The sequence below is a fragment of the Micromonospora fulviviridis genome (assembly GCF_014648395.1).
Classification (GTDB): domain Bacteria; phylum Actinomycetota; class Actinomycetes; order Mycobacteriales; family Micromonosporaceae; genus Micromonospora; species Micromonospora fulviviridis.
On the sequence record NZ_BMRA01000005.1, the window covers coordinates 369,008 to 425,716 of the forward strand.

Genomic DNA, 56,709 nt, shown 5'->3' on the forward strand with positions numbered 1-56,709 from the left:
GTCCAGCCCGGCTCGACGTAGCGGCGCATGTAGAAGGCCCAGGCCGCGTCGAGCGCGGGCAGGGTGCGCAGCGCCGAGGTGGCCGCCTCGGTGCCGGCGAGCGCCACCGACGACCGGTCCGCCTCCAGCTCCTGGCGGCGCGAGGCGGCGTTGTCGACCATCAGGTAGAGCTTCGAGTAGCCCTTGAAGATCCAGCCGACCGGGTTGCGCGGGCTGATCCGGTCGACGGTCTCCTCGATGGCCAGCCGGCCGCGGTAGGCGACCCCGCCCAGCCGGGTGTGCTGGCCGGAGTAGTGGCCCAGCTCGTGGGCCAGCACCGAGCGGAGCTGGTCGATCCGCATGGCTTGGAGCAGCGGCAGTCCGACGTAGAGGGTGCGCCGGCCGCCGATCAGGCCGAGCAGCTTGCTCTGCTCGCCGACCGCCGCGTTCACCTCGGGCACCAGGCGGATCTCGTCGGGCGCGCGGGTTCCGACGGCCGTGGCCAGCTCCCGGACCGTGGCCCAGAGCCACGGCGCCGCCCGCTCGTCCAGGATCAGGCCGGGCGCCGGCTCGTTCTTCGTACGGATCGCCTTCCACAGCCCGACCCCGACCGCGCCGAGCGCGACCACCAGCGGGAGCAGCAGCTTGCCGGTGACCAGGCCGCTGGTGTGGCTGAACAGCCAGACGCCGAGCGCGGCCACGGCGGCGAGCTGGAGCAGCGCGACGACGTAGAAACCGATCAACATGACCACCGAGGCGAGCGCCCGGTACGTGGCGGACATGTACTTCCCTTTCCCCCGTTGGACCGGCCCGTCCGGTGGGCCGCCGGGGGACCGTACGACGCGAGCGCTGCTCGGACAACCCCCTTCCGTGCCGCCGGTACCCGGGCCGGCCGCAGCCGCACGACGACTCGCCCTGCACTTCGCGTGGGCGGTGACGGACAGCCAGGGCTGGGCGCCGGACGGTATCCTCGGCGGAACTTGCAGCGGGGCCGGGCCGGCTCCGCACGACGGGACGCCGAGGTGGGCCGATGGTGGGCGGGGCCGGCGGGCAGGCACGCGTGGCGGTGGTCGGCACCGGCCTGATCGGGGGATCGGTGCTGCTCCGGCTCCGCGACGCCGGGCTCGACGTGGCCGGCTGGGACCCGGATCCGGCGACCCGGCAGCGGGTCCGCGAACAGGGCGTCAGCGCGCCGGACACCGTCGAGGAGGCGGTCGCCGGCCGCGACGTGGTGTTCCTCTGCGGCCCGCTGCCCACCCTGCCCGCGACGCTGGCCCGGGTGGCCGCGGCCACCGACGACCGCTGCGTGCTCACCGACGTGGGCAGCACCAAGGCCGAGGTGGCCACCGCCGCCGGCACGCAGGGGCTCGGGCACCGGTTCGTGCCCGGCCACCCGATGGCCGGGGCCGACCGGGCCGGCCTCGGCGCGGCCAACGCCGGGCTGCTCGACGGGGCGGCGTGGGTGCTCTGCCCGGGGCCGACCGGGATGGCCGCGTTCCGGCGGCTCGCCGCGCTGCTCATCGACGTCTTCCACGCCCGGGTGGTGCCGATGTCCGCCCCGGAGCACGACAGCGCCGCCGCGCTCGCCTCGCACCTGCCCCACCTGCTGGCCAGCGCGCTGGCCGGCACGGTGCAGCGCTCCGCACTGCGCGACGCGGTGCTCGCGCTCGCCGCAGGCAGCTTCTCCGACGGCACCCGGGTCGCCGGCGGCCCGCCCGAACGGACCGCGAACATGCTGCTCGGCAACCGGGAGCGGGTGCTGGCCGAGCTGGACGCGGTCCGGGCCTACCTCGACGACCTGGCCGAGGCGCTGCGGGCCGGCGACCCCGGGAAGCTGGCCGGCCGGCTGGCCGAGGGCCGCACCGCCCGGGCAGCGTTGCGCGGGCGCCCGTTCACCGCCCACCGGCGCGAGTTCCCCGCCGACGACCACGCCGGTGAGCTGGCCTACCTGCGGGAGCTGGGCGCGGCCGGCGGCCACCTCACCGGCTGCCGGGTGGCGGGCGGCGCGGTCACCTACACGGCGCACCTTCCGGCCACCCCGCCACTAGGCTGAGAAACATGGCGGACGCACCGGTCGTGGCGGTACGCGGCGAGGCGTACCGGGAGGTGGCCCCCGAGCTGGCCCGGTTCACGGTGACCGCGACCGCACGGGACCGCGACCGGGAGACCACGCTGACCCGGCTGGCCGAGCGGACCGCCGCCGTGCGGGTGCTGCTCGACGCGGCCGAGCCGGCCGTGGAGCGGCGGGACACCGGCCAGCTCCGGGTCTGGCCGGAGACGAAGCGGTCGGGTGAGCGGGTGGTGGCCTACCACGGCAGCGTGACCACCACCGTCACCGTTGTCGACTTCACCGCTCTCGGCGAGCTGATGCTGCGCCTGGCCGACCAGGAGCAGGTCGAGGTGGCCGGTCCGTGGTGGTCGCTGCGGCCGGACAGCCCGGCGTACCGGGAGGCCCGGCACGCCGCGATCGCGGACGCCCTGGCCCGCGCCCGGGAATACGCCGAAGCGCTCGGCGCCCGGGTGACCGCCCTGCTGGAGCTGGCCGACACCGGCCTGGCCGCCGCCCCGCCGATGATGGCGAAGGCGGGCTTCGGCCGGGCCGGGGAGGCCACACCCGAGCTGGAGCTGGATCCGCAGCCGCAGCCGGTGCACGCGGCGGTCGAGGCCCGGTTCACCATCAGCGACCCGGTGCTCGGCTGATGCCGCCCGCGCAGGTGCTCCCGCTCGGCGAGCTGGTGGAGCGGGCCCGGGCCCTCGCCGCGGACGGCCCCCGGCAGCTGCTCGGCATCGCCGGGGCGCCCGGGGCGGGCAAGTCCACGCTGGCCGAGCGGCTCGTCGCCGAGGTCGGTCCGGCCGCCCGGCTGGTGCCGATGGACGGCTTCCACCTGGCGCAGTCGGAGCTGGTCCGGCTGGGCCGGGACGCGCGCAAGGGCGCGCCGGACACGTTCGACGTCAACGGCTTCGTCTCCGTCCTGCGCCGGCTGCGCCGGTTGGAGCCGACCTCGGTGTGGGCGCCGGCGTTCCGCCGCGACCTGGAGGAGCCGGTCGCCGGGGCGATCGAGGTGCCGCCCGAGGTGCGGCTGGTGGTGACCGAGGGCAACTACCTGCTGCTGCGCGACGACCCGTGGGAGGAGGTGCGCACGCTGCTGCACCAGGTCTGGTTCCTCGACCTGGACGCCGAGCTGCGGGTGCGCCGGCTCACCGCCCGGCACGAGGCGTACGGGAAGTCGCCGGAGCAGGCCCGCGCCTGGGCGCTCGGCAGCGACGAGGCGAACGCCCGGCTGGTCGCCGGCACGGCGGAACACGCCGATCTGGTGGTCCGGCTAGCCGACCCGCTGCCGGGGTGACGGCACGGTCCGGCGCAGCAGCCGGGCCACCACCGCCCGCTCGCGGATGAACTCTGCTGCCTCCGGATAGCCGCTGTGGTTGCGGATCGGCGGGTCGGCCACCTCGCCCCCGGTGGGGTGCAGCGCCTCCGGGTCGGCCACCGGCACATCCCGTTCGCCGGCGCTGACCTGCCAGCCCAGCGGATCGGTGTCGCGCCAGAAGTTGGTCCAGGTGACGTGGCCTCCGGGCCAGGTGAGTGCCCGGGCCAGGGTGCGCAGCCGCTCCGGGCCGAAGTACGCGGGGAAGACCCGGCCGTAGAGCCGGGTCAGCTGGCAGCCGTAGGAGAAGAACCAGATGCGCCGCCGCCAGCGGCGGGGCAGTTGGAGCAGCATGGCGGCGCAGATGACGGTGCCCTGGCTGTGCCCGGAGAGGATCACCCCGTCCATCCGTTCGGGGTGGTGCGCAGGGAGCGCGAGCAGCCCGGCGACCCGGGTCTGGAGCTCCGGCACCGCGCGTTCGGCGTAGCTGGGCGGGGCGAGGGGGTGCGCGGCGCGGGGCCAGAAGGTGCCGACGTCCCAGATGACGCCGACCGAGCGGCGCACCGTGTCGTTGCGGTAGACCAGCAGCCCGAGCGCGCTGATCACCACGGGCAGCCAGCCGAGCATGGTGTCGCCCTGGTTGGCCGCCCAGTGGATGACGGTCTGCCAGCCGGAGGGGGAGAGCGGGCTGGGCCGGCTCCGGGAGAGCGCGGCCCCGCAGCACAGCGTCACCAGGACCACGGAGACGGTGGCGTAGCACCCGACCAGCCGGGCCGCGTGCTCGCCGACCAGCCGGTGCAGCGCGCGGAAGGCGCTGACGTCGCGGCAGCGGCGCAGGTCGTGCGCGGAGAGGCCGGCGCCGTCGGCGGTGAGCGCGGCGTACTCGGCCCGACGCAGCGACTGGAGCAGCACGCCCGCCCGGACCAGCAGCGCGAGCAGGGCGACCAGGCCGACCACGCAGGCCAGCCCGGCCCAGAAGACGGCGAGCGGGGGCACCACCCGGCTCTGGCCGCTCGGGTCGGCCCGGCTGTCGAGCCGGTCGCTGACCCAGTAGAGGAGGCCGGCGCAGTAGGCGACCGCCATCATCCAGCCGAAGCCGGCGATGAGTGCGGGGCCGCGCCCGCCCCAGGCCAGATCGGTGTACGCGCCGAGCGGCTGCACCGGGACGGCCGGGCGGGTCCGCGGCAGCAGCAGCCCGGTCAGGGCGATCGCGATGGCCGGCACGGCGAGCATCCAGGTGCTCAGCCCGTCCGGCGCGGCGGGCAGGCCGGGCAGGTCGCGCTCGGTCCAGGCCACCCCGAGCGGCAGCAGCATGCTGCCGGCCACCGGGCCGAACAGCGCCCGCCGCCCGGAGCGGTTCACCGCGCCGATGGTGACCAGCAGCAGCAGCTGGTACGTGGCGAGCCAGGCGACCGCGGTGTCGTACCCGGGCAGCGACCGGTCGGTGCGGCAGCCGGCGATGCCCGGGTCGGCCACGCACCCGACGGGCGGCCGGTACGCGGACAGCGCCCGGCCGGCCGGACCGTCGGGCAGCAGCAGGAGGGTGAACGTCCCGGCCAGCCCCAGCCCGGTGAGCAGCGCCACGGCGGCGCTCCATCGGCCGAGCGGGGTGGCGCCCTGCCGCCGGGTCAGCCAGGGCCGGCCCAGGGCGACCACGGCGATCGCCACCACGGCCGCCAGCACTGCCACGGTGGCCCAGGCGACCGCGGCCCGTGGCCCGCGCGGCGGGTCCATGATGATCACCGAGGTCACCGGCACTGCCGCCGCGACGACCGCCCCGGTGCACAGGTGCAGCACGGCCGCCCGGCGCAGTTGCCCCTCGCCGTTCCAGAAGGTCGGGTCCTGGAGCGGGTTCTCCAGCGGCTCCGGCCGTTCGGTGGGTGAGCCGTCCTCGCCGGGGTGCGGTTCGGCGGGCATCTCGGCCTCGTACTGGTAGGTGCGCCAGGCGACGAGGCCGAGGCCGGCCAGCAGGAGCAGCGGCAGCAGCAGCCCCACGGCGAGCGCCCGGGTGTCCTGGCGCCACCACGGGTTGCCGAGAAACTCCCACGGGCCGGGGAGGTGGCCGAGGCAGTCCGCGCCGACGCACTGCCAGCCGATCAGGTCCACGCCGATCCCGGTCGCCGTGATCACCAGGGTGGCGGTGAGGCTCAGGCAGAACAGCCGGATGAGCCAGGCGGTGATCCCGGAGCGGCTGGCCCAGCGTTCCCGGTCCGGGTCCGCCGGGATGCCGGTGCGGGCGTAGAGCGCCACGTTGGCCAGGGTGAAGGGGAGCAGCAGCGTCCACAGGGCCCGCTCGACGTCGCGCCGGGTCCGCGCGCCGGAGGTCAACTGCCCCCAGCTGTACGCCTCGACCGTGATCGGGTCGTCCCGGCCGGCGGTGCTGGCGCGGTAGAAGCCGGTGACGGCACCGCCGGCGACCAGATCGGGCTGCGCGCCGTCACCGCCGGGGCGCAGCCCGAGCAGTTGGTCGGGCGGAGTGTTCGACACCCCGTGCACCCGCAGTTCGAGCACCCGTTCCATCGCGCCCCCTGGGTGAACCGGTCACTACCCAGAGTGCACCCCTTGCGCGGAATCTGCACTCCGGCGAAGGGTCGTTTTAGCAGCTCAGGTGGCCTGCTCCAGGTCCCGGACCGGACGGGCGGGGTTACCCAGGGCCACCACATTGGGGGGTAGGTCCCGAGTCACCACGGCGCCCGCGCCGACCACCGTGTTCTCCCCGATGGTCACGCCGGCCAGCACGATGACCCCGCCGCCGAGCCAGACGTTGTCGCCGATGGTGATCGGCTCGGCCGCCTCCCACTTGTCCCGCCGGGCCGCCGGCTCGACCGGGTGGGTGGCGGTGAGCAGTTGCACGTTGGGTCCGATCTGGACGTCGGCGCCGATGGTGATCCGGGCGACGTCCAGGAACACCGCGTTGAAGTTGACGAAGCAGCGTGGACCGAGGTGGGTCTGGTAGCCGTAGTCGCAGTAAAACGGCGGCCGGACCCAGGTGTCCTCGCCGACCGAGCCGAGCAGGTCCCGCAGGGCGGCGAGGCGCCCTTCGGGGTCGTCGGCGGAGCTGCGGTTGAAGCGCTCACTGAGCCGGGCCGCCTGGTCCAGGTCGGCAATGATCTCGGGGTCGTCGGCGATGTAGGGCTCGCCGGCGAGCATGCGGTCCTTCATGGAGGTCACCCCGGGGATCATGCCGGGCAAGGCCGTGGACGAGGTACCGGTTCCGTCGGATTGGCGACTTCCGATTGCATACGCGGTATGCAATTCTGGCAGTCCGCGTCGATGTACCCCCATCGATGAAGACGCCTGACGAAGGAGGAACGTTGCGCCGAAACCGAAAAAGAATCGCCGGCCTCGGCCTCACCCTGGGGCTGGCGCTGGGCGTGCCCCTGCCGGCCTCCGCCGCCCCGCCGGCGGCCCCGGACGGCACCCCTGCCCCCGCCGTGACGCCACGCGCCGGCAAGCCGGTCACCGTCACCCTGATCACCGGTGACCGGGTCACCGTCACCGCCGGCGGCCAGGCGGCGGTCCGCCCGGGCTCCGGCCGCGCCGGAATCGGCTTCCTGGTCGGCCGGGAACGCGGCCACCTCACCGTGGTGCCGCAGGACGCGCTGCCCCTGGTCCGGGCCGGTCGGGTCGACCGGCGGCTGTTCGACGTCACCGGACTGGTCGAGGCCGGCTACGACGATGCCCGGCGGGACACGCTGCCGCTGCTGGTGTCGTACCGGCCGGGGTCGGCCCGCCGGGCGGCGGCGCCGGTGGCCGGCACGCGGGTGACCCGCGACCTGCCGGCCATCGGCGGCGCGGCGATGGTCGCGACGAAGGCCGACGCCGGCGCGGTCTGGGGTGCGGTCAGGGCGGACCGGGCCGGCGCCCGGGTCGACGCGGCGGGGGATGTCGACCGGATCTGGCTGGACGGCCGGCGGCGGGTGACGCTGGACCACAGCGTGCCGCAGATCGGCGCCCCCACCGCCTGGGCCGCCGGCTTCACCGGCACGGGGGTCAGCGTCGCGGTGCTCGACACCGGCGTCGACCTCAGCCACCCGGACCTGGCCGGCCGGGTCGCCGACGCACGCAACTTCAGCGAGGCGCCCGAGTCGGACGACATGGTCGGGCACGGCACCCACGTCGCCTCGATCATCGCGGGCAGCGGGGCCGCCTCCGGCGGGAAGTACCGGGGCGTCGCCCCCGACGCCACCCTGCTCTCCGGCAAGGTCTGCGAGAACCAGGGCTGCACCGAGTCGGCGATCCTCGCCGGCATGCAGTGGGCCGCGGCCGAGAAGCACGCCACCGTGGTCAACATGAGCCTCAGCGGCGCGGACTTCCCCGAGGTCGACCCGCTGGAGCAGGCGGTCGAGACGCTGACCGCGCAGACCGGCACGCTCTTCGTGGTGGCCGCCGGCAACGACGGCGCCGACGGCTCGGTCGGCTCGCCGGCCACCGCCGACGCCGCGCTGGCGGTCGGCGCGGTCGACCGGGACGACGCCCTGGCCGACTTCTCCAGCCGCGGGCCGCGGGTCGACGGTGGGCTCAAGCCCGACATCACGGCCCCCGGCGTCGAGATCGTGGCCGCCCGGGCCGCCAACGGCACCATCGGCGACCCGGTGGGGGAGAAGTACGTCGCCCTCTCCGGCACCTCGATGGCCACCCCGCACGTGGCCGGCGCGGCGGCGCTGCTCGCCCAGCAGCACCCCGGTTGGACGGCGGGGCGGTACAAGGCCACGCTGATGGCCTCGGCGAAGCCGCACCCCGACCAGACGGCGTTCCAGCAGGGCGCGGGACGGGTCGACGTGGCCCACGCGATCACCGAGCAGGTGACCAGCGAACCGCCGAGCGTCTCGTTCGGGGTGGCGGCCTGGCCGCACGGCGACGACCAGCCGACCGCCCGCACGGTCACCTACCGCAACGGCGGGACCGCCCCGCTCACCCTCGACCTCACCGCCGAGGTCACCGGTCCGGACGGGCGCGCCGCCCCGGCCGGCATGTTCACCCTCGGCGCGTCCCGGCTCACCGTGCCGGCCGGCGGGACGGCCCAGGTGACCGTCACCGCGGACACCCGGCTCGGCGGGCTGGACGGCTACTGGACCGGCCGGCTGGTCGCCCGAGCGGGCGACGCGACCGCGGTGACCCCGCTGGCCGTGAACCGCGAGGTGGAGAGCTACGACCTGACCGTCGCGCACCGGGACCGGGCCGGCAAGCCCACCGGTGACTACTTCACCACCCTGGTCGGTCTGGACGGCGTCGTGTACCGGGACGTCTACGACCCCGACGGCGAGGCGCGGGTCCGCCTCCCGAAGGGCCGGTACGGCGTGAACAGCCTGATCTACCGGCCCGGCGACGAGGGCTGGACCGAGGTGTCCATGCTGGCCCAGCCCGAGCTGGTGGTGAGCGGCGACCAGCGGCTCACCGTCGACGCCCGGCGGGCGAAGCCGATCCGGTCCACCGTGCCGCAGCGCGGCGCGGCCCCGCAGCTGATCGACCTCTCGGCCAACTGGTTCACCGAGGAATCCTCCTACGGGTTCGGGCTCTGGGCGTCCAGCTTCGACGGCCTCTACAGCGCCCAGCTCGGGCGCACCGTCTCCGACTCGCTCTTCGTCGGCGCCCTGGCCAGCCAGTGGACCGAGCCCACGGCGCCGGAACGCAGCCCGTACTTCTACGCCCTCAACGAGCTGTTCCCGGGCCGGATGCCGACCGGGTCCGTCCGGCACTACCGGCCCGCCGACCTGGCCACCGTGACGCACCGGTTCGCGGCCGGCTACGCGGGGCTGGAGAACGAGCGGTTCGTCTTCCCGGACTCCGACTACAACATCGGCGGCTCGGCGATCGTCGTGCCCGTTCCGGTGCCCGGCAAGCGGGTCGAGCACTACAGCACGGCCCGTACCCGCTGGAGTTCCGAACTCGACTTCGGCCAGCGGGGCGAGGACGGCTGGCTGGAGGTGCGGGCGGTGCTGGAGTCGGTGCCCACCCGGTACCGGGCCGGCCGGACCTACCGGGAGGACTGGAACAGCGCGCCGTACGGGCCGTCCTTCCCGCAGCCGCGCTGGCCGGAGCAGGGCGTCACGCGCAACGGCGACACCCTCGTCGTCGCCCTGCCGGTGCACAGCGACGCCGCCGGCCACCCCGGGGGCTCGCTCAACGACACCGAACGGACCGCCCTCTACCGCAACGGGAAGCTGCTCGCCGAGCAGGCCGCCGCGGGGTACGGCGAGTTCCAGGTGGCGCCGGGCGCGGCGAGCTACCGGCTGGAGACCTCGGCCACGCGGGGCTTCACCGACCTGAGCACCGAGGTGTCGGCGAGCTGGACGTTCCGCTCCCGGCGCGTCCCGGGTGACGACTGGGTGCGGCTGCCCGCCATGGCGGTCCGCTTCGCCCCGCCGCTGGCCGTGGACAACAGCGCACCGGCCGGCCGGACCTTCACCATCCCGGTGACCGTGCAGCGGCAGCCCGGCGCGCCGGCCGCCCCGGTCACGGCGCTCACCGTCGACGTCTCGTACGACGGCGGGAAGACCTGGCAGAAGGCGGCCCTGCACAAGCAGGGCGCGGGCTGGGCGGCCACCGTCCGGCACCCGGCCGGACCCGGCTACGTCTCGTTGCGGGCCGCCGCCCGGGACGGCGCCGGCAACACGGTCACCCAGCGGATCATCCAGGCGTACCGCCTGCGGTGAACCGGACGGCGGGCGGGCCGGGGCGTCGCGCCCCGGCCCGCTCCGCGTCGCCGGTCAGTCGTTGGCGTGCAGCGCCGCGTTCAGCTCGATGCCCCGGCCGGTGCGCGGCTTCGCCTCCAGCGCGCCGGTCACCGAGTTGCGCCAGAACAGCAGGCCGTCCACCCCGGAGAGCTCGCGCGCCTTGACCACCCGGCCGTCCGGCAGGGTGATCTTCGAGGCGGCGGTGATGTAGCAGCCGGCCTCCACCACGCAGTCGTCGCCGAGGGTGATGCCCACCCCGGCGTTCGCGCCCACCAGGCTCCGCTCGCCGATGCGCACCTTTTCGGTGCCGCCGCCGGAGAGGGTGCCCATGATCGACGCGCCGCCGCCGATGTCGGAGCCGTCGCCGACCACCACGCCCTGCACGATCCGCCCCTCGACCATCGAGGTGCCCAGCGTGCCGGCGTTGAAGTTGACGAAGCCCTCGTGCATCACGGTGGTGCCGGCGGCCAGGTGCGCGCCGAGCCGGACCCGGTCGGCGTCGGCGATCCGCACGCCGGCGGGGACCACGTAGTCGGTCATCCGGGGGAACTTGTCCACCCCGTGGACGCTCAGGTGGCGGCCGGCGGCCCGCTCGATGACCCGCAGCTCGTCGACCCGCTCCGGCGGGCACGGCCCGGCCGAGGTCCAGGCCACGTTGGCCAGCTTGCCGAAGATGCCGTCGAGGTTCAGCTCGTTGGGCCGCACCAGGCGGTGGGAGAGCAGGTGCAACCGCAGGTACGCGTCGGCCGCGTCCTTGATCGGGTCGTCCAGCGAGCCGATCACGGTGACCACCTGGACCGTGCGCAGGCCGGGCAGCGCCCGCTCGCCGATCGCGCCGGGCGGCAGGTCGAGCACGTCGGCCTGGTCCTCCCCGGGGACCAGCGGCAGCTCGCCGAGCCCCAGCTTGCCGGTCGGGTACCAGGTGTCCAGCACCTGGTCTTCAGCGGTGATCGTGGCCAGGCCGATGCCCCAGGCAGACTGTGCGGTCGTCACGAAAATGACGGTACCGTGCCACACATGCAGAACCCGTTGACCCCCGAGGTCTTGGCCGATCCGGTGGCGCTGACCCGCGCGCTGGTCGACATCGAGTCCGTCTCCCTCAACGAGAAGGCGATCGCCGACTGCGTCGAGGAGGTGCTGCGGGGCGTTCCCCACCTCACCACCTACCGGCACTCCAACACGGTGATGGCGCGTACCGACCTGGGCCGGGCGCAGCGGGTGGTGCTCGCCGGCCACCTGGACACCGTCCCGCTGAACGACAACTTCCCGTCGACCATGCGCGGCGACCTGATGTACGGCTGCGGCACCTCCGACATGAAGTCCGGCGTGGCCTTCGCGCTGCACCTGGCGGTGACCCTGCCCGACCCGCGCTACGACGTCACCTACTTCTTCTACGAGGCCGAGGAGATCGAGTCGAGGTACAACGGCCTCACCCTGGTCTCCCAGGCGCACCCGGAGTGGCTGGAGGCCGACTTCGCGGTGCTGCTGGAGCCGACGTACGGGATCGTCGAGGCGGGCTGCCAGGGCACCATGCGCGCGATCGTCACCACCCACGGCGAGCGCGCCCACGCGGCCCGGTCCTGGCACGGGGTGAACGCCATCCACGGCGCCGGCGAGGTGCTGCGCCGGCTGACCGCGTACGAGGCGCGCCGGGTGACCATCGAGGGCTGCGACTACCGCGAGGGCCTGAACGCGGTGCGGATCACCGGCGGCGTGGCGGGCAACGTCATCCCGGACCGCTGCGACATCGAGATCAACTACCGGTACGCCCCGGACCGTGACCCGGCCGGGGCCGAGGCGCACCTGCGCGAGGTCTTCGCCGGCTTCGACCTGGCGGTCACCGACGCGGCGGCCGGCGCGGCACCGGGCCTGGACAACCCGCCGGCGCAGGAGTTCCTGGCCGCGGTCGGCGCGGCCCCGATCGGCAAGCTGGGCTGGACGGACGTGGCCCGGTTCGCGGCCATGGGCATCCCGGCGCTGAACTTCGGTCCCGGCGACCCCAACCTGGCCCACCACAAGGACGAGCACGTCGAGCTGACCAAGATCCGTGACGGCGCGGCCACCCTGCACCGCTGGCTCGCGTCGTCCTGAGGACGCGACCGGGGGCCCGCGTCACTGACGCGGACCCCCGGATCGGGCCGGCCGGACCGTCAGACGGTGGTGCTGAGCGCCGTGTCCGTCTCGGTGCTCTCGCCGGAGAGGTCGGTGTGGTGGGCTTCCATCATCCGGGCGCGGCGGCGCTCGGCCACCACGTCACGGATCCGCCGCTGCATCTGCCGGCGGATCCGGATCATCTCGCTGTTGCTGATCAACGCTGGCTCCTCCCCCGAAGGCGCGTCGCCGGGGCATACCCGGTATGTGAATAGTAAGACGTACGAGCGAGCCATTTAGTTGCCCATGATCACGAAGAATTTCTCCGGGTCGCCCGCCTCCGCACCGCGCCGCCCCACCTCCACTACGGTGGCCCCATGAGCCAGAGCAACGGACGGCCAGCCGGTCGCGGGCCGAGCGGGGAGCGGCACCGGGGCGCCGTCACGCTGCGCAACCGGGCCATCCCGACCAGCACCGCCGACCAGCGGCTGCTCGACTCCCGGGGCCGGGGCGACTGGAAGACCAAGGACGCCTGGCGGGCGCTGCGCATCCTGTCCGAGTTCGTCGAGGGCTTCGACACCCTCGCCGACCTGCCGCCCGCGGTGAGCGTCTTCGGCTCGGCCCGGAGCAAGCCGGAGAGCCCCGAGTGCCGGCTGGCCGAGGAGCTGGGCGGCGCGCTGGCCCGGGCCGGCTACGCGGTGATCACCGGCGGCGGGCCGGGCGTGATGGAGGCGGCCAACCGGGGCGCCGGCCAGGCGGGCGGGCTCTCCGTGGGGCTGGGCATCGAGCTGCCGTTCGAGCAGGGCCTCAACGACTGGGTCGACCTCGCCATCGACTTCCGCTACTTCTTCGCCCGCAAGACCATGTTCGTCAAGTACGCCCAGGCGTTCGTGGTGCTGCCCGGCGGCTTCGGCACCATGGACGAGCTCTTCGAGGCGCTCACCCTGGTGCAGACCGGCAAGGTGACCCGCTTCCCGGTGGTGCTGATGGGCGTCGACTACTGGCGGGGCCTGCTCGACTGGCTGCGCAACACCATGGCGGCCGAGGGCAAGATCGGCCCGACCGACCTGGACCTGATCTGCCTCACCGACGACGTCAACGAGGCGGTCCGCCACATCGTGGAGGCCGAGGCGGTGCTCTCCGCCGAGCAGGAGGCGGTCCGCGAGGAGGCGGTCGCCCGGTCCGCCGCCGACCAGCAGGCTGCCGCCGAGGCCGCCCCCGAAGGGCCGGCGGAGCAGGGCTGACATGGCCAACGTCTGCGTGTTCTGCGCGTCCTCGCGTACCCTCGACGCCCGCTGGCTGGACCTGGCCGCCGAGACCGGCGCGGCGCTGGCCCGGCGCGGGCACACGCTGGTCAGCGGCGGTGGGTGCGTGGGGATGATGGGCGCGGTGGCCGACGGGGCGCGGGCCGCGGGCGGCCGCACCCTCGGTGTCATCCCGCAGGCCCTGGTCGACCTGGAGGTCGCCGACCTGGCCTCGGACGAGCTGCTGGTCACCGACGGGATGGCCAGCCGCAAGACCCTGATGATCGACAAGTCGGACGCGTTCGTCGCCCTGCCCGGCGGCCTCGGCACCCTGGACGAGCTCTTCGAGGTCTGGACGACCGCCACCCTGGCCATGCACGCCAAGCCGATGGTGCTGGTCGACGCCGACGGCTTCTACCGCCCCCTCCTCGACTGGCTGCGCACCCTGGCCGACCAGCACTTCCTCAAGCCCGCCGGCCTGGACCTCCTCCTGGTGGCCGACACGGTCCCCGAGGCCCTGAACCTCCTGGACGCCCGCCTCACCTGACCCGCGCCCACCGCGGTCGATCATGAGGTTGACGGCGAAGTCGATCTCCTGGGTGCCGCCAACCTCATGATCGAGGTGAGCTGGGGGTGCGGGGGTACGCGGCGGGTTTCCCGGTGTCGTACCGGCGTGGTGGGATGTCGGGGATGCAGGCGTATCGGCTGGTGCGCCGGGCCGGTGGGGTGGGGACGGGGGTCGCCCACGCCACCGGGGCGGGGCAGGGGGGTGGTCGGTCCGGTGGGCCGGCCAGGACGGAGCCGCGATCCGGGGGGTCCGCGGGCGATGCCGCGCACCCGCCGCCGCGCCGGCCGGATCCGGTGCAGGCCGAGGTCGTCGCGCACACCGACGGGCCGATGCTGGTCGTCGGCGGCCCCGGCACCGGCAAGACCGACACCCTGGTCGAGGCGGTCGCCGCCCGGGTGGCCGAGGGCGTCGACCCGGAGCACGTCCTGGTGCTCACCTTCGGCCGGCGGGGCGCCACCGACCTGCGCCACCGGATCGAGGCGCGGATCGCCGGCGACGGCCACCGCGTGGTCCGCGAGCCGCTGGTCCGCACCTTCCCGGCGTACGCCTTCGGGCTGCTCCGCCGGGCCGCCGCCGAGCGCGGCGAACCCTCGCCCCGGCTGCTCACCGGCCCCGAACAGGACCTGATCATCCGCGAGCTGCTCGACGTGGTGGGCGAGGAGCCGGGGGACGACCCGGTCGGGTGGCCGGAGGACCTGCTCCCGGCGCTGCGCACCCGGGCCTTCGCCCAGCAGCTCCGCGACCTGCTCATGCGCGCCGCCGAGCGGGGCGTCGGCCCGGTCGAGCTGGCCCGGCTGGGGGAGAAGCTGGGCCGCGCCGACTGGCCGGCCGCCGCCCGCTTCCTCCGCGAGTACGTGGCCGTCCTCGCCCTGCGCGACGTGAGCAACCGGGGCTCGATCGCGTACGACCCGGCCGAGCTGGTCCGGGCCGCCACCGGCATGCTCCTCGACGACCCGGAGCTGCTGGCCGCCGAGCGCCGACGGCTGGCCCACGTCTACGTCGACGAGCTGGCCGACACCGACCCCGCCCAGCTCGACCTGCTCGCCGTCGTGGCCGGCGGCGGCAAGTCCCTGGTCGCCTTCGCCGACCCGGACTCCTCCACGTACGCCTTCCGCGGCGCCGACCCGGCCGGGGTGACCACCTTCCCGCACCGGTTCCGCACCGCCTCCGGGGCGCCGGCGGCCCAGGTCGCGCTGACCACCTCCTACCGGGCCGGCCCCGAGCTGCTGGCGGCGACCGCCCGGCTGGCCCGCCGGCTGCGCGGCCCGGCGGCGCACCGGCGGCTGCGCCCGCTCCCCGACGCCCCGCCCGGCGCCGTGGAGGTACGCACCTTCCGCTCGGCCACCAGCGAGTCCGCCTGGCTGGCCCACGCGCTGCGCGAGGCGCACCTGCTCGACGGGGTGCCCTGGTCCCGGATGGCGGTGCTGGTCCGCTCCACCGGCCGGCAGCTGCCCTCGCTGCGGCGCGCCCTGCACACCGCCGGGGTGCCGACCGTGGTGCACGGCGAGGACCTGCCGCTGCACCTCCAGCCCGGTGTGGCCCCGCTGCTGCTCCTGCTCCGTTGCGCGCTCGACCCCGACCGGCTCGACGAGGAGTCGGCGGTCGCCCTGCTGCACTCGCCGCTGGGCGGCGCGGACCCGCTCGCCGAGCGGCGGCTGCGCCAGGGGCTGCGCGCGCTCGCGCTGGCCGCTGGCGACCGCCGCCCCTCCGGCGAGCTGATCGTCGAGGCGCTGCGCGACCCGGCCGAGCTGGCCACCGTCGAGCGGCGCTGGGCCGCCCCGGCACAGGCCGTGGCGCACCTGCTGGAGACGGCCCGGCAGGCCGCCGCCACCCCCGGCGCGACCGCCGAGGACGTGCTCTGGGCGGTGTGGCGGGAGAGCGGCCTGGCCGAGCGCTGGGCCGGGGCGATCACCCGGGGCCGGGCGGCCACCGGGGAGCACGAGACCGCGCAGCGCTGGCGGGCCGAGGCCGCCGACCGCGACCTCGACGCGGTCATGGTGCTCTTCGACGCGGCGGCCCGGTTCACCGACCGGCTGCCCGGCGCGCGCACCGAGGTCTTCCTCGACCACGTGCTCGGTCAGGAGCTGCCGGCCGACACGCTCGCCGCCAGCGCCGACCGGGGCGAGGCCGTCCGCCTGCTCACCGCGCACGCCGCCAAGGGCCTGGAGTGGGACCTGGTCGTCGTCGCCGGGGTGCAGGAGGGCGTCTGGCCGGACCTGCGGCTGCGCGGCAGCCTGCTCGGCTCGGAGCGGCTGGTCGACGTGCTGGCCGGGCGGGCCGACGGCGCCGGGCTGCGGGCCAGCCTGGTCGGGCAGACCTCGGCGCTGCTGGACGAGGAGCGCCGGCTGTTCCACGTCGCCGTCAGCCGGGCCCGGCGCCGGCTGCTGGTCACCGCGGTCGCCTCGGCGGCGGTGGGCGGCGACGACCACGAGGAGCAGCCGAGCCGCTTCCTGCACGAGCTGGCCGCCACCGACCCGCCCGCCGTCGGCGGAGGCGGCACCACCCCACCCGGCCCGGACCCGGGCCCGCGCCCGAGCGGCCCGGCCGGCGGCAACCCGGCCGGCGACGGTGCCGCGCTGGCCGTGCCGGGGGCGTCGGACGGGCCGGTGCCGGCCGGGGACGAGGACCCGCAGGACGGGACGCCGGGCGCGCTGCCGGTCACCCTGCCGCCGCGCGGGCTCACCCTGTCGGCGCTGGTGGCGGAGCTGCGTACCGCGGTCACCGACCCGGCCGCGCCGGTCACCCGGCGGCGCGCGGCGGCGGCCGAGCTGGCCCGGCTGGCCGCCGCCGGGGTGCCCGGCGCGCACCCGGACGACTGGTGGGGACTGCGCGGCCTCTCCGACGACCGGCCGCTGGTCGACGAGGGCGAGCCGGTGAAGGTCACCCCGTCGGCCATGGAGAGCGCGCTCCGGTGCAGCCTGCGCTGGCTGCTGGAACGGCACGGCGGCAGCGCCCCGGCCAGCGCGGCGCAGGGCGTCGGCAACCTGGTGCACGCCGCCGCCATGCTGGCCGAGGACGCCAGCGTCGACCGGACCGCCCTGCTGGAGTACGTGGCCGCCCGGTTCGACGCCATCGAGCTGGCCGCCCGCTGGATGGTCGGCCCGGAACGGGCCCGCGCCGAGGCCATGGTGGACAAGCTGCTGCGCTGGCTGGCCGGCAACCCGCGGCGGCTGCTCGCCATCGAGCACGAGTTCGCGGTCCGCCTCGACGACCCGCGCCGGCCGGTCGAGCTGACCGGCCGGGTCGACCGGCTGGAGGTCGACGCCGAGGGGCGGCTCGTGGTCATCGACCTGAAGACCGGCAAGTCCACCGCGGTGACCGAGCGGGAGGTGGCCGAGCACCCGCAGCTCGGCGCCTACCAGGCGGCCGTGGAGGCGGGGGCGTTCGCCGAGTTCGGCGAGGAGTCCGGGGGCGCCGCGCTGGTGCAGCTCGGCACCGGCGCCAGGGACGCCAAGGAGCAGGCGCAGGCGGCCGCCGGGGAGGGTCCCGAGGCCGGCTGGGCCACCGCGCTGGTCCGGCGCACCGCCGACACGATGGCCGCCGCCACCTTCGCCGCCGTCGCCAACTCGAAGTGCCGGGTCTGCCCGGTGCGGACGAGCTGCCCGGTCTCCGGGCAGGGACGCCAGGTCGTCGAACCGCCCACGGAGCACCCATGACGACCCAGCCGACACTGTTCAGCACCACCGCCACCCCGGCGCCCCGGACCGCCGACGCCGGCCCCCGCTACACCCCGGTCGAGCTGGCCAAACTGCTCCGGCTGCCGGCGCCCACCCGGGAACAGGCGGCGATCATCGCCGCGCCGGTGGAGCCGCTGCTGGTGGTGGCGGGTGCCGGCTCCGGCAAGACCGAGACGATGGCCGCCCGGGTGGTCTGGCTGGTCGCCAACTCCTACGTCCGCCCCGAGCAGATCCTCGGCCTCACCTTCACCCGCAAGGCGGCCGGCGAGCTGGCGCACCGGGTACGCACCCGGCTCGACCAGCTCATCCGGCGGCTCGGCCGGCAGGGCCGGGACCCGCACGAGGACCCCCTCGCGGGCGAGCCGACGGTCTCCACCTACCACTCGTACGCGGGCCGCATCGTCACCGAGCACGGGCTGCGCGCCGGCTACGAGCCGACCACCCGGCTGCTCACCGAGGCGTCCCGCTGGCAGCTCGTCGACCTGCTGGTGCGCAACTACGACGGCGACATGTCCGAGGTGGACCGGATGCCGTCCACCATCACCGACGCGGTGCTCGCCCTGGCCGGCGAGCTGGACGAGCACCTGGTCGACCCGGACGAGCTGGCCGCCTGGACCGGCCGGTTCTTCGCCGAGGTGCAGTCCCGCCCCGGCCGGGTCTACGCCGACGTGCGCAAGGCCCTCCAGCTCCAGCAGACCCGGCTGAAGCTGCTCCCGCTGGTCCGCGCGTACGGCCGGCGCAAGGACGACTTCGAGGCCATGGACTTCGCCGACCAGTTGGCCCGGGCCGCCCGGGTGGCCCGCGACCACCCCGGCGTCGGGGTGATCGAGCGGGACCGGTTCCGGGTGGTGCTGCTCGACGAGTACCAGGACACCAGCCACGCCCAGGTGGTGCTGCTCAACGCGCTCTTCGGCGGCGGCCATCCGGTCACCGCGGTCGGCGACCCCTGCCAGTCCATCTACGGCTGGCGGGGGGCCAGCGCCGGCACGCTCGACCGGTTCCCCACCGAGTTCGCCCGCACCGACGGCGCCCCCGCCGAGGTGCTCGGCCTCACCACGAGCTGGCGCAACCGGCCGGAGATCCTCGGCGTCGCCAACGCGCTGTCGGTGCCGTTGCGGGCGGCCGGCGCCCGGGTGCCCGAACTGCGCGCCGCGCTCAGCGTCCGTGACCCGATCCCGCACCGCAGCCCAGGCGGGCAGGCCGCGGGCACCGTGCACTGCGCGCTGCTGGAGACGTACGCCGACGAGGCCGACTGGATCGCCGACAGCGTGCTGGCCGCCTGGCGCGGCGCGGCCGGGATGCCGGACGCGCTGCCCGAGCACATCCCGGCGCACCGGCGCCCCACCACCGCCGTGCTGGTCCGGCTGCGCAGCCAGATCCCGGCGATCGAGGCGGCGCTGCGCGCCCGCGGGCTGCCGGTCGACGTGGTCGGCCTGGGCGGGCTGCTGGACACCCCCGAGGTCCGGGACGTGGTCTGCACGCTGCGGGTGCTCGCCGACCCGACCGACGGGGCGGCGCTGCTGCGGCTGCTCACCGGCGCGCGCTGGCGGATCGGGCCGCGCGACCTGGTCGCCCTGCACCGGCGGGCCCGGGCCATCGCGCGGGCACGGCGGGAGGTGACCGGCGACGACGGGCCGGAGATCACCGTGGACGCGCTGGACGAGGCCACCCTCGTCGAGGCGCTGGCCGACCTGGGGCCGGCGCAGGCGTACTCGGCGGAGGGGTACGCCCGGCTGCGGTCGTACGGGATGGAGCTGGCGCTGCTGCGCTACCGGCTGGACCAGTCCCTGCCGGAGCTGATCGCGGACATCGAGCGGACCATCGGCCTGGACGTGGAGGTGGCGGTCCGGGCCGGCCGGGACGGCGCCGGTGACGCCGGGCTGGCCCGCGCCCACCTGGACGCGCTCGGCGACGTCGCGGCCCGGTTCAGCGGCGAGACCCCCGGCGCCACGCTGGCCGGGTTCCTCGCCTACCTGGCCGCCGCCGAGGACGAGGAGCGCGGCCTCACCCCGGGCGAGGTCGAGGTGGTGGAAGGCGCGGTGCAGATCCTCACCGCCCACGCCGCCAAGGGCCTGGAGTGGGACGTGGTGTCGGTCGCGGGGCTGACCCGGGGTGTCTGGCCGGGGCCGGTGCGCAACTCCGACCACTGGCTGGGCGGGCTCGGCGTGCTGCCGTTCCCGCTGCGAGGCGACGCGGACGGGCTGCCCGAGCTGGGCCTTTCCGGGGCGGAGGACCAGCGCGGGGTGGCCCGGGCCGTGGAGGACTTCACCGACGCCTGGCGGGCGCACGACGAGCGGGAGGAGCGCCGGCTGGCGTACGTGGCGGTGACCCGGCCCCGCCGGCTGCTGCTCTGCTCGGGCTACTGGTGGGGGGAGGGGACGAAGCGGTTCCGCGGCCCCTCGGTCTTCCTCCGCGAGGTGCACGACGCCTGCCTGGCCGGCGGGGACGGCCACCTGGTCGACGCCTGGGCGCCCGAGCCGGCCGGGGACGCGCTGAACCCGACCACCGAGACGGTGCTGCGGGCCGAGTGGCCGGCCGACCCGCTCGGCGCCCGCCGCCCGGCGCTGGCCGAGGCGGCCGCCCTGGTCCGCCGCTGCCTGGCCGACCCCGAGGCGGCCCGCCGCGAGGAGGCCCTGCTGGCCGCCGGCCCGGAGCCCGTCGAGGATGCTGAGCACGCCGAGCCCGTCGAGGACGCCGAGGTGGCCCGCTGGCGGCGGGAGGCCGACCTCCTCCTCGCCGAACGGGCCGAGCTGGCCCGGCGGGCCGAGGCGGTCGAGGTGGAGCTGCCCGGGCACCTGTCGGTGACCCAGCTCGTGGCGCTGCGCCGCGACCCGGAGGCCCTGGCCCGGACGCTGCGCCGCCCGATGCCCACCGAGCCCAACCCGTACGCCCGGCGGGGCACCGCCTTCCACACCTGGCTGGAGCAGCGCTTCGGCGCCGACCGGCTGCTCGACGTGGACGAGCTGCCCGGCGCGGCCGACGACGACGCCGCCCCGGACGAGGCGCTCACCGAACTCCAGGAGCGCTTCCTGGCCAGCGAGTGGGCCGACCGGGTGCCGGTGGAGGTGGAGGTGCCCTTCGCCACAGTGATCGCCGGGGTGGTGGTCCGGGGCCGGATGGACGCCGTCTTCGCCCGCCCCGGCGGCCGCTACGACGTGGTCGACTGGAAGACCGGCCGGCAGCCCACCGGGCGGGAGGCCGACGCCGCCGCCGTGCAGCTCGCCGTCTACCGGCTGGCCTGGGCGGAGCTGGCCGGGGTGCCGGTCGACCGGGTCGGGGCCGCCTTCCACTACGTCCGGGACGGGGTGACCGTCCGCCCGGCCGACCTGCTCGACGCGGCGGGGCTGACCGCGCTCGTCGCCGCGGTACCGGAATTTCCGGCAGAGGGCGCGGCGTTGCAGAGATCGTGGTAGGTTAGGCGCGTTGCAGTTTTGGTTTCCAGAGACTCTGTGTGCGCCTGGCGGATTGTGGCCCCAGGCGCTCTTTGTTGTGTCCGGAGTTCTCCGGGCGGGGCGACCAGCAGCGACAGGTACACCGTGCACACGCGTGCGGTGTGCTCCCTTCGGTCCGCAACAGGTGCGGGTCCGAACGTTCCGTCAAGGAGACGAAACAAATGGCAATTGGCACCGTCAAGTGGTTCAACGCTGACAAGGGCTTCGGCTTCATCACCCCGGACGACGGCGGCGCCGACGTCTTCGCCCACTTCTCGGCGATCCAGACCTCCGGCTACCGGAGCCTGGACGAGAACCAGCGGGTCGAGTTCGAGGTGACCCAGGGCCAGAAGGGCCCGCAGGCGGAGAACATCCGTCCGCTCTGATCTTCGGATCATCCGGTAACACCCATCGCGCCCCCCGGGCGCGGTGACGGGCCGGTCCGCTGCGCCGCCCACCCCGCTCCGCGGGACGTGGCGTGCTGCGGCGGGCCGGCCCGTACCTTTTCGGTTCGTGCTTGTGACCACCGGTGACGCCGGTGACGCGCCGCTCCGCGGCGCCCTTCCTCGACACGTGCCGCGTCGAGGAAGGCTTTTCGCATGACCATGACCATTCCCACCTTCGCCGCCACCGGCCTGGCCCCGGAGCTGGTCGCCGAGCTGGCCGCGCAGGGCATCACCGAGCCGTTCCCGATCCAGGCGGCGACCCTGCCGGACTCGCTGGCCGGCCGCGACGTGCTCGGCCGCGGGCGCACCGGCTCGGGCAAGACGCTCGCCTTCGGGCTGCCGCTGCTGCACCGCACGGCCGGTCGCCGGGCCCGCCCCGGCCGCCCCCTGGCGCTGGTGCTGGTGCCCACCCGCGAGCTGGCCCAGCAGGTCACCGAGGCGCTCACCCCGTACGCCCGCGCGCTCGGGCTGCGCTGCGCCACCGTGGTCGGTGGGCTCTCCCTCCAGCGGCAGGCGGACGCGCTGCGCGCCGGCGCCGAGGTGCTGGTCGCCACCCCGGGCCGGCTGCACGACCTGATCGACCGGCGCGACGCCCGGCTCGACCAGGTGGCCGTCACCGTGCTCGACGAGGCCGACCAGATGGCCGACATGGGCTTCCTGCCGCAGGTGACGAAGCTGCTGGAGCAGGTCGACCCGAACGGCCAGCGGATGCTCTTCTCGGCCACCCTGGACGGCGGCGTCGACCGGCTGGTCCGCCGCTTCCTGAGCAACCCCGTGTCGCACTCCGTCGACCCGGGCACCGCCACGGTGACCGCGATGACCCACCACGTGCTGCACGTCGAGGCGGACGACAAGCCGGCCGCGCTGGCCCACATCGCCGCCCGCGAGGGCCGCACCATCCTGTTCATGGCCACCAAGCACCGCGCCGACCGGGTCGCCCGCCAACTGCTCGCCAAGGGCGTACGCGCCGCCGCGCTGCACGGCGGCAAGAGCCAGCCGCAGCGCACCCGGATCCTGGAGCAGTTCCGCACCGGCCACGTCACCGCGCTGGTGGCCACCGACGTGGCGGCCCGCGGCATCCACGTGGACGGGCTGGACCTGGTGGTCAACGCCGACCCGCCGACCGAGGCGAAGGACTACCTGCACCGCGGCGGCCGGACCGCCCGCGCGGGGGAGTCCGGCACCGTGGTCACCCTCGTCCTGCCGGAGCAGCGCCGGGACGTCTCCCGGCTGATGACCGTCGCCGGCATCACCCCGCACACCGTCCGGGTACGCGCCGGCGACGAGGAACTGGCCCGCGTCACCGGCGCGCGCCAGCCCACCGGCGTCCCGGTCACCCTCACCCCGCCGGCCGCGCCGCACCCCACCGCGGCCTCGCGGCCGTCCCGGTCCCGCCGCCCGCGGCGCCGGGGCTGATCCGTCCTCTTTGACAAGGCGAGCGGCGGTGCCCGGCGTGCCGGGACACCGCCGCTCGCCACGTCAGGAGTCGATCGCGACCGGGCCACGTGCACCCGCGGCCCGACCCCGCCGACGGTGGTCAGGACGCCGCGGCGCGATCCGCCAACAGGTCGGCCAGGGTGGTCCGGTCGACCACCAGGGCGATGGCGCCGTCCACCGCCAGCCAGACGTCCCGCAGCCCGGCGGCCACCCCGTGGTAGCCGGCGTGGTCGGCGGGCATGCCCCGGACACTGGTCAGCGCGCCGCCCACCGCCCGCAGCACGTCACCCACACTGATCTCGGCGGCCGGGCGGGTGAGCGCGTACCCGCCCTCGGTGCCGCGGTGGCTGTGCAGCAGCCCGGCCCGGCGCAGGTCGAGCAGGATGCTCTGAAGAAAGCTGAGCGGGATGTCCTGGCGCTCGGCCAGGCTCGCCGCCTTGACCAGCTCGCCGCCCCCGTACCCCCCGTCGCCGGTGGACCCGGCGGCGTCGGCGACGGCGAGCATGGCCCGGAGCGCGTAGTCGGCGCGCGCGGAGACGTACACGGCCTCAGTTGCCGGCCTGGTCCAGCACGCCCCAGCGGCGGCGGATCGCCTTGTCGGCCGCGCCGAACGCGGCGTCCACCAGCAGGCCCACCACCAGGATGACGATCATGATGGCCATCAGCCGGGGCGCCTCGCTCAGCTCCCGGGCGTAGGTCAGCTGCGCGCCGATCGACGTCCGGGTGGCGATGACCACCAGCAGTTCGCCGGCCATCAGGCTGCGCCAGGCGAACGCCCAGCCCTGCTTGAGCCCGGCCACGATGGCCGGCAGCGCGGCCGGCGCGATCACGTACCGGTACAGGTTGAGCCCTCGGGCGCCGAGGTTGCGGCCGGCCCGGACCAGCAGCGGCGGCACGTAGTCGACGCCGTGGATGACGCCGTTGGCCACCGAGGGCGCCGCGCCGAGCACCACCACGAAGAAGATGGCCTGCTCGCTGAGCTGGAAGAGCAGGATGGCCAGCGGGAACCAGGCGATCGACGGCATGGTCTGCAACGCCGTGATCATCGAGCCGAGCGCGGCACGGAGCACCTTCACCCGGGCCACCGCGAGGCCGAGCAGCAGGCCGACCGCAACCGCGGCGGCGAAGCCCACGGCGGCCCGCCGGGCGGTGGTGGCCAGACCGTGCCAGAGCGCCGGGCTGGCCAGGTAGTGGCCGAGGTCCTCGAAGACCACCACGGGCCCGGGCAGCGCCCACGGGTCCTTCCAGCCGGTCCAGACCACGGCCTGCCAGAGCGCGACGGCCAGGGCCAGCGCGGCCAGCTTGGGCCAGGTGGCCGACCAGACCTGGCGGAGCCGGGACGGCGCCTTCTCCCGGCCGGCGATCTCCAGGGCGTCGAGGCCGGAGATCTCCGCGTCGGTACGCGGCGACCCGGCGGCGAGCGTGTCACTGGCCATGGCGGCCCACCTCCGTACGCAGCCGGTCGGTGACCTCGGCGGCGATGGCCGCGATCTCCGGCGAGTCGATCCGCCGGGGTCGCGGCACGTCGACCTCGGTGGAGTAGATGATCCGGCCGGGCCGGCTGGAGAGCAGGATGATCCGGTCGGCGAGCCGGGCCGCCTCGCGGACGTTGTGGGTCACGAAGATCACGGTGAGCTTCCGCTCGGACCAGATCCGCTCCAGCTCGTCGTGCAGGATGTCCCGGGTCATCGCGTCGAGCGCACCGAACGGCTCGTCCATGAGCAGCACCGGGGTGTCCAGAGCGAGGGTGCGGGCCAGCGCGACCCGCTGCCGCATGCCGCCGGAGAGCTGGTGCGGGCGCTTGCGGGCGAAGTCGGCGAGGTGGACGGTACGCAGCAGCTCGGCGACCCGCGCCCTGCGCTCGTCCCGGGGGAGCCCGCGCAGCTTGAGCGGCACCTCGACGTTGCCCTCGACGGTGAGCCACGGGAAGAGCGCCGACTCCTGGAACATGAGGCCGGGGTTGACCCCCTCGCCCAGCTCGATCCGGCCGCCGCTGATCCGGTCCAGCCCGGCGACCAGGTTGAGCAGGGTGCTCTTGCCGCAGCCGGACGCGCCGACCAGGCAGACGAACTCGCCGGGGGCGACGTCCAGCGACACCCCGTCCAGCGCCAGGACGGCGTGCTCGCCCTGGCCGTACACCTTGGTCACGCCGCGCAGCGCGACCGAGCCGGTCGCGCTGCGCGGGGTCGTCGTGGTCGACGTCACGGCTGGGTGACCTCGGGCTTGCCCTGCGCCTTGAGCACCTCGTTGAGGTACTTCAGGTCGTAGAGGCCGTTGAGGTCGACCGGCTGGGTCAGCTCGACGGCGACGGCGTGGTCCAGGCCGGTCTTCAGCGAGGACGCGATCGGGTCGTTGGTGAACTCCAGGGTCGGCCAGGCCTGCTTGATCAGCTTGAGGTCCAGCGGCTTGCCGGTGATCTTGCCGATGTGGTCGGAGATGGCCTGCTGGGCCTCGTCCGGCTTGGTGTTGACGAACTCGTTCGCCGCGACCTGCCCCTCGACCAGCTTCTTCACCACGTCCGGGTGCGCCTTGAGGAACTTGGTGCTGACCAGCAGGTTGGTGATGACGAACTTCTTGTCCGGCCAGAGGTCGCGCTCGTCGACCAGGACCTTGCCGCCGGCGTTGACCAGCCGGGAGACGAAGGGCTCGGGCACCCACGCGCCGTCGATGGCGCCGGTGCCGAAGGTCTCGACGGTCTGCGCGTTCTCCTGGGGGACCACCTTGACGTCGCCGCCGCCCTCCTTGGTGGTCTGGAGGCCCTTCTCCTTGAGCCAGTAGCGCAGCGCGACGTCCTGGGTGTTGCCGAGCTGCGGGGTGGCGATCTTCTTGCCGCGCAGCTGCTCCACCGAGGTGATCTCCGGCTTCACCACCAGCGCGACGCCGCCGGACGCGGCGCCGGAGACGACCCGGACCGCCTCGCCCTTGGACTTCGAGAAGGCGTTCACGGTCGGGTTCGGACCGATGTACGTGGCGTCGAGCGCGCCGGAGAAGACCGCCTCGATGGCCGCCGGGCCGGCGTTGAAGGTCTTGGTCTCCAGCGTGACGTCGCTGCCGAGCTTCTCCTTGAAGATGCCCTTCTCCACACCGACCACGGCGGGCGCGTGGGTGATGTTCGGGAAGTAGCCCAGGCGCAGCGTCACCGGGCCGGAGCCACCGGCGGCGTCGTCGCTGTCGTCACCGCAGGCCGCGGTGGCGCCCAGGGTGGCCGCGCCGACCACGGCGAGGGTGGCCAGGGTGACCAGGCGGCGGAAGGGGAGCCGTCTCATCGTGTATCCAATCCGCAGTATTCCTACTTAGTTGGTAGGAAGACTGGGGCAGGCTCTGAGCGGCGTCAAGACCCATCCAGAATCCGGGACGCGCGACCTGGGGATTCTCGCCAATTCCCACCTGTTCGGTGGAGATGGCGACGCCGGTCGGCCCCCGGCCGGCACCGCCGTCCGGTGGGCCCGCGCACACCGCCGGTGCGGGCGCGGCCGACGCGTTAGGGTCGATCACGTGCCGACGCGGAGAGCGAGAATTCCAGCGACGAAATACCCGGTCGAGCGGTTCACCCTCGACAACGGCCTGCGGGTGGTGCTCACCCCCGACCGCAGCGCCCCGGTCATCGGGGTGGCGGTGGTCTACGACGTCGGCATCCGCTCCGAGCCGGAGGGGCGCACCGGCTTCGCCCACCTCTTCGAGCACCTGATGTTCCAGGGCTCGGAGAACCTGGAGAAGCTGGCCCACTTCCGGCACGTCCAGGGCGCCGGCGGCACCTTCAACGGCTCCACCCACCTGGACTACACCGACTACTACGAGACCCTGCCCAGCAACGCGCTGGAGCGGGCGCTCTTCCTGGAGGCCGACCGGATGCGCGGCCCCCGGCTGACCGAGGAGAACCTGCGCAACCAGGTCGACGTGGTCAAGGAGGAGATCCGGGTCAACGTGCTCAACCGGCCGTACGGCGGGTTCCCCTGGCTCACCCTGCCGCCGGTCATGTTCGACACCTTCCCCAATGCGCACGACGGCTACGGCTCCTTCGACGACCTGGAGTCGGCCACCGTCGGCGACGCGGCCGACTTCTTCCGCCGCTACTACGCCAGCGGCAACGCCGTCCTGGCGGTCAGCGGGGACATCGACGTGGCCGAGGCGACCGCGCTGATCGAGCGGCACTTCGGCGACGTGCCGGCCCGGCCCGCCCCGGAGCGCCCCGACTTCGCCGAGCCCGACCTCGCCGCCGAGCGGCGCACCTCGTACACCGACCAGCTGGCCCCGCTGCCGGCGGTGGCCGGCGCGTGGCGGGTGCCCGACCCGGTGACCGACTTCGCCGGCTACCTGCCGTACGTGGTGCTGGCCGAGGTGCTCACCGACGGCGACGCCTCCCGGCTGGTCGAGCGGCTGGTCCAGCGGGACCGCTCGGTCACCAGCCTGGGCGGCTATCTCGGCTTCATGGGCGACCCGTTCGACGTGCGCGACCCCACCGCGCTGCTGCTCCAGGCCCACCTGCCGCCCGGCGGCGACGTGGACAAGGTGCTGCGCACCGTCGACGAGGAGCTGGACCGGCTGGCCACCGACGGGCTGACCGAGGGGGAGCTGGCCCGGACCCAGGCCAGGATGGCCACCCACCTGCTGCGGGACACCGACGCGGTGCTCGGCCGGGCGCTGCGGATGGCCGTCCTGGAACAGCAGCGCGGCGAGCCCGGCCTGCTCAACGAGCTGCCCCGGCTGGTCGGCGAGGTGACCGACGAGCAGGTCCGCACCGCCGCCGCCACCCTGCGGCCGGAGCGCCGCGCGTCCATCGAGGTCATCGCCGGAGGCGCCCGATGACAACCGTCGAAACGGGTACGCGGCCGCTGCCGGCGCTCGGGCCCAACCGCAGGCTCACGCTGCCCAAGCAGGCCGAGCGCACGCTCGGCAACGGGCTCACCGTGATCGCGGTACGCCGCACCGCGATCCCGCTCGTCGAGCTGCGGCTCTGGATGCCGTTCGGGCGTACCCACCTGGCCCGCAGCGGGATGCTGGCGCAGACCCTGCTCTCCGGCACGGAGACGCACACGGCGACCCAGCTCGCCGCGGAGCTGCAGAAGGTCGGCGGCGGGCTCTCCGCGGGCGTCGACCCGGACCGGCTGATGCTCTCCGGTGCGGGCCTGGTCACCGGCCTGGACCGGATGCTGGAGCTGCTCGCCGACGTGCTCACCGGGGCGACCTACCCGGCCGACTGGGTGGAGACCGAACGGGACCGGCTGGTCGACCGCATCCAGGTGGCCCAGAGCCAGCCCGCCCACCTGGCCCGGACCGCGCTGCTCAAGCGGATCTACGGCAGGCACCCGTACGCGGTGCAGACCCCCGAGCCCGACCAGGTGCGCGCGGTGAAGCCGCCGGTGCTGCGCCGGCTGCACGCCGAGCGGGTGCACCCGGCCGGCGCGGTGCTCGTGCTGGTCGGCGACGTGCAGCCGGAGCGGGCGCTGGACGCGGCGGAGCGGGCGCTCTCCGGCTGGCAGGGGGACGGGCAGCCGGCCGAGCTGCCGCCCGCGCCGCCGCTGGAGCCCGGCCCGCTGCTGCTGGTCGACCGGCCCGGCTCGGTGCAGTCCTCGCTGCGGATCGCGCTGCCCGCGGTGCCCCGGACCCACCCCGACCACGCCGCGCTGCAACTGGCCAACCTGGTCTTCGGCGGCTACTTCTCCTCCCGCTGGGTGGAGAACATCCGCGAGGACAAGGGCTACACGTACGGGCCGCACTCGCTGGTCGAGCACTCGGTGGCCGGGTCGGTGCTGGTGGCCGCCGCCGAGGTGGCCACCGAGGTGACCGCGCCCGCCCTGCTGGAGACCATGTACGAGCTGGGCCGGCTGGCCACCGTGCCGCCCAAGCCGGACGAGCTGGAGCAGGCCCGCCAGTACGCGCTCGGCACCCTCCAGCTCGGCATGTCCACCCAGGCCGGGCTGGCCTCGCTGACCAGCGCGTACGCCGGCAACGGACTGCGCCTGGACTTCCTCGCCGAGCACGCCGCCCGGCTGGCCGCGGCGACCGTGGACGACGTGACCGCGGCGGCGGCCCGCTACCTCGCGCCGGCGCAGGCGGTCACCGTGGTGCTCGGCGACGCCGAGCGGGTGGCCGACAGCCTCGCCACGCTCACCCCGGTCCGCACGGAGTCAGCGTGAGCGCGAGGAGCGAGCCGGGGTTGCGAGCCCCGCAGTCGCGAACGAAGGAAGGCACCGCGTGAGCGCGAGGAGTGAGCCGGGGTTGCGAGCCCCGCAGTCGCGAACGAAGGAAGGCACCGCGTGACCGGCGAGCCCGCCCCACCGCTGGCCCGGTCCACGCTCGACCGGGCGGCGCACCGGCGGACCGACCCGGGCTGGCTCGCCGAGGCGTGGGAGCAGGCCCGGGTGCTGGTGCTGGACTCGGCCGATGAGGGCCGGGCCCTGGTCCGCGGCGAGGCGGCCCCGCCGGAGCTGGTGCTGGTCGGCCCCGGCGAGCTGCCCGAGGTGCCCCGGTCGGTGCCGATGTTCCTCGGCATCGAGCCGGACGGCGTGCCGGTCTTCGCGGTGGACTCGCCGTTGCCCGAGCTGGCCGGCACCCGCCGGGTCAACCTGCGCGAGGTCGGCCACCTGCTGACCGACCAGGACGCCGGGATCTTCACCACGGCGCTCGCGCTGCTCAACTGGCACGTCCGGCACGGCTACTCCTCGTCCACCGGGCATCCGACGCAGGTGGACGAGGCCGGCTGGTCCCGGGTCGACCCGGGCGGCGGCCGGATCTGGCCGCGTACCGACCCGGCGATGATCGTGCTGGTGCACGACGGCGTGGACGGCCCGGACGGGCGCTGCCTGCTGGGCAACAACGCCACCTGGCCGAGCACCCCGGGGCAGCGCCGCTACTCCTGCCTGGCCGGTTACGTCGAGCCGGGGGAGTCGGCCGAGGCCGCCGTGCTGCGCGAGGTCCGCGAGGAGGTCGGCGTCGAGGTCGAGGAGATCGGGTACGCGGGCAGCCAGTCCTGGCCGTTCCCCGGCTCGCTGATGCTCGGCTTCCTGGCCCGCGCCGACGCCGACGCGCCGATCCGGGTGGATCCGGCCGAGATCGCCCACGCCCGCTGGTTCACCAGGCGGGAGATCGGCACGGCGCTGGCCGACGAGCCGGTCCGGGTGGAGGGGGGCGACCGCCTGCTCCTCCCGCCGCCCTCGTCGATCGCCCTGTTCCTGGTCCACCGCTGGCTCGACGGCCACTGCTGACCGGCGGGATCACGGGCGCTGGATGTGGTCCCGGCCCGGGACCGTCGTTGCCGCGGCGGTCTGCTGACCGGCGGGATCACGGGCCGGATGCGGTCCCGGCCCGGGACCGTCGTTGCCGCGGCGGTCTCGGGCCGGGAACACGGGCCGTCGTGGTCGGGTGAGGCATGGAACGCGGCGGGGGAGCCGGTCCGGCCACGACGGGCGTCAGTGGCGGGTCAACCGCCGCCCGGGTGGTACAGGTGAGTCGGGTGCAGGTCCGCGATGGGCAGCACCTTGACCCGGTGCCGGCCGGCCCGGACTGCCCCCACCGTGGAGAGAGCCCGGGCGAGCAGCAGGGCGGCGTCCCGGTCCTCGGCGTGGACGACCTGGCGGCGCGGTTCCGGCGCGCTGGTCTCGTCCCGCAGCCGGCCCCCGCCGGCCCAGGCGGCGGCGATGTCGGTGTCGGCGGCGGCACGGATCTCGGTGCGGACGATCAGGAACCGCATGGTGTCCTCCGGTACGGACGGACGGATGCACTCTGCAACTTCCACGTCACTCTTGCGTCATGTTACGCCCGCGCGTCATCCCAGCAAGTGAAACTCGCCTATTGTCCGCGGGCGTCGGCCGATCGGGTGACCCCAGCTCAGCACGGTTGTCGGGGGTGGACACGCAAGGGGCCGCCGGTGTCACACCGGCGGCCCCCGCAACCTCGTCGGATCAGTTCAGGTCGAACTGGCCGTTCTTCGCGCCGGCGATGAAGCCGAGCCAGCCGGCCCGGTTGAACAGCAGCACCGGCCCGCACGGGTCCTTGCTGTCCCGCAGCGCGACCGCCGCCGGCCCGGTGTGCAGCGGCGCCATCTCCACGCAGTTCGAGGTCTGGCTGCGGGTGCTCTTGCGCCAGGCGGCGCCGGCGAGCTGCTCGGGCGAGCTGTTGCGGATCTCGTTCATGGTTCTGCTCCTGGTCTGGAGTGCTCCGATGGGGACGAGTGACGCCGCAGGCCGGACGGGTGTCCGTGGATCACCGGTCCGTCGTCAGGCGCCCCGAGTCGCGGCGGCGCTGGGTCGGCGCCGTTGCCGGCCCGAACGCCACTGTGGACTCGGCTGCCGTGTCGGTCAGCCGTCCCGTCGCCTCGATCAGCCAGGAGAGGGTGTCCGATGCGGAGAGCGCCGCCGAGCATAGCCACTCGAACACCACTTTATAGCGATTTAGGGTGTTTACTTCGGTCGACATGACGTCGGTGAACCCACCTTCGATGGCCAGCGTCTCCGGATCGAGCGGATCGGCGAACCGGTAGACCGAGAAGGCGGTGGGTGGGAGGTACCAGTCGCCCACCCGGGTGTCCCGCAGCAGCAGGTGCAACGTCACGTTCGGCAGCATGGCCAGCTCGCAGAGGTGGACGATCTGCTCGTGCAGCACCTCGGGCGGGCCGGCCCGGCGGCCGAGCGCCGCCTCCTCCAGCACCGCCGTGTAGCGGGGCGCGTCGGGGGAGCGGGTCAGCAGCGACTGGCGGGCCTGCCGGGCGCGTACCTCGGTCTCCGGGTCCTCGGTCTCCTGGTCGCCGCCCTCCTCGGCCACCCGGGCCGCGGACATGATCCGGTGCCGGGCGTACCCGGGGGTCTGCAACAGCCCCGGCACCAGCACCGGGTTGTACTCGGAGATCTCCGCGCACCCCGCCTCCAGTTCGGCGAAGCCGCGCTGCTGCTGGGTCATCACCGGGAAGTTGCGCAGCCAGCCGCGCATGTCGCCGGCCTCCTGGGTGATCCCCAGCAGTTCCTCGCGCAGTTCGCCGTCCGCGCCGTAGAGGGTCAGCAGCACGCCGACGTCGTCGGGGTCGGGGCGGCTGCGGCCGTTCTCCAGGCGGGACAGCTTGGAGGCGGAGGCCCAGCCGATCCGCTCGATGACCTGGTCGCCGGTGAGGCCGGCCTGCTCACGCAGCCGGCGCAGCTCGGTGCCGAGCCTGCGACGGCGCAGGATCGGGCCTGGTGCGGCAGGAGGCACGGTGTCCTCTTTCCCGTCGACCGCCGCAGGACGCGACGGTAACTGTATGAAATTCGCCCCCCACGGTCAGTATGGACGGCGCGACCGGCGCCGGAGGTTCCGGCGGGGGCGTGTCACGCGACAAAAAGAGGACCGTGGAGGGGTGCCTTCACCGGCGCGCCCGCCCCCGAAGCGCCCCATGGCGCACGCCCGCCGGAGGGAACCCGATGCGCACCGTCCTGCGCCGCCCCGACTTCCGACTGCTCTTCGTCGCGCTGCTGGCCAGCATGGCGGCCGAGTCGATCCTGCTGCTGGCCCTGGCCGTCTGGGTCAAGGACCTGACCGGGTCGGACGGCATGGCCGGGGCCACCATCTTCGCCGTCATCGCGCCGATGGCGCTGGCCCCGCTGGTCGGCTGGGTGGTCGACCGCTGCCGCCGCCGGCCCTTCTTCGTGGCCGCCAACCTGGGCACGGCCGTGCTGCTCTGCCCGCTCTTCGCGGTCCACGACCGTGCCGACGTCTGGGTGATCTACGTGGTGGCGGCCCTCTACGGGCTGTCGTACATCACGTTGAGCGCGGTGCTCAGCGGCCTGATCCGGCACCTCGTGCCGAGCGAGCTGCTGGCCGACGCCAACGGGGTGCTCCAGACCGTCCGGCAGGGACTGCGGCTGGTCGGCCCGCTGGCCGGGGCCGGGCTCTACGCCGCGGTCGGCGGCTGGCTGCTGGTCGCCCTGGCCATGACCGGCTTCCTCACCGCCGCGGCGGTGGTCGGCCTGCTCCGGGTCACCGAGACCACGCCGGCCCGCTCCGCGCGCCGCTGGCCGGCCGGGCTGGGCGCCGGGCTGCGGCACCTGGCCGGCGACCCCGCGCTGCGCCGGGCCCTGCTCGGGTACGGGCTGGGCTCGCTGATGATGGGCTTCACCGAGTCGCTGATCTTCGCGTACGTCGACCTGGGGCTGGGCCGGGACGCCGCGTTCGTCGGCGTGCTCGTCACCGTGCAGGGGGTCGGCGGGCTGGTCGGCGGGTTCTTCTCGGCCGCCGTGGTGCGCCGGGCCGGTGAGGTCGGTGCGCTCGCCGCCGGGGTGAGCTTCTTCGGGCCGGCCGCGCTGGCGCTCGCGTACCCCCGGCTCTGGCTCGGCGTGGTGGCGCTGCTGCTGGCCGGGGTCTCCCTGCCGCTGACCATGGTCGGGCTGAACACGCTCATCCAGCGGCGGACCCCGCCGGGGCTGCTGGGCCGGGTCGCCGCCGCCGCGGAGGCGGTGGTCAGCGGCCCGCAGGCGGTCTCCATCGGGGCCGGCGCGCTGCTCGTCGGCGTCTTCGACTACCGCCTGCTCTTCGCCCTGGTCGGGGTGACCACCACGGCCGCCGGCCTCTACCTCTGGCGCGGCCGCCGGCTCACCGCGCCCCGGCCCGTCCTGGTCCACGTCCCGGCCCCGCGCCGCCCGCTCGACCACGAGGTGCTCGCCGCGACCCGCCGTCGCCGGGCGCCGTGAGACGCGACGAGCGGCCGCCCCGTCGGGACGGCCGCTCGTGGCAGGGTGCGGTCGGGTCAGCCGGGGAGGCTGGCCAGGTGCTGCTTGACCTGGGTGATCGAGGGGTTGGTCAGGGCGGTGCCGTCGTCGAACCGCAGCGTCGGGACGGTCTGGTTGCCGCCGTTGACGCTCATCACGAACTCCGCGGCCTTCGTGTCCTGCTCGATGTCGACCACCTCGTACGCGATGCCCTCCCGGTCGAGCTGCGACTTCAGCCGGTGGCAGTAGCCGCACCACGGGGTGGAATACATCGTCAACATGGTCAGGTCCTCCAAGGGGTGGCTCGCGCCCGGTCCGATCAGGCCAGGCTAACCGCTGCAACATCGGCGGAGGCTGGAATGATTCCTGGCTGTGGTGGTTCACTCAGCGGCGGAACGGGTGCTGGCCGGCCTGGACCCGGAGCAGCGGTCCGCGGTGACCGCCCCGGCCGGCCCGGTCTGCATCCTGGCCGGCGCCGGGACCGGCAAGACCCGGGCGGTGACGTCCCGGATCGCCCACCGCGCGCTCACCGGCGACATCTCCGCCCGGCATGTGCTGGCGGTCACCTTCACGGCCCGCGCCGCCGCCGAGATGCGGGCGCGTCTCACCGGGCTGGGTGTGGCCGGTGTCCAGGCCCGCACCTTCCACGCCGCCGCGCTGCGCCAGGTCCGCTACTTCGCGCCCCGGCTGCTGGAGGGGCGGGCCATGCCCGAGTTGCTGGACAGCAAGGTCCGGGTGGTGACCCTGGCCGCCGCCAAGGTGGGCCTGCGGGCCGACCGGGCCGCCGCGCGCGACCTGGCCGGCGAGATCGAGTGGGCCAAGTCGTCGCTGGTCGAGCCGGGTGAGTACGTGGTGGCCGCGGCCAAGGCGCTGCGTGAGACCCCGTACGAGCCGGCCAAGGTGGCCGAGGTCTTCGCCGCGTACGAGCGGCTCAAGCGCGGCAACGGGGTGATCGACTTCGAGGACATGCTGCGCGCCGCGGTCTGGGGGATCGAGGAGCACGCCGACGTCGCCGAGCAGGTCCGCGGGCAGTACCGGCACCTCGTGGTCGACGAGTACCAGGACGTCAACCCGCTCCAGCAGCGGCTGCTGGACGCCTGGCTCGGCGGCCGGGACGACCTCACCGTGGTCGGCGACGCCAGCCAGACCATCTACTCGTTCACCGGGGCGACCTCCTCCTACCTGGTCGACTTCCCGCGGCGCTACCGGAGCGCCACGGTGGTCCGGCTGGTCCGCGACTACCGCTCCACCCCGCAGGTGGTCGGGCTGGCCAACGCGGTGATCTCCCAGGCCCGGGGCGCCGAGGCGCGGCTCCGGCTGGAGCTGCACGGCCAGCGCCCGCCCGGCCCGGAACCCGAGTTGCGGATCTTCACCGACGAGCCGGCCGAGGCCAACGCGGTCGCCGCCCGCTGCCGGGCGCTGATCGACGGGGGGACCCCGGCCCGGGAGATCGCGGTGCTGTTTCGCACCAACGCGCAGTCCGAGGCGTACGAGAAGGCGCTCACCGAGGCCGCCGTGCCGTACGTGGTGCAGGGGGCGGAGCGCTTCTTCGAGCGCCCCGAGGTGCGCCAGGCGATGATCGCGCTGCGCGCCGCCACCCGGTCCATCCCGGGGGAGACGCCGCTGCCGGCCGCCGTCGTGGAGGGGCTCGCCGCGGTCGGCTGGGCGCCGGACGCGCCCCCGGCCGGCGGGGCCGCGCGCGAGCGCTGGGAGGCGCTCGCCGCCCTGGTCCAGCTCGCCGAGGAGTACGCGGCCACGCCGGAGGTGGTGCCGATCGGCGAGGCCGTCGCGATCGAGCGCCCGGTCACCCTCAGCGACTTCAACGAGGAGCTGGCCCGGCGGGCCACCCAGCAGCACGTGCCCACCGTGGAGGGGGTGACGCTGGCCTCGCTGCACTCGGCCAAGGGCCTGGAGTGGGACGCCGTCTTCCTGGTCGGCCTGGCCGAGGGCACCCTGCCCACCACGTACGCGAAGACCCCCGAGCAGGTCGAGGAGGAGCGGCGCCTGCTCTACGTCGGGATCACCCGGGCGCGGGAGTGGCTCTGGCTGTCGTACGCGGCGGCCCGCTCGCCCGGCGGCCGGGCCCGGCGGCCGTCCCGGTTCCTGCCGCAGCTGGACCGCTCCGGCGGCGGCGAGCGGGCCGGCGCGGGCGCGGCCCGGCGCACCGAGCGGCGGCGCCCCCAGGTGGTCTCCTGCCGGATCTGCGGCGCCACCCTGCTCGCCGGGGCGGACCGGAAGCTGGGCCGCTGCCCGACCTGTCCGTCCGACCTGGACGAGGAGCTGTACGAGCGGCTGCGCGAGTGGCGGCAGCGGGTGGCGGGCGCGCAAAAGGTGCCGGCGTACGTGGTCTTCACCGACGCCACGCTCACCGCGCTGGCCGAGCGGAAGCCGGGCCGCACCGAGGAGCTGATCGCGATCGCCGGGATCGGGCCCCGCAAACTGGGACTTTATGGCGATACGGTGCTGGCCCTGGTGGCCGGTGCGGGGGTGGACGAGGTCTGCCCGCAGAAAAGTTTCGAAATCTAGCCGTAAATCGTTTGCCCTCGCCCCGAGGCGAGGAATAGCCTCAGGACACACCTCGCGAGCGGCGCCATTCTGGCTGCTCACGGGGGATGAGTCCATGGTCGGCACGAGGAACGTTGAGGGAGGTGGCACCCGTGGAGATCTTCACCTATGAGCGTCCGGCGGCGATGCCAGCTGCCTGCGCTCCGCTGTCGTCCGTCCGGGTGGCCCTTGCCGCTCGACCGTCGGCTCCGCAGGTGCACCAGGTCCCGGTTCAGGCCGAGCTGAACCTGACCGTCGCGCCGCTGGCGGAGATCGAGGGGACCAGTGGCTTCACGGGCATGGGCATCGGTGGCTTCAAGAAGCGCACGGATGTCCGCGGCGTTCCACCTCGAGGTAGACCGGTCTGATCCAGACCACCGGCTCACCTCGAGGCCGCGGAACCCGCACACCGGGATCCGCGGCCTCAGTTTTTTTGCACCGCCGTAGTGCCGAAGCAATGCGATCCACGAGATCGAAGTGAGAGAGAGGTGACCGGAGGATGAGTCTGGCGTTGGCCCCACTCGACGTGAGCGTCGAGGTGGAGGCGAACCTGCCCTGCCGGAAGTTCGACCCCGACCTGTGGTTCTCCGACTCGCCTGCCGAGCTCGAGCTGGCCAAGTCGCTCTGCGGGGACTGCCCGCTGCGCGTCGAGTGCCTCGCCGGCGCGGTGGAGCGGGCCGAGCCCTGGGGCGTCTGGGGCGGCGAGATCTTCGAGCGTGGCGCGGTCGTCCCGCGCAAGCGGCCCCGTGGCCGTCCGCGCAAGGAGGACCTCGCCCGTGACGCCCAGCTCCGGGTCGAGGCGGAGGCGCGACTGGCGGCCAGTGGGCTGTCCGAGTCGCGTAGCGCCGTCCGGCTGGCAGCCTGACACAACCCCGTTCCAACGTCCCCGCCGGTGATCCTCACCGGCCGCGAGAAAGCCGAAACCATGCTGCACCTGCCGAATGGAACCGAAATGCAACTACTCCACGAAGCGTTGTCCCGGGCTCGAATGCGCCGGCCTCAGGCTGGCACCACCACGAGCACTGAGGCAACCCGTTCCGCCCGTACCGTCGCCATGCGCAGCCGTAGCAAGTCGGCTCGCGACCTGGGCGTTCTCTAGATCCCTACACCACGGAAGGGGCGGTGACCGGATGGTCACCGCCCCTTCGGCGTGCGCGTCGGTCAGCTCACCGGGGCGAAGCCGGGCAGCCAGCGCTCCAGGATGGCCCGGTAGGGCGCCTTCGCCTCCAACTGGCAGAGCACCCCGATCGAGCCCAGCGTCACCCGGTGGATCATCAGGTATGACGGCGGCAGGTTGAGCTGCCGGCTGAGCTGGTAGGTGGGGGAGCGCGGACTGGCCAGCCGGGCCGCCTCGCCGCGCAGCCAGGCCCGGGTGAACCGGAACTCGTCCGCGGCGATCGGCTCCAGCATCGGCCGGAGGAAGTCCAGCACCCCCTCGGCGTCGATCGGCTCCGTGGGGCTGACGAAACCCTCGTCGCGCAGCCCGGCCACCACCGCGTCCGCGTCGCCGCGCAACGCCAGCGCGGCGATCCGGCCGATCGGCTCGGGAGTGCCCTCCGGCATCCGGGCCACCGCGCCGAAGTCGATCACGCCGAGCCGGCCGTCCGGGAGCAGCCGGAAGTTGCCCGGGTGCGGGTCGGCGTGCAGCAGCCCGGCCCGCATGGGCGCGGAGAGGTGCAGCTCGGCCATCAGCCGCCCGGCCTCGTCGCGCTGCTCCTCCGTGCCCTCCCGGATGATCTGCGACAGCGGGGTGCCCTCGACCCACTCGGTGATCAGCACCCGGGGCGCGGCGTCGAGCACCTCCGGGATGTAGATGTCCGGATCGTCGGCGTACGCGGCGGCGAAGGCGCGCTGCGACTCGGCCTCCAGCTCGTAGTCCAGTTCCTCGGTGATCCGCTCGCGCAGCTCGGCCAGGAGCGGCTTGACGTCCAGCCCGGGCTGGATAGCCCGGAACATGCCGCCCAGCCGGGAGAGCTGCTTCAGGTCGGCGAGCAGGGCGTCCCCGGCACCCGGGTACTGGATCTTCACGGCCACGTCCCGGTGCCGCGGGCCGCCGTTCGGCCCGTACCCCGGGTCGCGCCAGACCGCGCGGTGCACCTGGCCGATGCTGGCCGCGGCGGCCGGGGTGTCGTTGAACTCCACGAACCGGTCCCGCCAGTCCGGCCCGAGCTGCTCGGCGAGCACCTTGTGCACGGTCGCCGCGGGCAGCGGCGGGGCGGCCTCCTGGAGCTTGGTGAGCGCCTGCCGGTAGGGGGCGGCGATCTCCTCCGGCAGTGCCGCCTCGAAGACCGACAGGGCCTGACCGAACTTCATCGCCCCGCCCTTGAGCTGCCCGAGCACGCTGAACAGCTGCTCGGCGGTGCGCTGCTGGATCTCGGCGGAGATGACGTCGGACGCGAGCCCGGTGACCCGCTTGCCCATGCCGAGGACGGTCCGACCGGCGAAGCCGAGCGGCAGAGCGGCGAGCTTGGCGGTCCGGGACACGGCCCGGCGCGGGATGTCGGTCACCCGGTCATTGTTACCGACTCGGGGGGCCCGCTGCTGCTGTGCGGCCGGGAGCGGGCGCGCCCGACCGGATCGGGCGACGCCCCGAGCACCCGCAGGAGGGGTGCGGCGGCCACCGGCGGTGCCGGAAGCGGCCGGGTGCCGGAATCTCGACGGCGCAGCCGAGGGTCTCCGGGGTGCCCCCGTCGAGCTGCGTCAACGCCTCGGCCGCCGCGTACGCCGTCGCCGCCAGCCGGGTGGTGGCCGCGCAGGCCCGATCGCCGTCGTCGGTCGCGAGCTGGGCGGCGAGCGCCGGCCACTCCGGGTCGCGGTCCGTCCGGTGCAGGTCGAGGCAGCGCAGGCAGGGGCCCACCGGCGGGCGGACCAGCGGGCCGATCACCGGCACGCCGCCGCGCAGGTCGAGCAGGAGATGAGGCTGGCGGCGCCGCGCGTACCCGGCGGCGAGGAGGGCCGCCGGGCGGTCCGCGCCGAGCTGGACCACCAGGTCGGCCCGTTCCGGCCGGAGCGGACCGGTCGCCGTGCCGGGCGCGCACCGGGCCAGCGCCGCGCGCACCGCCGGCGCCAGCGGACGGCCCAGCTCCGGGCTGGTGAGGCCGGTCCCGACCAGGTCACCCGGGCGGACCGCGCCGGCAAGTTCGGGTACGACGTGCCCGACGCCCGCCTGCGCCAGCGCGACGGCCACCGCCGCGCCGAGCCGGCCGGCCCCGGTGACCAGCACACGGGCCGCCCGGCGGCGGCGCAGCAGCCGGGCCGGCGTGCCGGGCAGGGCCGGCGCGGCCAGGGCCAGGGCCTCGGCCTCCCCGGTGAGCCGGGCCCGGACCGGCCCGGTGAGGTCGCGGGGGAGCAGGCTCTGCGCGGGTACGACGAGACCGGCGGCCCGGAGCGTGTCGAGCAGCACCCGAGCCTCGGCCGGGGGCACCCGCGCGGCGGTGGCGGCGGTGAGCACGGCCCGCTCGCTCCGGGTGCCGTCCAGCAGGTCGAGCAGGCGGGCGGCGCCCGGGCTGGTCACCTCGAGCAGCACGGCCCGGCCGGGTTCGACCCCGAGCTGGAGGGTGTGCCGGTCCCGCCAGAGCCGGGTGAGGCCGGGCAGAAGTGTCGGACGGGCGAGGGGCATCGGGTCGCTCACACCACGAATCGTGACCGTGTCCGCGCTCTCCGTCGATCGTTGTCCACAGGTGCGCCGGGCCGTGGCCAGCGTTGTCCACAGGAAATCCCGGGTTGTCCACAACTCACGGGTAACCGGTGTCGGGTACGCGACGGGGGAGGGGCGGCCACCGCCACCCCTCCCCCGTGCGACCCGGACGGGTCAGACCTTGGCCTTGCCCAGGATGCGGTTCACTGTTGTGCCGCACACCGGGCACTTGCCCTTGGCCATGTTCATGCCGGTCTTCGAGACCTCCACGCGTCCCTCGAAGTCCCGCTTCTCCTTGCACTTCACGCAGTAACCGTTGTAGGTCTGGGCCTGGTCGGCCACGGTAGCCCTCCTCGTCTCGTCCGCCGGACGCCTCCGGCGGGTTTCCCTGCGGCGGGCCACGGGTGGCTCCGGCGCCGGGGGGTTCTCCGCGGCCACTCACGTGACCGCTGGTTGGCGGACCCTACCCAGGTCTGGGCGGTTCCATGTCAGCTGTGCGTCGACTCTGTGAGGAAGTCGACGACGAGAGTGTGCATGCCGAGTACGTCGGATAAGTCAGTTTGGCGGGGACACGCCGGGTGAATCCCCTCAGATCCCCCTTCGGGCGGCCCCCGACGCGACAGTCCGTCGTAGATCACCTAACGTTGACAGGGCCCCGCAGGTGATGGTCAACTGCCGCCGCAAAGAAATTTTTCGGGACTCCTGACGACCAACCGCCATTTTCCGGGCGCGTGTCGTCGTGTTGACTCTTGCGGACCCCTGGTCAGTACGCATTAGCTTTCCCTCGTGACAGTCATCCGAGGCTGCGCGGACCAGTGATGGCCGGGACGCGGAAGCCCGTCGTCGAAGTACGGCGCAGCCAGCGCCGGCGGCGCACGGTGTCCGCGTACCGCGACGGGGAGCGCGTCGTGGTGCTCATCCCCGACCAGTTCTCCCGCGCCGAGGAGAGCGAGTGGGTCGACCGGATGCTGGCCCGACTCGCCGCCCGTGAAGGCCGGCTCGCCCGCTCCGACGCCGAACTGCTGGCCCGGGCCGCCCGACTGATCAACCTCTACCTGCCCGAGCACGGGCCGGCCGCCGCCCCGGCCAGCGTGCGCTGGGTCACCAACCAGAACGGCCGCTGGGGTTCCTGCACCCCCGCCGACCGCACCATCCGGATCTCCCACCGGATCCAGGACATGCCCGACTGGGTGATCGACTACGTGCTGCTGCACGAGCTGGCGCACCTCGTGGTGCCCAGCCACAACGCCGAGTTCTGGGCCCTGGTCGGCCGCTACCCGAAGACGGAGCGCGCCCGCGGCTACCTGGAGGGCGTAGCCGCCACCTCCGGCGTCCCCCTGACGGACTGACCCCCCGCCCTCCCCGCAGTCCCGCCGTTCCGCAGCCCCCGCCCCTCAGCTCGCTGATCATGAGGTTGGCTGCGTGGTTCGCCCCTTTTGTTGCGGCCAACTCCATGATCGAGCCGCGGGCTGGCGGATCTTGGCGGGTTGCCGTTCGGTGCGAACGGTAAGTCGCCAAGATCGGGAGCGGGTGAGGGTGAGCCGGTGGATGCGGCCGTTCGGCGTGGGGGCAGGCGATGGCGGGTGAAGGTCGCGACGGATGCTGAGGCCGGCGGTGAGTGGAACGCCATGTGTGTCTCGCGGCGCCTGACACACCCATGGCGTTCCACCGACGGTGACGCGGGGGTGGTGGACGGCCGGTGGCGGGAGCCGGCATGTGGAGTCGCGCGGATGGGCGCCGCCGCACGGTCGCGGCGGGGACGGTCACGTGGACCTGTCACGTGAATCGCGCCGACGGGCGCCGCCGCATGGTCGGGGCGGGCGGGGCGGCGGGTTAGGGTCCTCGGGTGGTCCGACGTGTGGTGGTGGCGTTGCTCGCGCCGGTGGGCTGGACGCCGCCGGGGATCGATCCGGCCCGGTGGCGCAGCGCGCTCGCCGAAGACGTGGTGGACCTGCTGGCAACGCTGAACGAGGTGGAGACCGCCGTTGCCGTGACGCCCGAGGACCGCTGGCTGGCCGACGCGGTGGTCTGGCCCGGCACGGCCGTGCACGAGGTGCCCCGTCCGACCGTCGACGCGGTGTTCGCCGCGCTGACCGGCTACGACCAGGCGGCCGTGGTGGTCGCCGACGCGCCCGACGTGCCGGGGCTCACCCTCGGCAAGCTGCTCCGGCCGCTGTCCAGCCGCCCGGTGGCCGTGGCCCCGGTGGAGGGGAGCGGGGCGGGGCTGCTCGGAGTGGCCGCCCGGCTGCCCGTGCCGGAGTGGTTGCCGGCGCTGGACCTGGACACCGCCGCGCCGGGCGAGGTGCGTGCCGCCGCACCTCGCCCGGGAGACGTGGCGGTAACCGCGGGCTGGCGCCGGCTGCGCGGCCCGGCCGACCTGGCCAGCCTCGACCCCGCCTTCGAGGGGTGGGAGGCCACCCGCGCCCTACTCTCCGGCCAGCCCGGCTGACCCCTGGGGCGTTTCGAGCGCAGGATGACCGACTCCGCCGTGGCCCGGTACGGCAGGCGCTGACCGCTGCGCCGGTGGCAGCAGAGCGGGGGCAGGGCAGGCGCTGGCCGTTGCGTCGAAGGCGGCAGAGCGGGAGTGGGGGTGAACGCGTCGGGGCCCGCACGAGCACTCGTGCGGGCCCCGGCGACGTGCGGCGTCAGGACTTGTCGTCGTCCTCGCCCGGGGCCTGTTCCTCCGGTGCGCCGGGCGCCGTGAAGTCGAAGTTCGCCAGCTCCTCGTCCAGGTCGCTGGTGGTCGCGGCGAACGCCTCCGGGTTGGCGAAGTCGTCGTCCGAGGGGAGCAGGTCCGGGTGGCCCCAGACCGCGTCCCGGCCGGCGATCCCGCGGTGCTCGGTGAGCGCCGACCAGAGCACGGTTGCCTCGCGCAGCCGGCGCGGCCGCAGCTCCAGGCCGACCAGGGCGGCGAAGGTCTGCTCGGCCGGACCGCCGGCGGCCCGGCGGCGGCGGAACGCCTCGCCGAGGCGTACCACGTTGGGCAGCCGGTCACCCGCGGCGCTGTCCACCACGTGGCACACCCAGCCCTCGACCAGGGCGAGCACGGTCTCCAGCCGGGCCAGCGACGCCTTCTGCGCCGGGGTGTCCTCCGGAGTGAAGATGCCCTCCAGGGCGATCGCCTGCATCGACTCCGGGTCGGTCGGGTCGACCCGGCCCATCGCCTCCTCGATCGCCTCCCGGTTGACCCGGATGCCGGCGGCGTAGTTCTCCACCGCGGCGAGCACGTGCCCGCGCAGCCACGGGACGTGCTGGAAGAGCCGCTGGTGGGCGGCCTCGCGCAGGGCCACGTAGAGGCGTACCTCGTCCTCGGGCAGTTCCAGGCCCTCGCCGTACGCCCGGATGTTGGCCGGGATGAGCGCGGCGGTGCCGGCCGGGCCGAGCGGCAGGCCGATGTCACCGGCGGAGAGCACCTCGGCGGCGAGCGAGCCGAGCGCCTGGCCGAGCTGGCCGCCGAAGAGCGCGCCGCCCAGCGTGGCGACCATCGACTGCATCGGGCCGAGCTGGGCCCGGGCCTCCGGCGGCACCAGGTCGCCCATGGCGCCGACCATCCGGCTGGCCACCGGGTCGCAGAGCTTGCGCCACACGTCGAGGGTCTTGTAGATCCACTCGTTGCGGTTCCAGGCGACCGAGGTGCGGATGCCGGAGGGCCACGAGGTGGCCGGCTCCAGCCAGAGGTCGGCGATGCGCAGCGCCTCCTCCACCGCGTTGCGTTCGAACGGCGAGACCGCCGGGTCGCCGGCGGCGGCGAGCTGGCTGGCGGCCACCTGCCGGGCGAGGTCCCAGTTGACCGGCCCGCTGCCCGGCGCGGAGAGCAGGTGCTGCAACTGCGACATGAACTGCTGCATCTGCGCGGGATCGTTGGGGTCTGGTGGTTGCCCACCCGGGAGCGCGAAGCCGAACGGAATATCAGGCACGACGTCTACGGTACGCGGGCCGCGCCGCAGGTCGTGCGCGTCGGCGTTCCGCTGAGGGCGAAGTCCGGCGGTCACCGCGCCGGACGTTCCGGGCCGGATCGGTACGCTCTGGCGCATGAGACGTCGCGGCGTGACCGTACTCCTCGGTGCACTGCTCACCGCCCTGCTCAGCGTCGGCGTGCTGAGCGTGCCCATCCCGTACGTGGTGCTCGGTCCCGGTCCGACCGTGAACACCCTGGGCAGTGCGGACGGCAAGGAGATCATCCAGGTCACCGGCCGGTCGACGTCCACCTCCGCCGGGCAGCTCCGGCTCACCACGGTCGGCGTGCAGCCCACCGTCCGGCTCCGGTCGGCGCTGGCCGGCTGGTTCTCGAAGGACGAGGCGGTGGTGCCGCGCGAGCTGGTCTACCCGCCGGGGGAGTCGCAGGAGGAGGTCGAGCAGCGCAACGCCGAGGACTTCCAGAACTCGCAGACCAGCGCCGAGACGGCGGCCCTGCGCGAACTGGGCTACCCGATCCGGGTGCTGGTGAAGACGGTCACCGCGGGCGGCCCGTCGGTCGACGTGCTCAAGCCCAACGACGTGATCACCTCGGTCGACGACCAGCCGGTGACCAGCGCGGCCCGGCTCACCGAGCTGATCCGGGCCAAGCCGGCCGGCACCAGGCTGAAGATCGGCTACACCCGGGCCGGGGCGCCGGCCACCGCCACGGTGACCAGCCGCGAGCAGGACGGCCGGCCGCGCATCGGCGTCGAGATCGACCAGCAGCAGCCGCACCCGTTCACCCTCAAGATCGACCTCGGTGACATCGGCGGGCCCAGCGCCGGGCTGATGTTCGCGCTGGGCATCATCGACAAGCTGGAGCCGGCCGACCTGACCGGCGGGAAGGTCATCGCCGGCACCGGCACCATCGACGACGAGGGCCGGGTCGGCCCGATCGGCGGCATCGCGCAGAAGCTGGTCGGCGCGAAGGAGGCCGGGGCGAAGGTCTTTCTGGTGCCCGCCGACAACTGCGCCGAGGCGGTCCGCAACCCGCAGCCCGACCTGCCGCTGCTCCGGGTGGCGACGCTGGACGACGCGTTGGCGGCGCTGGAGAAGCTGCGCGCGGGAGGGCAGCCGGCCCGCTGCTGAGCGGCCCCGCGAGGGGTCACCGGACGATCGTGACGTGACCTTGACCCGAGGTGTTCAGCAAGACCCCGTACTCTGGGTGCCTGGTCGGAGCCGATCACATCGAGCGTGCGGAGCCAACAGTGGTCATGCGTAGCAGCCCCCTTCCGAGGATGAGCCGGCGCGGGCGCGTCACCATCGGGGTCCTGATCGGGGTGTTCGTGTTCTTCACCCTGCTCGGGTGGGGGGTCAACGCGTGGACCGACTGGCTCTGGTTCGACGAGGTCCGCTACACCCAGGTCTTCACCGGCGTGCTGGCCACGCGGCTGCTGCTGTTCCTGGTGATCGGGCTGGGCATGGCGGCGATCATCGCCGGCAACCTCTGGCTGGCCTACCGGGTACGGCCGCAGCTGCGCCCGCACTCCGCCGAGCAGGCCACCCTGGAGCGCTACCGGATGCTGCTGAGCCCCCGGCTCGGCACCTGGATCGCCCTGGCCGCCGCGGTCATCGGGCTCTTCGCCGGCCTCTCCGCGCAGAGCCGGTGGAGCCAGTGGCTGCTGTTCCGCAACGGTGGCAGCTTCGGCGTGAAGGACCCGGAGTTCGGCATCGACGTCGGCTTCTACGTGTTCCAGCTGCCGTTCTGGCGCTACCTGCTCGGCGTCGGCTTCACCGCGGTGGTGCTCGCCCTGCTCGGCGCGCTGGCCGTGCACTACATCTTCGGCGGGGTGCGGCTCCAGGGCGTCGGTGACCGGATGACCAACGCGGCCCGGGCCCACCTCAGCTCGCTGGTCGCGGTCTTCGTGGTGCTCAAGGCCATCGCGTACGTGCTGGACCAGCGGGCCATGCTGCTGGAGTACAACGAGGGCGCCAAGCTCTACGGCGCCGGCTACGCCGACATCAACGCGCTGCTCCCCGCGAAGGAGATCCTCGCCTGGATCGCCGTGGTGGTGGCCGTCGCGATCATCGTGTTCTCCAACGCGTGGATGCGGAACCTGGTCTGGCCCGGCATCGCGCTCGCCCTGCTCGGCGTCTCGGCCGTGGCGATCGGCGGCATCTACCCGTGGGCCGTGCAGACCTTCGAGGTCAAGCCGAGCGCCCGGGACAAGGAGGCGCCGTACATCGAGCGCAGCATCGAGGCGACCAGGGCCGCGTTCGGCCTGACCGGCACGAAGAGCACCGGGTACGCGGCGAGCAACCTCATCCCGCCGGCCAGCCTGGCCACCGACACCTCCGTGGTGCAGAACGTCCGCCTGCTCGACCCGCAGCTGGTCTCGGAGACGTACACCCAGCTCCAGCAGGTCCGGGGCTTCTACGACTTCGGCCCGAAGCTGGACATCGACCGGTACGCGGCGGGCGGCAAGACCTCCGACTACGTGGTCGGCGTCCGCGAGATCAACTACGGCGAGCTGACCCAGAACAACTGGATCAACCGGCACACCGTCTTCACCCACGGGTACGGCCTCGTCGGCGCGCCGGCCAACCAGGTGGTCTGCGGCGGCCAGCCCTACTTCGTCTCCGGCTTCCTCGGGGAGAAGGCGCAGGAGGCGTGCTCCTCGCAGACCGAGCAGATCCCGGCCCAGCAGCCGCGGATCTACTACGGCGAGCGGATGGAGGCGGACGACTACGCGATCGTCGGGCAGACCGGGGACCGGAACGTCGAGTTCGACCGCCCGACCTCGACCGGCGGCGAGCAGTACTACACCTACACCGGCGAGGGCGGCGTCGAGATCGGCTCGTTCACCCGGCGGCTGCTCTACGCCATCAAGGAGCAGGAGTCGAACTTCCTCCTCTCCGAGGCGGTCAACGACGACTCGAAGCTGCTCTACGTGCGTAACCCGCGGGACCGGGTGGAGAAGGTCGCGCCGTTCCTCACCCTCGACGGGGACCCGTACCCGGCGGTGGTGAACGGTCGGGTCCTCTGGATCATCGACGGCTACACCACCGCGGCGACCTACCCGTACGCCGAGCGGGTCAACCTGCAGGCCGAGACGGCCGACGAGCTGACCGGGCGGGGCACCTTCCAGTTGGCCCGGGAGAACGTCAACTACATCCGGAACTCGGTGAAGGCGACCGTCGACGCGTACGACGGCACGGTCAAGCTCTACCAGTTCGACGACACCGACCCGGTGCTCAAGGCGTGGAACAAGGCGTTCGGCGGCGAACTGGTGCTGCCCAAGGGCGACATCCCGCCGGAGCTGGCCGAGCACTTCCGCTACCCGGCCGACCTGTTCAAGGTGCAGCGAAACCTGCTCACCAAGTTCCACGTGACCGACCCGGGCGACTTCTACTCCGGCCAGGACTTCTGGCAGGTGCCGAACGTGCCGGACGCGCCGGACAGCGGGCAGAAGCAGCCGCCGTACTACCTGTTCACCCAGTTCCCGGGGCAGGAGTCGCCGCGCTTCCAGCTCACCGCCGCGGTCACCCCGAACGGGCGGCAGAACCTCGCCGCGCTCGTCTCCGGGTCGTACGTCGACGGCCGGCCGCAACTGGAGGTGCTGGAGCTGCCGGACCAGACCCGGATCTCCGGGCCGACGCAGGTGCACCAGCAGATGACCAACAACGGCGACATCCGGCAGCAGCTCAACCTGCTCTCCTCCAACCAGGCGCAGGTGCAGTACGGCAACCTGCTGTCGCTGCCCTTCGCCGACGGGATGCTCTACGTCGAGCCGGTCTACGTGAAGAGCAGCAACCAGGACGCGTACCCGCTGCTGCAGAAGGTGCTGCTCTCCTACGGCGACGGCGGCTCGTACGTGGTGCTCGCCAACAACCTGAGTGACGGCATCAAGCAGCTCGTCGAGCAGGGCAAGCGGGCGGCCGCCGGCAACCCGCCGCCGAGCACCGGCGACAAGCCGCCGACGACCGGCGGCACGTCCCCACCGGTGCTCACCGGCGAGCTGGCTGAGGCGGCCGGCAAGGTGCAGAGCGCCATCGCCGAGGTGAAGGCCGCGCAGGCGTCCGGCGACTTCGAGCGGTACGGGCGGGCGCTGAAGGCGCTGGACGAGGCGATGGCCGCGTTCCAGCAGGCCCAGGCGGCGGCCAACCCGTCGCCCGGCGCCGGCCCGAGCGGCAGCCCGTCCGCGTCGCCACCGGCCTCGCCCTCGTCCTCGCCGTCACCGAACGGCTGACGCCGAGCCGACCACGCGAGCCCGTGGTCCGTGACCCGTAGCGGTCCGGACCACGGGCTCGTGTCGTGAACCGGACGGAACACCCGCAACCCGGCCCCCGCTTCCACCGTCATCAGAGCAGGTGGGGCGACAGGGAGGCGGGAGCCACGATGCGCGACGCGAACAGCTTCGACGACTTCTACCGCAGCACGTCGGGGCGGGCGCTCCGGTACGGCCGCGCCGTGGCCGACGACGCCGGCGAGGCCCAGGACCTCGTCCAGGAGGCGTACGCCCGGGCCTGGCGGCAGTGGGGGAAGCTGGCCGCCCACCCCGCGCCCGAGGCCTGGCTGCGGCTGGTGATCAACCGGCTGGCCACCGACCGCTGGCGGCGGCTGCGCGGCTGGCGTCTCGCGGCCAGCCGCACCGGCCCGCCAGACGACGTGGGGCCGCCGGGTGAGGACACCGTGCTGCTGGTCGGGGCGCTCCGGCAGCTGCCGGCCCGGCACCGGCAGGCGCTCGCCCTGCACTACCTGCTCGACCTGTCGGTGGAGGAGATCGCCCGGGAGACCGGTGTTCCCACCGGCACCGTGAAGTCCTGGCTGTCCCGGGGCCGGGCCCGGCTGGCCGAGCTGCTGCCCGGCGTGGCCGCCGAGGAGCTGGAGGTGAATGATGTCGCGTGACCTGAACGGGCTCTACCGGGCGCTCGCCGCCGACACCGACGAGCGGGTGCTCCCGGCCCCGGACCGCGTCCGCCGGCGGGCCGACCGCCGGGCCCGGCGGCGGGCCGCGTTCGGAGCGCTGACCGTCGCCGTGCTGGTCGCCGGCACCGCCGCCGGCACGCGGTGGGTGCTCACCGCGGGGCCGGACGTCGATCCGGCGCCAGCCACCACCACCGGCACCCCATCGCCGTCGCCCACCGCGGCCCAGCCTTCGCCGCCGTCGAGCCGGACCCCCTCACCCCCCGCGCGTACCCCGGATGCGCCGCCGAAGACGAGCGCCCGGCCGCCGGACGTCAGCCCGACGAGCATCCCGGACCGGGCCTTTTTCACCCTGGCCGCCGCCAACGACACCGGCATCGGCGACGCGTTCATCCCGGGACCGGTGCTGCCGAAGCTCTGTGGTGCCACGCCCGGCGAGTCGGGGATTGTCACCCGCCGCGCTCGCAGCCTGGCGTTCAAGCTGGCCGACACCCCGAAGGGGTACGTCCCGGACGGAAGCTACCGGCACAGCATCACCGTCTACCGGCCCGGGCGGGCCGACGACGCGCTCGCCGACCTGCGCCAGGCCGTGCGTGACTGTCCGACCCAGCCGGGGACGGACGGTGGCGAGGGCCTGACCTCGACCCAGCGGCTGCTGCCGGACGCCGGCTACGGCGACGAGTCGGTGCTGTTGGAGGTTCGCCGCCCCGCCACGGACTACGAGGGCGCGCCGGCGGTGAAGGAGGTCGTCCGGTTGGTCCGCGCGGTGCGGATCGGCAACGTGGTGACGGTGCTCTGGGAGCAGGGCTGGGAGGGGACGTCCAGCCCGCGGTCACAGCTCGACAAGGACAGCCGACGCGCGGTGCTGGCGATCCGCGACTGGTTGCGCTGACTGCGCCCCGGGCCCGTTTTGCGGGTCCGGGGCCTCGTACGCTACGGTTAACGAGCCGACGCGGGGTGGAGCAGCTCGGTAGCTCGCTGGGCTCATAACCCAGAGGTCGCAGGTTCAAATCCTGTCCCCGCTACTCGTCACGAAGGGCCCCGGAGTTCACTCCGGGGCCCTTCGTCGTGCCGGGGGCGCCGCTCGGCGACGGTGACCCTCGCCACCCGCGGGATCGGGGAACCCGGCTGATCTCCACGGCGGACATGGGATAGGCTGTGAAAGCCGACGCGGGGTGGAGCAGCTCGGTAGCTCGCTGGGCTCATAACCCAGAGGTCGCAGGTTCAAATCCTGTCCCCGCTACTCGTCGCGAAAGGCCCCGGAGTTCGCTCCGGGGCCTTTCGCCGTTTCCGGATGTCATGATCCGGACCGTCCGTCCTGCCCCGGTTGCGCTTCTCGGCGAGGATGGGGGCATGTCGGGATGGAACAGATGGTGGGGCCGCCTCAGCGCGGTCCTCGGTGCGGTCGTGCTCTCGGTGTTCGTGCCGGTCGCGGCCTGGGCCTCCACGGGTACCGGCGAGCTGGTGGTGGAGGCCGCCCGGCGGCGGTCCCGGGGAGGCGGCTTCGGCTTCCTCGGGCTGCTCTGCTGCCTGGCGGTGGTCGTGGTGATCGTGCTACTGGTGCTGCGCCTGATGCGCGGCCGGCGCGGCGGTCCGCCGCGCTGACGCGACCGGTCCGCCCGCCGCGCCCCGGGCGCGGCGGGCGGCGGTCACTCGGCCAGGGCCGCGGTCGCCTGGGCCATGAACCGCGAGGTCGCCGTCCGGGCGCCCGAGCGCTTGGCGCGGATGCTCTCGGCCGCGTCGATGAGCAGGGTACGCACCTTGGCGTGCCCTTTCGGCGGCGGCGCGGGCGCCGGCCCGGTCAGCTCGTCCAGTTCGCTGCCGAGGGCCACCACCCGCTTCTCGGTCCGGTCGGTGACGCCGTCGACGACGAACGTGCGGACCGGGACGGCGGCGTTCAGGCCGCGCTCGATGCCGAGGATCCGGCCGGCCGCCACGTTGGTGGTCAGGAAGTTGATCACGTCGACCACCACACCCGGGTGGCGGCTGCCGCGGAAGGCGGACCAGTACACGGACGCCCGGGGCCACTGTGCCGCGGGGGTGCCCGGGAACGCGGTCAGCCCCAGCTCGTCGTCGGTGAGCCGTTGCAGCTCCGGCAACTGGTGGGACCAGGCGAACGACGCGGCCGCGTGGCCGGTGACCACGAGCTGACGGGCCAACTCCCCGCTGTCGGCCTGCTCCACCAGCGCGGCGCCCGGGGTGGCCCGGTCGTGGCGGGCGACCTCCCAGAACTCGAACCAGTCGAGCAGCTCGGCGGAGCTGAACCCGAGCTGCCGTCCCTGGTACAGCTCGCTGCCCTGACCGCGCAGCCAGAGCCAGAGCGCCCGGTAGTCGCCGGACGGGTCCATGGTGCCGGCCACCCGGTTGTCGGAGGCGCGGGTGACCCGGGCGGCCCAGCGCGCGTACTCCCGCCACGACATGCCGGTGCGCGGCTCGGGCTGCCGCAGCCGGCGCAGCAGGTCCCGGTTGTAGACCAGCGCGGCGGTGGTCTGCGCCGCGGGCACCGCCACGGTCCGCTCGTCCACCTGGCCGTAGCGGGCCAGCTGTTCGGGCAGGCCGCGCAGGTCGAGCCGGTTGTCGGCCACGTAGGCGCTGAGGTCGAGGACGATCTGCCGGCGGGCGTACTCGGTGAGCAGGGTGTCGTCGATCTGGAACAGGTCGGGCACGTTGCCGCCGGTGGCCTGGGTGGCCAGCCGGTCGTAGTAACCGGTCAGCCCCTGCCAGGTCACCCGGAAGCTGACCCGGGGGTTCTGCTGGGAGTAGAGGCGCAGCGCCTTCTCGGTGGCCTCGGCCCGCCGGGCCCCGCCCCACCAGAACACCGACAGCTCGATCGGGCCGTCCTCGGCCGGGGTCTCCTCCTCCGGGCCGCATCCGGACAGCCCGGCGGCGAGCAGCGGCAGCCCGGTCAGCGCGCCGAGCAACCGCCGCCGGTCGACGCCGGGGCGGAGTACGGACTGCGGTGCGCGCACGGGTTTCTCCGGGGGTGCGGGCGGCTGCTGCGGACGGATCATTTACACAGGCACCGGGCGGGGGTGTCAACGCCGGTGCGGACGGGACGGCCGGTGGCCGCACCGAGCGCCGCTCCCACCCATGGTGTACTAGCGCCGTGGAACTTCTGCATTCGGGCAAGGTTCGGGACGTCTACGCCGACGGCGAGGACCTGATCCTGGTCGCCTCCGACCGCATCTCCATCTACGACGTGGCGCTGCCGACCCCGATCCCGGACAAGGGCCGCCTGCTCACCGCGTTGTCGCTGTGGTGGTTCGAGCAGCTGGCCGACCTCGTGCCGAATCACGTCATCTCCGCCACCGACGTGCCGGCGGAGTTCGCCGGCCGGGCGATCCGCTGCCAGCGGCTGGACATGGTCCAGGTCGAGTGCGTCGCCCGCGGCTACCTGACCGGCGGTGGCCTCGCCGAGTACCGGCGCACCGGCGCCGTCTCCGGTGTCGAGCTGCCCCGCGGCCTGGTGGAGGCGTCGATCCTGCCCGAGCCGATCTTCACCCCGTCGACCAAGGCGCCCAAGGGCGAGCACGACGAGCCGATCACGTACGCCGAGGTGGTCGACAAGGTGGGCGCGGAGACCGCCGAGCGGCTGCGGCAGATCACCATCGACGTCTACCGGCGGGGCGCGGAGATCGCCGCCGACCGGGGCATCCTGATCGCCGACACCAAGATCGAGCTGGGTTGGGCGCCGGACGGGACCCTGGTCCTCGCCGACGAGCTGCTCACCTCCGACTCGTCCCGGTTCTGGCCGGCCGAGTCGTACCAGCCCGGCCGCGCCCAGTTCTCCTTCGACAAGCAGTACGTGCGCGACTGGGCCACCGACAGCGGCTGGGACAAGCAATCGCCCGCCCCCGAGGTGCCCGCCGAGGTGGTCGAGGCGACCCGGGCCCGCTACGTCGAGGTCTACGAGAAGCTCACCGGCAACCGCTGGGACTGAGCGTCACTCCACCCAGTCGAGGGTGCGCTGCACGGCCTTGCGCCAGTTGCGCAGCTCCCGCTCCCGGTGCGCCGGGTCCATCTCCGGCGTCCACTGCGCGTCCGACCGCCACTGCGCGCGCAGCGTGCCCAGGTCGGGCCAGAAGCCGACCGCCAGGCCGGCCGCGTACGCGGCGCCGAGGCAGGTGGTCTCGGTGATCCGGGAGCGGACCACCGGCACGTCGAGGACGTCGGCCAGGCACTGCATGAGCAGGTTGTTGCCGGTCATCCCGCCGTCCACCCGCAGCCGGCGCAGCGCCACGTCGGAATCGGCGTTCATCGCGTCGACGACCTCGCGGGTCTGCCAGGCCGACGCCTCCAGCACGGCCCGGGCCAGGTGCCCCTTGGTGATGTAGCCGGTCAGCCCGGCGATGACCCCGCGGGCGTCGCTGCGCCAGTGCGGAGCGAACAACCCGGAGAAGGCCGGCACCACGTAGCAGCCGCCGTTGTCGTCGACCGTGCGGGCCAGCTCCTCGACCTCGGGGGCGGTGGAGATCAGGCCGAGGTTGTCGCGCAGCCACTGCACCAGCGAGCCGGTGACCGCGATCGCGCCCTCCAGGGCGTACACGGCGGGGTGGCCGTCGATCCGGTAGGCCACCGTCGTGAGCAGGCCGTGCCCGGAGGGGACCGGGCTGGCGCCGGTGTTGAGCAGCAGGAAACTGCCGGTGCCGTAGGTGCACTTGGCCTCGCCGGGCTGGAAGCAGGTCTGCCCGAACAGGGCGGCCTGCTGGTCGCCGAGCGCGCTGGCCACCGGCACCCCGGCGAGCACCCCGTCGGCGGTGCCGTAGACCTCGGCGGAGCAGCGGATCTCGGGCAGCATCGCGGCCGGGATGCGCAGCGCGTCGAGCAGTTCGGGATCCCAGTCCAGGGTCTCCAGGTCCATGAGCATCGTGCGGCTGGCGTTTGTCACGTCGGTGACGTGCCGCCCGGTGAGCTTCCAGATGAGCCAGCTGTCCATGGTGCCGAAGAGCACCTCGCCCCGCTCGGCCCGGTCACGCAGCCCGTTGACGTGGTCGAGCAGCCAGCGCAGCTTCGGGCCGGCGAAGTAGGTGGCCAGGGTCAGGCCGGTGCGGGCGCGCAGCCGCTCCTCGTCGTACGCCTCGGCCAGCTCGCGCAGCAGCGGCCCGGTGCGGGTGTCCTGCCAGACGATCGCGTTGGCCACCGGCCGGCCGGTGGTCCGGTCCCAGACCACGGTGGTCTCGCGCTGGTTGGTGATGCCCACCGCGGCCAGCCCGTCCGGCCCGGTGCCGGCGGCGGCGAGCGCCTCCAGCACCACCTGCTGGACGTTGGCCCAGATCTCCTCGGCGTCGTGCTCCACCCAGCCCGGTCGCGGGAAGATCTGCCGGTGTTCGCGCTGGGCCACGGAGACGATCTCCCCGGCCCGGTCGAAGACGATGCACCGCGAGGAGGTGGTGCCCTGATCGATGGCGACGACGAACTCTCCGGTCACGGCAGCACCGTACCCGCCGCGAGCGTCCGGCGCCTCTCCCCGATCCACCCGTACGATCAACAGACGTGCGTGACATTGCCGTGTTCAGCGGGACCGCCCACCCGGAACTCGCCGCCGAGATCTGTGCCCACCTCGACGTTCCCCTGCACCCGGTCCGGGTGTCCCGGTTCGCCAACGACTGCCTCGAGGTGCAGTTGCAGGCGAACTGCCGGGAGCGGGACGTCTTCCTCATCCAGCCGCTGGTGCCGCCGGTGCAGGAGCATCTGGTCGAGCTGCTGCTCATGATCGACGCAGCCCGTGGCGCGTCCGCGGGCCGGATCACCGTGGTGCTGCCGCACTACGCGTACGCCCGGTCGGACAAGAAGGACGCCCCGCGCATCTCGATCGGCGGCCGGCTGGTCGCCGACCTGCTCACCTCGGCCGGCGCGCACCGGGTGCTCGCCATGACCCTGCACTCGCCGCAGGTGCACGGCTTCTTCAGCGTCCCGGTGGACCACCTGCACGCGCTGCGCGAGCTGGCCGCCCACTTCAGGGGCCGGGACCTGAGCAACACCGTGGTGGTCTCGCCGGACCTGGGCAACGCCAAGGAGGCGGCGGCGTTCGCCCGGATGCTCGGCACGCCGGTCGCGGCCGGCGCGAAGCAGCGGTTCAGCGACGACCGGGTGCAGATCAGCGCGATCATCGGCGACGTGGCGGACCGGGACGTCATCGTGCTGGACGACGAGATCGCCAAGGGCAGCACGGTGATCGAGCTGATGAGCCACCTGCGCGAGCGGAAGGTCCGCTCGATCCGGCTGGCCTGCACCCACGGCCTCTTCTCCAGCGGCGCGCTGAAGCGGCTGAGCGAGCAGGACGGGGTGCTGGAGGTGGTCTGCACCAACACGGTGCCGATCCCGGAGGAGAAGCGGGTGCCGAAGCTGGAGGTGCTCTCGGTGGCGCCGGCCCTGGCCGAGGCGATGCGGCGGATCCACAACGGCGAGTCGGTGAGCGCCCTCTTCGGCTGAGGCCGCCGGGGGGCGGCCGGGTCAGCCGTCGGCCGGCTGCTTGACGTGCCGGGCGGCCAGCGCCGTGGTGATCCGGACGATCGTGCCGGCCTCGCCGGTCTCCACCGCCATGGTGTCGCTGAGCTCCCGGGCCAGCCAGAGGCCCCAGCCGCCGGCGGTGTCCGGGGCGGGCCGGGCGCGGTCGCCGAGCCGCTGCGCGCTGATTCCGTGGCCGTGGTCGGCGACCTCGCAGACCAGTTCGCCGGCGCGGCGCCACAGCCGCAGCCGGCCCTGGCCGCCGCCGTGCCGCACCGCGTTGGTGATCAGCTCGTTGACCGCCAGCACGAAGTCGTCCAGCTGCTGGCCGGCCAGCCCCGCCGCGTGCGCGCAGGAGGTGACCGAGTGTCGTAGCTCGGTCACCTGGGCCTGGTCGAAGGCCTCGGCGATGAGGAGGGAATGTTCGATGGGCACAACCGTACGCGGTGCGGGGGGTTCTGGAGTTGTCATGGCCCCGTCCCGGCGCTGGATCTTGGTCATTTTCGCGGCATTTCCACCGTACGTCAGGGTTTCCCGCACCGCACCCTCGGCCCAGTGGTGCGCGGCTGTGGCAGGGTGTCGCGCATGCCGTCGTCCCCGGAGGGCCTGGAGGTCCCGCTCTGGCGGTCCATCGCGGTGTTCCGCTTCGCCTCGCTGGCGTACGTGGGGCTGCTGGTCCTCCGCGACGCCGACCGCTACGCGCACCCGGTCGCCGCCGGCGGCGTACTCCTGGGAATGCTGGCCTGGACCGGGGCGACCACGGCCGGTTACCGGCGCCCGGCGGGCCGGCGCTGGCCGCTGCTCCTGGCCGACCTCGGCGTGGTGCTGGCGATCATGCTGGCCACGCCGTGGGTGGTCGGCCGCGCGGCACTCGCCGCCGGCGTGCCCACCCTGACCGTCGCCTGGCTGGCCGGGCCGGTGCTGGCCTGGGCCGTCTCCGGCGGCCGGCGGCGCGGCGCGGTGGCCGCGCTGGTGCTCGGCGGGGCCGACCTGGCCACCCGGGAGCGGATCGGTCAGTCCTCGCTCACCGGGGTGATCCTCCTGCTGCTCGCCGGGGTGGTGGTGGGGCACGTGGCCCGGCTGGCCGTGGAGGCCGAGGCGCGGCTGCAACGGGCGGTGGAGCTGGAGGCGGCCACCCGGGAGCGGGAGCGGTTGGCCCGGGACATCCACGACTCGGTGCTGCAGGTGCTGGCGCTGGTCCGGCGGCGCGGCGCCGACCTGGACGGCGAGGCCGCCGAGCTGGCCCGGCTGGCCGGCGAGCAGGAGGCCGCGCTGCGCACGCTGATCGGCCGGGCGGGCGCCGCGCCGGACGGGGCGGGCGACGCCCGGGACCTGCGCGACCTGCTCGACCGGTACGCCTCGACGACCGTGCAGGTGGCCGCGCCGGCCACCCCGGTGCCGCTGCCCGCGGGGGTGGCCGGCGAACTGGCCGCCGCGGTCGGGGCGGCCCTGGACAACGTGACCCGGCACGCCGGCGGGCGGGCCTGGGTGCTGATCGAGGACGAGGGGGAGACGGTGACCGTCTCGGTACGCGACGAGGGCCCGGGAATCCCGGACGGGCGGCTGGCCGAGGCCGCCGCGCAGGGCCGGCTCGGGGTGGCGCAGTCCATCCGGGGCCGGGTGGCCGACCTGGGCGGCGAGGTACGCATCGTCTCCGCCCCGGGCACCG

General features: G+C 74.2%; 48 protein-coding genes and 2 tRNA genes (2 of these 50 only partly in view). 30 read left to right on the plus strand and 20 right to left on the minus strand.

Annotated elements, in window-relative coordinates; translation table 11 throughout:
- Positions 1-761, minus strand: partial view of a M48 family metallopeptidase gene (locus IEY96_RS15900; RefSeq protein WP_189195572.1) — the beginning only. Its footprint begins 1,081 nt before the window's first position; only the first 761 of its 1,842 coding nucleotides appear in the window; the start codon lies at positions 759-761; the stop codon falls past the left edge of the window.
- A 248-nt stretch (positions 762-1,009) separates the two neighbouring features.
- Here IEY96_RS15900 and IEY96_RS15905 point away from each other — a divergent pair, with 248 nt between their 5' ends.
- From IEY96_RS15905 to IEY96_RS15915, 3 genes are read left to right on the plus strand one after another with little or no spacing between them, the layout of a single operon-like run.
- Positions 1,010-2,032 carry a prephenate dehydrogenase gene (locus IEY96_RS15905; protein WP_189195573.1) on the plus strand — a complete coding sequence of 341 codons (1,023 nt, stop codon included), beginning with the start codon at positions 1,010-1,012 and terminating at the stop codon, positions 2,030-2,032.
- 5 nt (positions 2,033-2,037) lie between these two features.
- Positions 2,038-2,679 (plus strand): SIMPL domain-containing protein, encoded by a 642-nt coding sequence (locus IEY96_RS15910; RefSeq protein ID WP_189195574.1) that lies wholly within the window; start codon positions 2,038-2,040, stop codon positions 2,677-2,679.
- Positions 2,679-3,326, plus strand: a complete 648-nt coding sequence (locus IEY96_RS15915) for a nucleoside/nucleotide kinase family protein (RefSeq protein ID WP_189195575.1) — start codon at positions 2,679-2,681, stop codon at positions 3,324-3,326. Before IEY96_RS15910 ends, IEY96_RS15915 begins: the two co-directional genes overlap by 1 nt.
- On the opposite strand, the gene IEY96_RS15920 is transcribed toward IEY96_RS15915, so the two are convergent.
- A complete protein-coding gene (locus IEY96_RS15920) occupies positions 3,303-5,864 on the minus strand; it encodes a hypothetical protein (RefSeq protein ID WP_189195576.1) in 2,562 nt (853 codons plus the stop codon). The genes IEY96_RS15915 and IEY96_RS15920 overlap by 24 nt on opposite strands.
- A gap of 84 nt (positions 5,865-5,948) precedes the next feature.
- On the minus strand, positions 5,949-6,515 hold the full coding sequence (locus IEY96_RS15925; RefSeq protein ID WP_229791613.1) for a sugar O-acetyltransferase: 567 nt from the start codon (positions 6,513-6,515) through the stop codon (positions 5,949-5,951).
- Positions 6,516-6,631: 116 nt separating this feature from the next.
- Between IEY96_RS15925 and IEY96_RS15930 the strand changes: the two genes are divergently transcribed.
- On the plus strand, positions 6,632-10,000 hold the full coding sequence (locus IEY96_RS15930) for a S8 family serine peptidase (protein WP_189195577.1): 3,369 nt from the start codon (positions 6,632-6,634) through the stop codon (positions 9,998-10,000).
- A 54-nt stretch (positions 10,001-10,054) separates the two neighbouring features.
- On the opposite strand, the gene dapD is transcribed toward IEY96_RS15930, so the two are convergent.
- Positions 10,055-11,014: a 2,3,4,5-tetrahydropyridine-2,6-dicarboxylate N-succinyltransferase gene (dapD, locus tag IEY96_RS15935; RefSeq protein WP_189195578.1), complete on the minus strand. Its 960-nt coding sequence runs from the start codon at positions 11,012-11,014 to the stop codon at positions 10,055-10,057.
- 24 nt (positions 11,015-11,038) lie between these two features.
- Here dapD and dapE point away from each other — a divergent pair, with 24 nt between their 5' ends.
- A complete protein-coding gene (gene dapE / locus IEY96_RS15940) occupies positions 11,039-12,112 on the plus strand; it encodes a succinyl-diaminopimelate desuccinylase (RefSeq protein ID WP_189195579.1) in 1,074 nt (357 codons plus the stop codon).
- A gap of 59 nt (positions 12,113-12,171) precedes the next feature.
- Here dapE and IEY96_RS15945 read toward each other — a convergent pair whose 3' ends face one another.
- Positions 12,172-12,333, minus strand: coding sequence for a hypothetical protein (locus IEY96_RS15945; RefSeq protein WP_189195580.1), 162 nt, complete (start codon positions 12,331-12,333; stop codon positions 12,172-12,174).
- A gap of 156 nt (positions 12,334-12,489) precedes the next feature.
- Here IEY96_RS15945 and IEY96_RS15950 point away from each other — a divergent pair, with 156 nt between their 5' ends.
- From IEY96_RS15950 to IEY96_RS15975, 6 genes are all read left to right on the plus strand, one after another.
- On the plus strand, positions 12,490-13,356 hold the full coding sequence (locus tag IEY96_RS15950) for an LOG family protein (RefSeq protein ID WP_189195581.1): 867 nt from the start codon (positions 12,490-12,492) through the stop codon (positions 13,354-13,356).
- 1 nt (position 13,357) lies between these two features.
- Positions 13,358-13,903 carry an LOG family protein gene (locus tag IEY96_RS15955; protein WP_189195582.1) on the plus strand — a complete coding sequence of 182 codons (546 nt, stop codon included), beginning with the start codon at positions 13,358-13,360 and terminating at the stop codon, positions 13,901-13,903.
- A gap of 143 nt (positions 13,904-14,046) precedes the next feature.
- Positions 14,047-17,580, plus strand: coding sequence for an ATP-dependent helicase (locus tag IEY96_RS15960; RefSeq protein ID WP_189195583.1), 3,534 nt, complete (start codon positions 14,047-14,049; stop codon positions 17,578-17,580).
- Positions 17,577-21,014 (plus strand): ATP-dependent helicase, encoded by a 3,438-nt coding sequence (locus IEY96_RS15965; protein WP_189195584.1) that lies wholly within the window; start codon positions 17,577-17,579, stop codon positions 21,012-21,014. The genes IEY96_RS15960 and IEY96_RS15965 overlap by 4 nt, the downstream gene beginning before the upstream one ends.
- A 200-nt stretch (positions 21,015-21,214) precedes the next feature.
- Complete coding sequence (gene cspE, locus IEY96_RS15970) at positions 21,215-21,418, plus strand: transcription antiterminator/RNA stability regulator CspE (RefSeq protein ID WP_013288421.1); 204 nt, start codon at positions 21,215-21,217, stop codon at positions 21,416-21,418.
- 213 nt (positions 21,419-21,631) lie between these two features.
- Positions 21,632-22,894: a DEAD/DEAH box helicase gene (locus IEY96_RS15975; protein WP_189195585.1), complete on the plus strand. Its 1,263-nt coding sequence runs from the start codon at positions 21,632-21,634 to the stop codon at positions 22,892-22,894.
- Positions 22,895-23,015: 121 nt separating this feature from the next.
- On the opposite strand, the gene IEY96_RS15980 is transcribed toward IEY96_RS15975, so the two are convergent.
- From IEY96_RS15980 to IEY96_RS15995, 4 genes are read right to left on the minus strand one after another with little or no spacing between them, the layout of a single operon-like run.
- Positions 23,016-23,459 (minus strand): RrF2 family transcriptional regulator, encoded by a 444-nt coding sequence (locus IEY96_RS15980; protein ID WP_189195586.1) that lies wholly within the window; start codon positions 23,457-23,459, stop codon positions 23,016-23,018.
- Between the two features lie 4 nt (positions 23,460-23,463).
- A complete protein-coding gene (locus tag IEY96_RS15985) occupies positions 23,464-24,351 on the minus strand; it encodes an ABC transporter permease (RefSeq protein WP_189195587.1) in 888 nt (295 codons plus the stop codon).
- Positions 24,341-25,120 (minus strand): ABC transporter ATP-binding protein, encoded by a 780-nt coding sequence (locus IEY96_RS15990; protein WP_189195588.1) that lies wholly within the window; start codon positions 25,118-25,120, stop codon positions 24,341-24,343. The genes IEY96_RS15985 and IEY96_RS15990 overlap by 11 nt, the downstream gene beginning before the upstream one ends.
- Entirely contained in the window at positions 25,117-26,181 is a 1,065-nt protein-coding gene (locus tag IEY96_RS15995) for an ABC transporter substrate-binding protein (protein WP_189195589.1), read from the minus strand. The genes IEY96_RS15990 and IEY96_RS15995 overlap by 4 nt, the downstream gene beginning before the upstream one ends.
- 229 nt (positions 26,182-26,410) lie before the next feature.
- On the opposite strand from IEY96_RS15995, the gene IEY96_RS16000 reads away from it, so the two are divergent.
- From IEY96_RS16000 to nudC, 3 genes are all read left to right on the plus strand, one after another.
- A complete protein-coding gene (locus tag IEY96_RS16000; RefSeq protein WP_189195590.1) occupies positions 26,411-27,721 on the plus strand; it encodes a M16 family metallopeptidase in 1,311 nt (436 codons plus the stop codon).
- Entirely contained in the window at positions 27,718-29,052 is a 1,335-nt protein-coding gene (locus IEY96_RS16005; RefSeq protein ID WP_189195591.1) for a M16 family metallopeptidase, read from the plus strand. The genes IEY96_RS16000 and IEY96_RS16005 overlap by 4 nt, the downstream gene beginning before the upstream one ends.
- A gap of 120 nt (positions 29,053-29,172) precedes the next feature.
- On the plus strand, positions 29,173-30,120 hold the full coding sequence (gene nudC, locus IEY96_RS16010; RefSeq protein WP_189195592.1) for an NAD(+) diphosphatase: 948 nt from the start codon (positions 29,173-29,175) through the stop codon (positions 30,118-30,120).
- Positions 30,121-30,335: 215 nt separating this feature from the next.
- Here nudC and IEY96_RS16015 read toward each other — a convergent pair whose 3' ends face one another.
- From IEY96_RS16015 to IEY96_RS16025, 3 genes are all read right to left on the minus strand, one after another.
- Complete coding sequence (locus IEY96_RS16015) at positions 30,336-30,605, minus strand: hypothetical protein (protein WP_189195593.1); 270 nt, start codon at positions 30,603-30,605, stop codon at positions 30,336-30,338.
- A gap of 211 nt (positions 30,606-30,816) precedes the next feature.
- Positions 30,817-31,047, minus strand: coding sequence for a DUF397 domain-containing protein (locus IEY96_RS16020; RefSeq protein ID WP_189195594.1), 231 nt, complete (start codon positions 31,045-31,047; stop codon positions 30,817-30,819).
- Between the two features lie 70 nt (positions 31,048-31,117).
- On the minus strand, positions 31,118-32,098 hold the full coding sequence (locus IEY96_RS16025) for a helix-turn-helix domain-containing protein (RefSeq protein ID WP_189195595.1): 981 nt from the start codon (positions 32,096-32,098) through the stop codon (positions 31,118-31,120).
- A 206-nt stretch (positions 32,099-32,304) separates the two neighbouring features.
- Here IEY96_RS16025 and IEY96_RS16030 point away from each other — a divergent pair, with 206 nt between their 5' ends.
- Complete coding sequence (locus tag IEY96_RS16030; protein WP_189195596.1) at positions 32,305-33,570, plus strand: MFS transporter; 1,266 nt, start codon at positions 32,305-32,307, stop codon at positions 33,568-33,570.
- Between the two features lie 56 nt (positions 33,571-33,626).
- Here the strand turns inward: IEY96_RS16030 and IEY96_RS16035 are convergent, their stop codons facing one another.
- Positions 33,627-33,869: a mycoredoxin gene (locus tag IEY96_RS16035; protein WP_189195597.1), complete on the minus strand. Its 243-nt coding sequence runs from the start codon at positions 33,867-33,869 to the stop codon at positions 33,627-33,629.
- Between the two features lie 91 nt (positions 33,870-33,960).
- Here IEY96_RS16035 and IEY96_RS16040 point away from each other — a divergent pair, with 91 nt between their 5' ends.
- From IEY96_RS16040 to IEY96_RS16050, 3 genes are all read left to right on the plus strand, one after another.
- On the plus strand, positions 33,961-36,114 hold the full coding sequence (locus tag IEY96_RS16040) for an ATP-dependent DNA helicase UvrD2 (protein ID WP_189195598.1): 2,154 nt from the start codon (positions 33,961-33,963) through the stop codon (positions 36,112-36,114).
- 131 nt (positions 36,115-36,245) lie between these two features.
- The gene (locus IEY96_RS16045) at positions 36,246-36,500 is read left to right on the plus strand and encodes a hypothetical protein (RefSeq protein ID WP_189195599.1); all 255 of its coding nucleotides are present in this window, start codon (positions 36,246-36,248) and stop codon (positions 36,498-36,500) included.
- 131 nt (positions 36,501-36,631) lie between these two features.
- A complete protein-coding gene (locus IEY96_RS16050) occupies positions 36,632-36,997 on the plus strand; it encodes a WhiB family transcriptional regulator (protein WP_073828771.1) in 366 nt (121 codons plus the stop codon).
- A 296-nt stretch (positions 36,998-37,293) separates the two neighbouring features.
- Here the strand turns inward: IEY96_RS16050 and IEY96_RS16055 are convergent, their stop codons facing one another.
- The 3 genes from IEY96_RS16055 to IEY96_RS16065 all read right to left on the minus strand — a co-directional run bounded on the left by IEY96_RS16055 (position 37,294) and on the right by IEY96_RS16065 (position 40,111).
- Positions 37,294-38,640, minus strand: a complete 1,347-nt coding sequence (locus IEY96_RS16055; protein ID WP_189195600.1) for an ABC1 kinase family protein — start codon at positions 38,638-38,640, stop codon at positions 37,294-37,296.
- 10 nt (positions 38,641-38,650) lie between these two features.
- Positions 38,651-39,751, minus strand: coding sequence for a ThiF family adenylyltransferase (locus IEY96_RS16060; protein WP_189195744.1), 1,101 nt, complete (start codon positions 39,749-39,751; stop codon positions 38,651-38,653).
- Between the two features lie 192 nt (positions 39,752-39,943).
- Complete coding sequence (locus IEY96_RS16065; protein WP_012014940.1) at positions 39,944-40,111, minus strand: DUF5679 domain-containing protein; 168 nt, start codon at positions 40,109-40,111, stop codon at positions 39,944-39,946.
- A gap of 476 nt (positions 40,112-40,587) precedes the next feature.
- On the opposite strand from IEY96_RS16065, the gene IEY96_RS16070 reads away from it, so the two are divergent.
- Together IEY96_RS16070 and IEY96_RS16075 are read left to right on the plus strand one after the other, a co-directional pair.
- Positions 40,588-41,118, plus strand: a complete 531-nt coding sequence (locus IEY96_RS16070) for a M48 metallopeptidase family protein (protein ID WP_189195601.1) — start codon at positions 40,588-40,590, stop codon at positions 41,116-41,118.
- A 497-nt stretch (positions 41,119-41,615) separates the two neighbouring features.
- On the plus strand, positions 41,616-42,218 hold the full coding sequence (locus IEY96_RS16075) for a hypothetical protein (protein WP_189195602.1): 603 nt from the start codon (positions 41,616-41,618) through the stop codon (positions 42,216-42,218).
- Positions 42,219-42,414: 196 nt separating this feature from the next.
- On the opposite strand, the gene IEY96_RS16080 is transcribed toward IEY96_RS16075, so the two are convergent.
- Positions 42,415-43,617, minus strand: coding sequence for a zinc-dependent metalloprotease (locus tag IEY96_RS16080; protein WP_189195745.1), 1,203 nt, complete (start codon positions 43,615-43,617; stop codon positions 42,415-42,417).
- Positions 43,618-43,801: 184 nt separating this feature from the next.
- On the opposite strand from IEY96_RS16080, the gene IEY96_RS16085 reads away from it, so the two are divergent.
- The 7 genes from IEY96_RS16085 to IEY96_RS16115 all read left to right on the plus strand — a co-directional run bounded on the left by IEY96_RS16085 (position 43,802) and on the right by IEY96_RS16115 (position 50,198).
- Positions 43,802-44,815: a YlbL family protein gene (locus IEY96_RS16085; protein ID WP_189195603.1), complete on the plus strand. Its 1,014-nt coding sequence runs from the start codon at positions 43,802-43,804 to the stop codon at positions 44,813-44,815.
- 125 nt (positions 44,816-44,940) lie between these two features.
- Entirely contained in the window at positions 44,941-47,916 is a 2,976-nt protein-coding gene (locus IEY96_RS16090) for a UPF0182 family membrane protein (RefSeq protein WP_189195604.1), read from the plus strand.
- A gap of 149 nt (positions 47,917-48,065) precedes the next feature.
- The gene (locus tag IEY96_RS16095; protein WP_189195605.1) at positions 48,066-48,575 is read left to right on the plus strand and encodes an RNA polymerase sigma factor; all 510 of its coding nucleotides are present in this window, start codon (positions 48,066-48,068) and stop codon (positions 48,573-48,575) included.
- Positions 48,565-49,485, plus strand: a complete 921-nt coding sequence (locus IEY96_RS16100; RefSeq protein ID WP_189195606.1) for a hypothetical protein — start codon at positions 48,565-48,567, stop codon at positions 49,483-49,485. The genes IEY96_RS16095 and IEY96_RS16100 overlap by 11 nt, the downstream gene beginning before the upstream one ends.
- Before the next feature lie 59 nt (positions 49,486-49,544).
- Positions 49,545-49,618 (plus strand) — tRNA-Met (locus IEY96_RS16105).
- A gap of 144 nt (positions 49,619-49,762) precedes the next feature.
- Positions 49,763-49,836, plus strand: a tRNA-Met gene (locus IEY96_RS16110).
- A 110-nt stretch (positions 49,837-49,946) separates the two neighbouring features.
- Positions 49,947-50,198, plus strand: coding sequence for a hypothetical protein (locus tag IEY96_RS16115; RefSeq protein ID WP_091318445.1), 252 nt, complete (start codon positions 49,947-49,949; stop codon positions 50,196-50,198).
- Positions 50,199-50,242: 44 nt separating this feature from the next.
- Here IEY96_RS16115 and IEY96_RS16120 read toward each other — a convergent pair whose 3' ends face one another.
- Positions 50,243-51,562, minus strand: coding sequence for an ABC transporter substrate-binding protein (locus IEY96_RS16120; RefSeq protein ID WP_189195607.1), 1,320 nt, complete (start codon positions 51,560-51,562; stop codon positions 50,243-50,245).
- A 137-nt stretch (positions 51,563-51,699) separates the two neighbouring features.
- Between IEY96_RS16120 and IEY96_RS16125 the strand changes: the two genes are divergently transcribed.
- Positions 51,700-52,533, plus strand: a complete 834-nt coding sequence (locus IEY96_RS16125; RefSeq protein ID WP_189195608.1) for a phosphoribosylaminoimidazolesuccinocarboxamide synthase — start codon at positions 51,700-51,702, stop codon at positions 52,531-52,533.
- 3 nt (positions 52,534-52,536) lie between these two features.
- On the opposite strand, the gene glpK is transcribed toward IEY96_RS16125, so the two are convergent.
- The gene (gene glpK, locus IEY96_RS16130; RefSeq protein ID WP_189195609.1) at positions 52,537-54,021 is read right to left on the minus strand and encodes a glycerol kinase GlpK; all 1,485 of its coding nucleotides are present in this window, start codon (positions 54,019-54,021) and stop codon (positions 52,537-52,539) included.
- 65 nt (positions 54,022-54,086) lie between these two features.
- Between glpK and IEY96_RS16135 the strand changes: the two genes are divergently transcribed.
- Positions 54,087-55,025, plus strand: a complete 939-nt coding sequence (locus IEY96_RS16135) for a ribose-phosphate diphosphokinase (protein WP_189195610.1) — start codon at positions 54,087-54,089, stop codon at positions 55,023-55,025.
- Between the two features lie 21 nt (positions 55,026-55,046).
- On the opposite strand, the gene IEY96_RS16140 is transcribed toward IEY96_RS16135, so the two are convergent.
- Entirely contained in the window at positions 55,047-55,511 is a 465-nt protein-coding gene (locus IEY96_RS16140; protein WP_189195611.1) for an ATP-binding protein, read from the minus strand.
- Positions 55,512-55,625: 114 nt separating this feature from the next.
- Here IEY96_RS16140 and macS point away from each other — a divergent pair, with 114 nt between their 5' ends.
- On the plus strand, positions 55,626-56,709 hold the 5' portion of the coding sequence (gene macS / locus IEY96_RS16145) for a MacS family sensor histidine kinase (protein WP_189195612.1). Its footprint extends 41 nt past the window's final position; 1,084 of the gene's 1,125 nt are visible here — the first part of the coding sequence; its start codon is at positions 55,626-55,628; its stop codon lies beyond the right edge, outside the window.

Excerpts from the sequence above, each read along its gene's own strand:
- IEY96_RS15905 (WP_189195573.1), top strand. The coding sequence starts at position 1,010 with ATGGTGGGCGGGGCCGGCGGGCAGGCACGCGTGGCGGTGGTCGGCACC.
- IEY96_RS15910 (WP_189195574.1), top strand. The coding sequence starts at position 2,038 with ATGGCGGACGCACCGGTCGTGGCGGTACGCGGCGAGGCGTACCGGGAG.
- IEY96_RS15915 (WP_189195575.1), top strand. The coding sequence starts at position 2,679 with ATGCCGCCCGCGCAGGTGCTCCCGCTCGGCGAGCTGGTGGAGCGGGCC.
- IEY96_RS15920 (WP_189195576.1), bottom strand. The coding sequence starts at position 5,864 with ATGGAACGGGTGCTCGAACTGCGGGTGCACGGGGTGTCGAACACTCCG.
- IEY96_RS15930 (WP_189195577.1), top strand. The coding sequence starts at position 6,632 with ATGAAGACGCCTGACGAAGGAGGAACGTTGCGCCGAAACCGAAAAAGA.
- dapE (WP_189195579.1), top strand. The coding sequence starts at position 11,039 with ATGCAGAACCCGTTGACCCCCGAGGTCTTGGCCGATCCGGTGGCGCTG.
- IEY96_RS15950 (WP_189195581.1), top strand. The coding sequence starts at position 12,490 with ATGAGCCAGAGCAACGGACGGCCAGCCGGTCGCGGGCCGAGCGGGGAG.
- IEY96_RS15955 (WP_189195582.1), top strand. The coding sequence starts at position 13,358 with ATGGCCAACGTCTGCGTGTTCTGCGCGTCCTCGCGTACCCTCGACGCC.
- IEY96_RS15960 (WP_189195583.1), top strand. The coding sequence starts at position 14,047 with ATGCAGGCGTATCGGCTGGTGCGCCGGGCCGGTGGGGTGGGGACGGGG.
- IEY96_RS15965 (WP_189195584.1), top strand. The coding sequence starts at position 17,577 with ATGACGACCCAGCCGACACTGTTCAGCACCACCGCCACCCCGGCGCCC.
- cspE (WP_013288421.1), top strand. The coding sequence starts at position 21,215 with ATGGCAATTGGCACCGTCAAGTGGTTCAACGCTGACAAGGGCTTCGGC.
- IEY96_RS15975 (WP_189195585.1), top strand. The coding sequence starts at position 21,632 with ATGACCATGACCATTCCCACCTTCGCCGCCACCGGCCTGGCCCCGGAG.
- IEY96_RS15985 (WP_189195587.1), bottom strand. The coding sequence starts at position 24,351 with ATGGCCAGTGACACGCTCGCCGCCGGGTCGCCGCGTACCGACGCGGAG.
- IEY96_RS15995 (WP_189195589.1), bottom strand. The coding sequence starts at position 26,181 with ATGAGACGGCTCCCCTTCCGCCGCCTGGTCACCCTGGCCACCCTCGCC.
- IEY96_RS16005 (WP_189195591.1), top strand. The coding sequence starts at position 27,718 with ATGACAACCGTCGAAACGGGTACGCGGCCGCTGCCGGCGCTCGGGCCC.
- IEY96_RS16015 (WP_189195593.1), bottom strand. The coding sequence starts at position 30,605 with ATGCGGTTCCTGATCGTCCGCACCGAGATCCGTGCCGCCGCCGACACC.
- IEY96_RS16020 (WP_189195594.1), bottom strand. The coding sequence starts at position 31,047 with ATGAACGAGATCCGCAACAGCTCGCCCGAGCAGCTCGCCGGCGCCGCC.
- IEY96_RS16030 (WP_189195596.1), top strand. The coding sequence starts at position 32,305 with ATGCGCACCGTCCTGCGCCGCCCCGACTTCCGACTGCTCTTCGTCGCG.
- IEY96_RS16035 (WP_189195597.1), bottom strand. The coding sequence starts at position 33,869 with ATGTTGACGATGTATTCCACCCCGTGGTGCGGCTACTGCCACCGGCTG.
- IEY96_RS16050 (WP_073828771.1), top strand. The coding sequence starts at position 36,632 with ATGAGTCTGGCGTTGGCCCCACTCGACGTGAGCGTCGAGGTGGAGGCG.
- IEY96_RS16060 (WP_189195744.1), bottom strand. The coding sequence starts at position 39,751 with ATGCCCCTCGCCCGTCCGACACTTCTGCCCGGCCTCACCCGGCTCTGG.
- IEY96_RS16070 (WP_189195601.1), top strand. The coding sequence starts at position 40,588 with ATGGCCGGGACGCGGAAGCCCGTCGTCGAAGTACGGCGCAGCCAGCGC.
- IEY96_RS16080 (WP_189195745.1), bottom strand. The coding sequence starts at position 43,617 with ATGCAGCAGTTCATGTCGCAGTTGCAGCACCTGCTCTCCGCGCCGGGC.
- IEY96_RS16085 (WP_189195603.1), top strand. The coding sequence starts at position 43,802 with ATGAGACGTCGCGGCGTGACCGTACTCCTCGGTGCACTGCTCACCGCC.
- IEY96_RS16090 (WP_189195604.1), top strand. The coding sequence starts at position 44,941 with ATGCGTAGCAGCCCCCTTCCGAGGATGAGCCGGCGCGGGCGCGTCACC.
- IEY96_RS16095 (WP_189195605.1), top strand. The coding sequence starts at position 48,066 with ATGCGCGACGCGAACAGCTTCGACGACTTCTACCGCAGCACGTCGGGG.
- IEY96_RS16100 (WP_189195606.1), top strand. The coding sequence starts at position 48,565 with ATGTCGCGTGACCTGAACGGGCTCTACCGGGCGCTCGCCGCCGACACC.
- IEY96_RS16115 (WP_091318445.1), top strand. The coding sequence starts at position 49,947 with ATGTCGGGATGGAACAGATGGTGGGGCCGCCTCAGCGCGGTCCTCGGT.
- IEY96_RS16140 (WP_189195611.1), bottom strand. The coding sequence starts at position 55,511 with ATGACAACTCCAGAACCCCCCGCACCGCGTACGGTTGTGCCCATCGAA.